At 36.8% G+C, this 57,671-nt stretch carries 29 protein-coding genes (1 of these 29 running past the window's edge); 22 read left to right on the forward strand and 7 right to left on the reverse strand.

Features of this window, described 5'->3' with window-relative positions; all coding sequences use genetic code 11:
• The first annotated feature begins 505 nt into the window (after positions 1-505).
• The 3 genes from ACTB0X_RS15775 (at position 506) to ACTB0X_RS15785 (ending at position 4,079) form a co-directional block, all read left to right on the forward strand.
• Positions 506-1,423, forward strand: a complete 918-nt coding sequence (locus ACTB0X_RS15775) for a toll/interleukin-1 receptor domain-containing protein (RefSeq protein ID WP_463025996.1) — start codon at positions 506-508, stop codon at positions 1,421-1,423.
• A 222-nt stretch (positions 1,424-1,645) separates the two neighbouring features.
• Complete coding sequence (locus ACTB0X_RS15780) at positions 1,646-2,302, forward strand: hypothetical protein (RefSeq protein WP_463025997.1); 657 nt, start codon at positions 1,646-1,648, stop codon at positions 2,300-2,302.
• 346 nt (positions 2,303-2,648) lie between these two features.
• Positions 2,649-4,079: an ATP-binding protein gene (locus tag ACTB0X_RS15785; protein ID WP_463025998.1), complete on the forward strand. Its 1,431-nt coding sequence runs from the start codon at positions 2,649-2,651 to the stop codon at positions 4,077-4,079.
• Between the two features lie 148 nt (positions 4,080-4,227).
• Here the strand turns inward: ACTB0X_RS15785 and ACTB0X_RS15790 are convergent, their stop codons facing one another.
• Both ACTB0X_RS15790 and ACTB0X_RS15795 read right to left on the reverse strand, forming a co-directional pair.
• A complete protein-coding gene (locus ACTB0X_RS15790) occupies positions 4,228-4,515 on the reverse strand; it encodes a putative quinol monooxygenase (RefSeq protein ID WP_463025999.1) in 288 nt (95 codons plus the stop codon).
• Complete coding sequence (locus ACTB0X_RS15795; RefSeq protein WP_463026000.1) at positions 4,505-5,293, reverse strand: SAM hydrolase/SAM-dependent halogenase family protein; 789 nt, start codon at positions 5,291-5,293, stop codon at positions 4,505-4,507. The genes ACTB0X_RS15790 and ACTB0X_RS15795 overlap by 11 nt, the downstream gene beginning before the upstream one ends.
• A 118-nt stretch (positions 5,294-5,411) precedes the next feature.
• On the opposite strand from ACTB0X_RS15795, the gene ACTB0X_RS15800 reads away from it, so the two are divergent.
• Positions 5,412-6,413, forward strand: coding sequence for a PhoH family protein (locus ACTB0X_RS15800; protein ID WP_463026001.1), 1,002 nt, complete (start codon positions 5,412-5,414; stop codon positions 6,411-6,413).
• A complete protein-coding gene (locus ACTB0X_RS15805; protein ID WP_463026002.1) occupies positions 6,410-7,354 on the forward strand; it encodes a phosphoribosylaminoimidazolesuccinocarboxamide synthase in 945 nt (314 codons plus the stop codon). Before ACTB0X_RS15800 ends, ACTB0X_RS15805 begins: the two co-directional genes overlap by 4 nt.
• Positions 7,355-7,703: 349 nt before the next feature.
• On the opposite strand, the gene ACTB0X_RS15810 is transcribed toward ACTB0X_RS15805, so the two are convergent.
• The gene (locus ACTB0X_RS15810) at positions 7,704-9,155 is read right to left on the reverse strand and encodes a T9SS type A sorting domain-containing protein (protein ID WP_463026003.1); all 1,452 of its coding nucleotides are present in this window, start codon (positions 9,153-9,155) and stop codon (positions 7,704-7,706) included.
• A 138-nt stretch (positions 9,156-9,293) separates the two neighbouring features.
• Here ACTB0X_RS15810 and ACTB0X_RS15815 point away from each other — a divergent pair, with 138 nt between their 5' ends.
• From ACTB0X_RS15815 to ACTB0X_RS15855, 9 genes are all read left to right on the forward strand, one after another.
• Entirely contained in the window at positions 9,294-9,743 is a 450-nt protein-coding gene (locus ACTB0X_RS15815) for a MarR family winged helix-turn-helix transcriptional regulator (RefSeq protein WP_463026004.1), read from the forward strand.
• Positions 9,743-10,294, forward strand: a complete 552-nt coding sequence (locus tag ACTB0X_RS15820; protein WP_463026005.1) for a nitroreductase family protein — start codon at positions 9,743-9,745, stop codon at positions 10,292-10,294. The genes ACTB0X_RS15815 and ACTB0X_RS15820 overlap by 1 nt, the downstream gene beginning before the upstream one ends.
• Before the next feature lie 96 nt (positions 10,295-10,390).
• The gene (locus tag ACTB0X_RS15825) at positions 10,391-11,449 is read left to right on the forward strand and encodes a branched-chain amino acid aminotransferase (protein WP_463026006.1); all 1,059 of its coding nucleotides are present in this window, start codon (positions 10,391-10,393) and stop codon (positions 11,447-11,449) included.
• 133 nt (positions 11,450-11,582) lie between these two features.
• Positions 11,583-13,436, forward strand: a complete 1,854-nt coding sequence (locus tag ACTB0X_RS15830; RefSeq protein ID WP_463026007.1) for a DNA topoisomerase IV subunit B — start codon at positions 11,583-11,585, stop codon at positions 13,434-13,436.
• 18 nt (positions 13,437-13,454) lie between these two features.
• Positions 13,455-16,250 carry a DNA gyrase/topoisomerase IV subunit A gene (locus ACTB0X_RS15835; protein ID WP_463026008.1) on the forward strand — a complete coding sequence of 932 codons (2,796 nt, stop codon included), beginning with the start codon at positions 13,455-13,457 and terminating at the stop codon, positions 16,248-16,250.
• Positions 16,250-16,867, forward strand: a complete 618-nt coding sequence (locus ACTB0X_RS15840) for a rhomboid family intramembrane serine protease (protein ID WP_463026009.1) — start codon at positions 16,250-16,252, stop codon at positions 16,865-16,867. The genes ACTB0X_RS15835 and ACTB0X_RS15840 overlap by 1 nt, the downstream gene beginning before the upstream one ends.
• Before the next feature lies 1 nt (position 16,868).
• On the forward strand, positions 16,869-17,690 hold the full coding sequence (locus ACTB0X_RS15845) for an aminotransferase class IV (protein WP_463026010.1): 822 nt from the start codon (positions 16,869-16,871) through the stop codon (positions 17,688-17,690).
• Positions 17,691-17,919: 229 nt separating this feature from the next.
• Positions 17,920-28,311 (forward strand): PA14 domain-containing protein, encoded by a 10,392-nt coding sequence (locus ACTB0X_RS15850; protein ID WP_463026011.1) that lies wholly within the window; start codon positions 17,920-17,922, stop codon positions 28,309-28,311.
• Positions 28,312-28,676: 365 nt separating this feature from the next.
• Entirely contained in the window at positions 28,677-35,786 is a 7,110-nt protein-coding gene (locus tag ACTB0X_RS15855) for a T9SS type A sorting domain-containing protein (protein WP_463026012.1), read from the forward strand.
• A gap of 315 nt (positions 35,787-36,101) precedes the next feature.
• Here ACTB0X_RS15855 and ACTB0X_RS15860 read toward each other — a convergent pair whose 3' ends face one another.
• Positions 36,102-37,733 carry a winged helix-turn-helix transcriptional regulator gene (locus tag ACTB0X_RS15860; RefSeq protein WP_463026013.1) on the reverse strand — a complete coding sequence of 544 codons (1,632 nt, stop codon included), beginning with the start codon at positions 37,731-37,733 and terminating at the stop codon, positions 36,102-36,104.
• Positions 37,734-38,652: 919 nt separating this feature from the next.
• Between ACTB0X_RS15860 and ACTB0X_RS15865 the strand changes: the two genes are divergently transcribed.
• Both ACTB0X_RS15865 and ACTB0X_RS15870 read left to right on the forward strand, forming a co-directional pair.
• On the forward strand, positions 38,653-40,473 hold the full coding sequence (locus ACTB0X_RS15865) for a T9SS type A sorting domain-containing protein (protein ID WP_463026014.1): 1,821 nt from the start codon (positions 38,653-38,655) through the stop codon (positions 40,471-40,473).
• Between the two features lie 215 nt (positions 40,474-40,688).
• Complete coding sequence (locus ACTB0X_RS15870; RefSeq protein ID WP_463026015.1) at positions 40,689-47,141, forward strand: PA14 domain-containing protein; 6,453 nt, start codon at positions 40,689-40,691, stop codon at positions 47,139-47,141.
• A 206-nt stretch (positions 47,142-47,347) separates the two neighbouring features.
• Here the strand turns inward: ACTB0X_RS15870 and ACTB0X_RS15875 are convergent, their stop codons facing one another.
• The 3 genes from ACTB0X_RS15875 to ACTB0X_RS15885 all read right to left on the reverse strand — a co-directional run bounded on the left by ACTB0X_RS15875 (position 47,348) and on the right by ACTB0X_RS15885 (position 48,765).
• Positions 47,348-47,797, reverse strand: a complete 450-nt coding sequence (locus ACTB0X_RS15875; RefSeq protein ID WP_463026016.1) for a hypothetical protein — start codon at positions 47,795-47,797, stop codon at positions 47,348-47,350.
• Positions 47,798-47,800: 3 nt separating this feature from the next.
• Positions 47,801-48,202 carry a DoxX family protein gene (locus ACTB0X_RS15880; protein WP_463026017.1) on the reverse strand — a complete coding sequence of 134 codons (402 nt, stop codon included), beginning with the start codon at positions 48,200-48,202 and terminating at the stop codon, positions 47,801-47,803.
• An 80-nt stretch (positions 48,203-48,282) separates the two neighbouring features.
• The gene (locus ACTB0X_RS15885; RefSeq protein ID WP_463026018.1) at positions 48,283-48,765 is read right to left on the reverse strand and encodes a Crp/Fnr family transcriptional regulator; all 483 of its coding nucleotides are present in this window, start codon (positions 48,763-48,765) and stop codon (positions 48,283-48,285) included.
• A gap of 559 nt (positions 48,766-49,324) precedes the next feature.
• Here ACTB0X_RS15885 and ACTB0X_RS15890 point away from each other — a divergent pair.
• From ACTB0X_RS15890 to ACTB0X_RS15915, 6 genes are all read left to right on the forward strand, one after another.
• Positions 49,325-50,713, forward strand: a complete 1,389-nt coding sequence (locus ACTB0X_RS15890) for an ATP-binding protein (protein WP_463026019.1) — start codon at positions 49,325-49,327, stop codon at positions 50,711-50,713.
• Between the two features lie 16 nt (positions 50,714-50,729).
• Entirely contained in the window at positions 50,730-52,391 is a 1,662-nt protein-coding gene (locus ACTB0X_RS15895; protein ID WP_463026020.1) for an FAD-dependent oxidoreductase, read from the forward strand.
• 13 nt (positions 52,392-52,404) lie between these two features.
• Positions 52,405-52,665 carry a UBP-type zinc finger domain-containing protein gene (locus ACTB0X_RS15900; RefSeq protein WP_463026021.1) on the forward strand — a complete coding sequence of 87 codons (261 nt, stop codon included), beginning with the start codon at positions 52,405-52,407 and terminating at the stop codon, positions 52,663-52,665.
• 420 nt (positions 52,666-53,085) lie between these two features.
• Complete coding sequence (locus ACTB0X_RS15905) at positions 53,086-53,715, forward strand: transposase (protein ID WP_463026022.1); 630 nt, start codon at positions 53,086-53,088, stop codon at positions 53,713-53,715.
• A 188-nt stretch (positions 53,716-53,903) separates the two neighbouring features.
• Positions 53,904-56,810, forward strand: coding sequence for a PEP/pyruvate-binding domain-containing protein (locus tag ACTB0X_RS15910; RefSeq protein ID WP_463026023.1), 2,907 nt, complete (start codon positions 53,904-53,906; stop codon positions 56,808-56,810).
• Between the two features lie 2 nt (positions 56,811-56,812).
• Positions 56,813-57,671, forward strand: partial view of a serine hydrolase gene (locus tag ACTB0X_RS15915; RefSeq protein WP_463026024.1) — the 5' portion only. 398 nt of this gene lie beyond the right edge of the window; only the first 859 of its 1,257 coding nucleotides appear in the window; it begins with the start codon at positions 56,813-56,815; its stop codon lies off the right edge, out of view.

Below are 57,671 nucleotides of genomic sequence, written 5' to 3' on the forward strand. Positions count from 1 at the left end.
AATGTTGTCGAAGTTTAAACTTCACTGTATATATTAACCTTAATTCTCTCTTTTGTTCTTTCTGATTATACTTTCAATTTAAGGATAATCAAACTTAAGATGTATATAAAAAATAGGCGAAATATCAATAAAATAAAGGGTTTTGGATCGTATCAAACTTTGTGCTTAACCGAAAGTTTCGTGCTTCGTAATCGCCTACTTTTCATACACTAAACGTTGGGCTTCATGCTGAAAAATCTTGCAAATGAATAGAATCAAGCGAAATCAATTTATATGGATAATTTTTGCAGCAATTGAAATATTGATTTTTATCTATTTCAAAGTAAATACAATTCATTGCGAACCATGTTTACCTGATGAACCATGCCCTCCCTGTATATCTTGGGAGCAAATTGTTTCATTTTGGACTGGTGTTTTTATAGCAATTGGATTTGTTTTGTTTCAATTGATTAGGTTTATAAAAAAAAGAAAAAGCACAAAACCACTACACATTTGAGATAAATTGATGAATACTGAAGAATTAGAAAGATATAAGAGAATTCCGAGACACGATATTTTAATTTATTTACATCAGAATGAATTCTTAGGAAATAGTCTTAAAGTACGGGATATTTATGATAGAATAAACAAAGCAAATTATGTATTCTATTCAATTATTGATGATTTACTGAGAATAAAACTGATAGACTGTAAAAAATATTCATCGAAACCCTATGATAATGGTTCATTTTTCCCAGACAGCTTAAATCTTGTTGAGATTAAATTGACTCCTTTAGGTCAAGACTTTGTGGAATCTAGGTTATTTGGTTTTAATATTCAAAAATACCCTGAAAATTCTCCATTTGATTCAATCAAGGTTGGTAATATGAGTGGAAGATTACCCATAATTTGTAATTGGAGTTTCGAGTATTTTTCTAACAAATGGAGTCATAATATAATTGATAAAAAATCTGCATATTTTATTTTAACTGGACTTGATTACAAAGTTGATTTAGAAAAGAAAGTATTTATTTCCTACTCTTGGGATAATGACAATCATAAAAGATGGATTAATCAATTGGCAACTGATTTAAATTCAAAATTTAACGTTGAATTTGATGATAATTTAAAAGTGGGAATGAGTCCATATAACTACATGAAACAAAATATTGTAAGTAGTGATTATTTGATAGTTGTTTTTACACCAGAGTATCTTAAAAAGGCAAAATCGGATAAGGAAACGGGAGTTAAGTATGAATTTAGTATTATTCAGGATGAGCTATTTAGGAAAATATCAATTGGAAAATACATACCGATACTCAAGGAAGGAACTAAAGAAACAAGTATTCCTAAAATTATGCAAGATGCTATTTATATTGATTTTAGTGATAACAAAAACTATTCTGAGAAACTGAATGAAATAATTGATAAAATTAAGAACTGAATACAATATGCACGAAAGCATAACAATGTATAAAAACATAAGTGGCACAGTGGTTTACGAAAATTTAGAGCATTTAATTTGCTCCGCCAAATCTGCGATTTGACGGGTTGTATTAAAACTTTAAATTTGTGTCAAAACGTAAATTTGGCTCTGTGCAACTGGACAGGTGAGAGCTTCGAAATCACTTACGTTTCTTACACTAAACGTTGAAAACCCAAGAAAATGAAATCCATTTTACTATCCATATTCATTCTGCTAATGAATTTTGGTTTCTGTCAAGATTCTGAAGGTTCGCTTTTCATTCTGAAAGGTAAAGTGATTGATCAAGAAATGTCTATTCCTATTCAGAATGCTAGAGTAGAGGTTATTGGTAAAGACTCATCTACAGTGGTTCTTGAAACAAACGAAAATGGGTTATTCGAAACTCCTCTTAAAAGAAATACTTTTTATCGGGTTTCAATAACCAAACCGTCATTTTATAGATCTAAATGGAAAGAAGTTAATATTGATGAAACAGAATCAAATGTGTTCTCTCAATTATTTGAATTAGCACCAATGATAACCGTTCACGAAGGGTTTACTACAATTGATTTCGATTCAACATTCTCTTTCAAATCAATTGATTTCAATGCGGATTCAATCACGTTGTATAAAAAATTCAATGGTCTTTCTGATGAGGAAGTGAAATATAAATTGCTAAGTGAATCCAATAAAGACTATCAGGTCATCAATCTACAAAATGGAACAATTGAAAGAATAAGAATGGAGTTGATAGACACAAGTGTTGTGGAAATTTCAACAGATAAGTTTGATTCTAATTATTGGTTGATTGGATATTCAACAAAAAATAAGTTTTGGTACGACTTAATTGAGTGGTAGAAATCTTGAAATTAACCATTAATAATTAACCCTTAACCCTTAACATCAAAACAACTTAAAATTACTCCAAGCTTCAGATCTATCAGAAAAAAGTGGTTTCGTTTTAGCCCAAGTTGTTTTGAATAGTTCCGAGTGGCGGTAGTTTTCTAGGGCTTCTTCGCTTTTCCAATGGCTGTGTGTAAAAAAGATGTGTTGCATTTATTGATTGAATTCAGCATTTGAATGATAGAGGATTATAGTAAAATAAGGATTTTGTTCGGTTCGTTTTTACTTAAATGGCAACAATTTGCATTTTAAGATCATTTGATTGACTCTATTTCGTATATTTGGTATCAAATAAGTATAGATGATACGAGAAATTTCAAAAGATCAAGTTTTAGATCGGATTCGATTCGAAAACCCTTGGTGGATAGATGGCAAAATTGAAGCTGATTATAATGAGATGCCACGGAGGTTATACTTTGAGCTTTTCAAACCATTGGTAAAAGAAAGAGAAATTAGAAGAGCAGTAGTTTTGATGGGGCCAAGAAGAGTTGGTAAAACCGTGATGCTTTATCATTTAGTTCAAGAATTAATTGAAGATGGGATAAATCCCAAGAAGATCATTTTTATCACTATTGAGAATCCAATCTATAACAATATCTCACTAGAACAACTATTTAATTATTCAAAGGAGGCAACTGGTTTAACAGATAAGTCCGATTGGCACATCATTTTTGATGAAATACAATATTGCAGAGAGTGGGAAGTGCATTTGAAGTCTTTAGTGGATAGCTATCGAAAGGATAAGTTTATTGTTTCGGGTTCTGCCGCTGCCGCTTTAAAGTTTGCAAGTAATGAAAGTGGAGCTGGTCGATTTACTGATTTTTTACTTCCTCCACTTACATTCAATGAATACATTTCGTTAAAAGGATTAGGGGGACTAATTAAACCCATTCAATTGAATTGGAATGATAAACAAACTGAATTCTTTTCTACGAGTCATTTGGCTGAGTTGAACAGGCATTTTCTGGATTATATCAACTTTGGAGGTTATCCCGAAGTGATTCTTTCGGAGAAAATACAATCAAATCCAGGTCGATACATTCGACAAGATATTGTAGATAAAGTTATATTGCGAGACCTGCCAAGTCTTTACGGAATAAGTGATACACGTGAGTTATATTCTTTGTTCACAACAATCGCTTACAATAGTGGGGGAGAGTTCTCATTAGAAACTTTAAGTAAACAATCGCAAGTGCCTAAGAATACCTTAAAAAAATACATAGAATACTTAGAGGCTGCATTTCTTATCAAACAAGTAAAACGGATAGATCAAAGTGGAAAAAGGTTTAAAAGAGATAATTTTTTTAAAATTTATTTGACAAATCCTTCTTTACGAAGCGCATTATTTACACCGATTACTGCAACTGATGAAATGATAGGAAATATGGTAGAAACTGCAATTTTTGCTCAATGGATGCATCGAGATTGGTTTACACCATATTATGCAAGATGGAATAATGGAGAAGTAGATATGGTAGGTCTTAGTGATAGCTCATTGAAACCCAAGTGGGCTCTCGAAATTAAATGGTCTGATCGATATTTTGATAAACCAAAGGAATTAAAAAGCTTAATTAAATTTTGCCAAGAGAATAATATTAAAACCCCAATTGTGACTACAATAAGCAAAGAAGGGGAAGTGGAGTATGCTGATGTCCTTTTCCAATTTTTACCCTCTTCTGCATACGCATATACAGTAGGAAAAAATACTCTAGACATGAAAATAAACAAGTAATTTCTAGGAGACATTAGACTATTGTAATGTCTGGAATTAAGTAAAATTTAATTAACCATTAATAATTAGCTATTTGTCGCACTGAACGATAAAGTTCACATTGAGCATTGTCGTAATGAAGTGAACAATTAACCATTAACCATTAAATTCAAAACAACTTAAAATTACTCCAAGCCTCCGCTTTTTCAGCAAATAAAGGTTTCGTTTTGGCCCAAGTGGTTTTGAATAGTTCCGAGTGGCGGTAGTTTTCTAAAGCTTCTTCGCTTTCCCAATGGCTGTGTGTAAAAAAGATTGTTCCATCGGTGCTGCATCGCAACAGTTCTAGGTGAGAATTGCCTTCAAAATTTCGGATCAGGTCTTTGCTATCGTTGAAGATCGTAATGAAATCGTTCACTTTGTCTTCTTGAAATGTCAATTTTACTATTCTAACTATCATGGAGTTCGATTCTAATTAAGTCATTGTCTCTCAAGCCAAGTAGCTTGTCCGCTCGACCTTTATTAATGGCAATTTCTAAATGATCAGTGGTGTTGAATAAAGCTAATTTTTCGCCTTCTGCTACTTCGCTGTAGGAATATGAAATTCGGCTGATGTCGTAATCAGAGTTTCTAAAAACCACACTAAAGCCATTTTGTTTTACAAAGTTGTTGAACAAAATTTCACTAATGTTGGTAATGGCATTTCCGAAGCTATCAATGTGCATCACCATGCCTTTTAATTGGTTATTGTCGATGTATGGTTGGTAAGCAATTTTCTTCAATACGCCGTCAATCTTTCTACCCAACACCGAAATGGTGCCTCCTTTTTGAATGTGTGCCGCTACTTTTACAAAAATGTCCTTCGTCGGAAACGACAACCGGTTGGAATCAGCAGAAACATTCAGTTCGATAACTTCCTCCGGCACTTCGTCACCAAAGATGAGGGAGAAAATACCAGTGTCCGATCCTACAAAATAATGGTTGTCGTATTTCACCACCAAGTGCGCAAATTCTACTGTGGCTTCAGAACTCACGCCAATAATGTGGACCGTTCCTTCAGGGAAATGAGAATAGGAGTTTTTAACGATGTACGCCGCCTTGGAAATATTGTAGGCAGGAATGTCGTGAGTGATGTCAACAATTTTAGCTTCAGGACATAGCGTATAGAGTGCACCTTTGACGATGCCAATATAATAGTCGGATTTCTGAAAGTCTGTAGTTAACGTAATTACACCCATTTAACTTTTGCTGCTTATATTTGGACAAGGTCGGTCGATAGTCTCCAAAATTAGTAATATTTTTGAAGCTTGAAAGAATAGAAAAGACGCCATAAACCTAAAAATACCCAAAAACTGAGTGGAGAAAATTATAGATATAAGTTCGGTAAATCCAGTAGAATTATACGGTGTAAACGACAAGAAATTAGAGATCATCAGAAAGAAGTTTCCGAAATTAAAATTAATAGCTCGTGGCGATGAGTTAAAAGCCATTGGTGGCGAGTCGGCTATAGAAGAGTTTGAGATGAAGTTGGGGTTGCTATTTCAGCACATTATCAAATTCAAGCAACTGACGGAATCGAATATCGACCATTTATTGGATGGCGATTTAGAATTGGCTCAGCGCACGTTGAAAGATTCTAGTGACATATTGGTGTTTGGAAATCACGGGTTGATGGTGCGCCCTCGAACACCCAATCAGCGCAAGTTGGTAAAAGCCATCGACGACAACGACATGGTGTTTGCCATTGGGCCTGCAGGAACTGGTAAAACCTACACCGCCGTAGCATTGGCAGTAAGAGCGTTAAAAAACAAAGAAGTGAAACGGATTATTTTGACTCGTCCTGCGGTAGAAGCAGGGGAGAATTTAGGTTTCCTTCCGGGAGATTTGAAAGAGAAATTGGATCCATTTTTACAGCCGTTGTATGATGCGTTGTACGATATGTTGCCAGGCGAAAAGTTGCGCGATTATTTAGAGAACAATGTGATTCAAATTGCGCCATTGGCATTTATGCGTGGACGAACGTTGGACCATGCTTTCGTGATTTTAGATGAAGCACAAAACACCACCCGAGCACAGTTCAAAATGTTTTTGACGCGGATGGGTAAGTCGGCTAAGTTTATGATTACTGGTGATGCCTCTCAAGTGGATTTGCCAAGAAATCAGCCGTCAGGACTAATCCAAGCGTTGGATATTTTGAAGAAAGTAAAAGGAGTAGGGTTCATCACTTTTGATGGAAAAGATGTCATTCGCCACGAGTTGGTGAAGAAGATTATCGTAGCCTACGACAAAGAAGACGCAAAAATAGAAGAATTAAAAAAGCAAGAAAAAGAAGCAAAACAAAAAGAAGCTAGAAAATGAGCACAAAGCCAGTAGCACCATTCCAATTTCCAGGTCAGAAAAGTTTTTACAGCGGTAAAGTAAGAGACGTTTACAATATCAACAACCAACATCTAGTGATGGTCGCTTCAGATCGCATTTCTGCGTTTGATCATATTTTACCGAAGCCGATTCCTTTTAAAGGTCAAGTGTTGAACCAGATTGCGGCTAAGTTTTTAGCAGCTACTGCCGACATCGTTCCCAATTGGATAGAGTCTGTCCCAGATCCTTCGGTGGCCATCGGGAAGTTGTGCGAGACGTATAAAGTAGAAATGGTAATCCGTGGCTATTTAAGCGGACACGCTTGGAGAGAGTACAAAGCAGGCAAGAGAATGATCTGTGGTGTGGCGATGCCAGACGGAATGAAGGAGAACGATCGTTTTCCAACTCCAATTATCACGCCTGCCACCAAAGCGGAAGAAGGACACGATGAGGACATTTCTAGAGAAGAAATCATCAAGCAAGGAATCGTGGCGGAGAATGAGTACATTCAATTGGAAAACTACACGAGTGCATTGTTTCAAAGAGGAACCGAAATCGCTGCCGACAAAGGATTGATTTTGGTGGATACCAAATATGAGTTTGGAAAAATCGGCGATACCATTTATTTGATTGATGAAATTCATACGCCAGATTCATCCCGTTATTTCTTCGCTGAAGGATACCAAGATCGTCAGGATCGAGGAGAAAAGCAGAAGCAATTGTCGAAAGAGTTTGTGCGCGAATGGTTGATCGAAAATGGATTCCAAGGATTGGATGGACAAACGATGCCGGAAATGCCTGATTCCTTTGTAACGGAAGTTTCTGAGCGATACATTGAATTGTACGAGCACATCACAGGCGATCAGTTTGTGAAAGCTGATGTGTCGGATGTTTCAAAACGTATTGAAGAAAATGTATTGGCTGCTTTAGGGAAATTATAAGGAAATAGTTATAGTCGTAAAGCCCAATTTGAATAATCAAATTGGGCTTTACTTTTTTAGAAAAAGCTCATACTATCAAATGTTCAATTTTTAACTGTCCTTGAGAATTCTTTAAGAAATTCAAATTGAAGTCTTAGAAAGTTCGTTTAGCTCCGAAGAATTGAGGATATCCAACGAACGTCTTAGACTTTGAGAAGAAATTCGCAGAAGGATCCTCAAAGACTTGAACTTTTGGTTCATTTTGGTTCAAGCCAAAAGAACATAAATACAATACCAAATAATATAATAACATCAAAAAAGCCCAATTTGAATCAACAAATTGAGCTTTTTATATTGTAAAGAATGTACCTTATTGAACAATCACTTTCTTGCTCGTTGCTTTATTCCCATCCATATAATTGATGAAATAAATACCTTTTGAAAGGTTAGAGACATCCATCGTTTTCGATTCGTTTGCTTTCAAATCAAAAGACAAAATTTGTTCACCTAAGATGTTGTATAAGTTCACTTTTGACAAATTGCTTGCAGCCGTGTTTTTGACAGTCAAATTGCTAGAAGCGGGGTTTGGATAAATCGTCAAAATGTTTGCTTGTGCTACTTTTTCTTTTACTGAAGTAATCACATTTAATGGAGACGAAAGAACCACTCCTAATGAAGCATTATCACTTTTGTCTACAATTGTGCTGTCACTGCCAATTTGAGTCAATCTTCCCCAATCGTTATTCTGCGCATAAATAGAATCAGGAGTGTTGTTGTATAAGTTAAACTCGGTTCCATTGTTGAAGTTGTCTTTGATTACATTCAATCCAGGGCTATTTTTAGAAGCTCTCAAGTCTCCTAAGTTTGGAGAAGCCGTATTCTGAATAGTTACTCCCCAAAGGTTTCCTGTAATGATATTATCTGTTACTACGGCAGTATTGGTGCTACCGCCGGCAAAGTTAAGTCCACTACCACCTAGGTTCTCGTTTCCTTGAATCATGTTATTGGTAATGGTATTCCCTTTGATTAAACTCGTAATTCCACCGGATAACATTCCAATTCCGTATCGGTTACTGTCGATAAAGTTGTTTTCAATGATTGCTTGAGCTGATCCAAGGGGCAAGAATGCGATACCTCCTGCATTGGTGTATTTACCAACGATGTTATTGCCTCTAATTATAATCGTGTCGGAACCTGTAGTTCCAAAGTTGATTTGAGATTTGTTTCCGTTATAAGTTACATTTCGTCGAATGTCGTTGTTCAAAATTTTCGGTGCTGATGCAATGTTTGCTCCAGAGGTAATTGCTGAACTTCTATTGTCGTGAATTTTTGAATTCTGAATGGTGGCGTTACTTCTAAATAAATTAATAGCACCTCTAGTTCCGTCTGCGTTGTTTCGAATTATGCAGCTATCGATCATTGGAGAAGCGTCGTAAATTGCAATTCCACCACCAAACTCTACAATTGTTTTTCTGATGATGCTGTTTGTTGAATCGATTCGAATTGCTTCGTAAGTGAAAGTAGGAGTGTTGGTGATTTTGATTGAATCGGTAGGATTAAAATGTGCAAATCCCGTGATGTCCAACTCTACAGCACTTCCCATCACAATGGTTTCGTTGGTTAAAATTTCAAGTGTATCTGTTTTTGAAATCTTGACATCTTGTGTAAAAGTGTAAACAGAGGCCAATTTGGTAACTGCTCCAGCACTATTTGCAACTAAGCTGTCCAAGTTGTATTTTTGACCTGTGTTAGGAGTTGAATACTGAGCTTTTAGCCCGAAGGATGCTGCCAAAAGCAGCGAAAATGTAGTGATTTTTTTCATAATTCTATTGTTTTAGGAACGCAAATCTAATCTTCCTTCCCCTTTATTTCCTCCTTTTTTGGGATTTTTAACGAATTCTGCCATTTAGATGTAGGTACATTAATTGTATATACATATATTTGCACAAAATATAGAGTCATGAAAATTGAGGACGAAATAAAACAGACCAAATTTGAAAGTGAGTTCCACAAACTCACCATTAATGTGCTGTTTTCAGGTAAATGGATTAGTGATGTGATGAATCAATTTCATAAAAAATATGACATTAGCTCTCAACAGTACAATGTACTTCGAATATTGAGGGGACAATATCCAAAAGCAGCCACTGTGAATTTGATTTCAGAGCGGATGATTGATCGACAATCCAATGTTTCTAGATTGATTGATAAGTTGGAAACAAAAGGATTGGTAGAGCGAAATTCTTGTGAGAATGACCGCCGACAAGTAGATATAAAAATTACATCAGTTGGCTTAGAATTATTAGAAAGAATTGCAAAAGCGCAGCCTGAAATGATGGAAAAGTTAAAGAACTTTTCAGAAGAGGAGGCGGTACAATTAAATAATTTGTTAGATAAATTAAGAGGATAATGAATCAGTTAATAGAAAAACGTTGGAGTCCACGGGCATTTGAGAATAGGCCAATAGAGCAAGAAAAGTTAGATGCTATTTTTGCAGCTGCAGGAACAGCGCCAAGTGCGTTTAACGCACAACCATGGCGTTTCATTGTTGGAAATAAGTTTGAGAATAAAGAAATATATGATCAAATATTTTCAACCCTTGCGGAGCCAAATAAAGTGTGGGCGGAACATGCGCCTGTTTTATTGATAACAGTATCAGAAATTATTTCATCGCACAACGGGAAACCAAATTCTACCGCAGAATATGATTTAGGTGCTTCAACAGCTTATTTAAGTTTACAGGCATTAGAACTAGAGGTGTATGTTCATCAAATGTCTGGTTTTGATCCCAACAAAGCTAGAGAAATATTTAACATCCCTGAGCAAATGAAGCCATTGAGCGTAATTGCGTTAGGGTATTTAGGCGATAAAAATATTTTACCTGAAAAGTTAAAAGAAAGAGAATCATTCAATCGCGTTAGAAAGCCGTTAAATGAAGTTGTCATGTCTAGTGGATTTTAGACCTCTCAAGCTATATTTCAAATTTCTTTTCGAATAAAGCCTTTTTCTTATCTGTTTTTATAGGTAATTTCGCATTTGAAAAATTGAGGGAACCACATGGATATTAAAGTAACGAATGTAGAGCAGAGTAAGTTAGGAAGCGTTGATTTTGATAATCTTCAATTTGGTAGAACTTTTTCAGATCACATGTTTGTTGCTGATTTTGAAAACGGTGAATGGAAAAACTTTAGAGTGACTCCATATTCTAATTTTTCAATAAGTCCTGCGAGTGCTACTTTACATTACGGTCAAACTATTTTTGAAGGCTTGAAAGCTTACAGAGATCAAGATGGTGAAGTCATGCTTTTTCGTCCTGAATACAACTGTCAGCGATTAAACAATTCAGCTGAAAGAATGTGTATGGCTCAAATTCCGGAAGAAATTTTCATGGAAGGTTTGCGTCAGTTGCTTAAAGTTGATCAAGAATGGGTGCCACGAAAAGTTGGTTCTTCGCTTTATATTCGTCCGTTCATGTTTGCCGATGAAGAATTCTTAGGAGTAAAACCATCTTCAAAATATAAATTTGTCATCATTACTTCTCCGGCTTCTACTTATTACGCTGGTGCAGTAAAAGTAAAGGTGGAGAAAAAGTACGTGAGGGCTGCTGAAGGTGGAGTAGGCATGGCTAAGAATGGCGGAAACTATGCTGCTTCATTATACCCAGCAAAACTAGCTCAAGACCAAGGTTTTCACCAATTGGTTTGGACCGATTCTAAAACTCACGAATACATCGAAGAGGCTGGAACCATGAACATTATGGCGGTAATCGATAATGTGATTATTACTCCTTCAATAGAAAAGTTGACTGTTTTAAAAGGGAAAACGAGAGATACTGTTTTGACTTTAGCGAGAGCTTGGGGATTGGCAGTTGAAGAGCGTCCAATTAAAGTAGAAGAAATAAAACAAGCACACGAAAATGGATCACTTCAAGAGGTTTTTGGTGTAGGTACAGCTGCTACGGTAGCTCCAATCAGCTTGATTTCAATCGATGATGTTTCTTATGACATTCCACATTTACAAGAAGGCTTGTTTTCTCAAAAAGTAGCTAAGTATTTGTCAGATTTGAGATCTGGAGTTGTTGAAGATGAGTACAATTGGATGCAAAAAGCATTTTAAGCACTTTCTTTAAATTTTCTTTTCTTTTTTTCAAAATGGAGTTGTTAATAAATGACGCCGGATGGATTCATTTGATGGAAGATATTTAGGTATTTTTATCGTCAGTCCTATCTAATTTTCAGTAACAGAATTTATGGCAGAAGAAGTAGAATACACGGAAGATAATATACGATCGCTCGATTGGAAAGAACACATCCGAATGCGACCTGGTATGTATATCGGGAAGTTGGGTGATGGTTCTGCTTATGATGATGGAATTTATGTGTTGATAAAAGAAGTTTTGGATAACTGTATCGATGAATTCGTTATGGGTAACGGACGAACCATTGAAGTCTCCATTAAAGATAAAACAGTAAAAGTTAGAGATTACGGCCGTGGTGTTCCTTTGGGGAAGGTCGTAGATGTGGTTTCCAAAATAAATACAGGTGGTAAATACGATTCCAAAGCCTTTAAAAAATCAGTAGGACTGAATGGTGTCGGTACGAAAGCTGTAAATGCACTTTCTTCTTATTTTAGAATCGAATCGAATCGTGACGATAAAACCAAAGCAGCTGAATTCTCAAAGGGAGAATTGCTGATGGATGGAAAGATAGAGGAATCTACCAGAAGAAAAGGAACCAAAGTTATTTTTACGCCTGACGAGGAAATCTTTGCAGGATATAAATTTAGAACCCAGTATATCGAGCGTATGCTGTGGAACTACGTATACTTGAATCGTGGGTTAACAATTTTGTTTAATGGCGAAAAGTTTCATTCAGAGCGCGGGTTGTATGATTTGTTGGAGAAAAATATGTCCGACGAACCATTGTATCCTATTGTTCACTTGATGGAAGAAGATATAGAGGTAGCCATTACGCACACAAGCTCCTACGGAGAAGAATACTATTCTTTTGTAAACGGACAACATACCACACAAGGTGGAACGCATCAACAAGCATTTAGAGAAGCGTATGTAAAAACCATTCGTGAATTCTATCAAAAGGATTACGATGCAGTTGATATCCGCTCTTCTATAGTTGCAGCAGTGGCTGTAAAAGTGATGGAACCTGTTTTTGAATCTCAAACTAAAACAAAATTGGGATCCAATGATATGGGGCCTGATGGGCCTACCATGCGAACGTTTATCAATGATTTTTTAAAGAAGTATTTAGATAACTTTTTACACCGAAATCCGGAAGTTGCTGAAGCATTGCAGCGTAAAATTTTACAATCGGAGCGTGAGCGAAAGGATTTAGCAGGAATTAAAAAGTTAGCTAAAAAACGTGCAAAAGAAGTGAGTTTGCACAATAAGAAGCTCAGAGATTGCAGGGTTCATTTCAATAAAGATAAAGACCGAGCAGAAGAGACCACTTTATTTATCACGGAAGGAGATTCTGCGTCTGGGTCGATTACTAAAGTAAGGGATGTAAACGTCCAAGCTGTTTTTAGTTTGAAAGGAAAGCCGTTGAACTCTTATGGGTTGACTAAAAAAATCGTTTATGAGAATGAGGAGTTCAACCTGCTTCAAGCTGCTTTAAACATTGAAGACGGATTGGATAATTTAAGATACAACAAAGTTGTTTTGGCAACGGATGCCGACGTTGATGGAATGCATATCCGATTGTTGTTGATTACTTTCTTCTTGCAATTTTTTCCTGATTTAGTGAAGAATGGACATTTGTCTGTTTTGTCGACACCACTTTTTAGAGTGAGAGATAAAAGTAAAACGTTCTATTGCTACAGTGAAGATGAAAAGCGTTCAGCAATTGAGCAATTAAAAGGGAAAGCAGAAATTACTCGATTTAAGGGACTGGGTGAGATTTCTCCTGATGAGTTTAAAAACTTTATAGGTGAAGAAATGCGACTAGAACCAGTCATAATAGGGAAGGGGAAAAGTGTGAATGAATTATTAGAATTCTACATGGGAAAAAATACCCCACAAAGACAAGAATTTATTATTGAAAACTTAAAAGTTGAGCAAGATCTATTGGAAGATCTCGCTAGCTAATTTTTTGATTGAAGAAGAATGGCCGAAGATATAGATGACCCAATAGAAGACAGTAACGGAGAAGAACAAATAGAATCAACTGACAGTTCCGAATTAGGAAACGTTATCAACGTTTCAGGAATGTATAATGAATGGTTCTTAGATTATGCTTCATACGTTATTTTGGAACGTGCTGTTCCGCATATTAATGATGGTCTTAAGCCAGTTCAAAGAAGGATTCTACATTCATTGAAAGAATTGGATGACGGACGTTATCACAAAGTAGCGAATGTAATCGGAAATACCATGAAGTTTCACCCTCACGGTGATGCCTCAATTGGCGATGCCATGGTGCAAATAGGTCAGAAAGATTTACTCTTAGACTGTCAAGGAAACTGGGGGAATATTTTAACCGGAGACCGCGCGGCTGCTCCACGATACATTGAAGTTCGATTGTCCAAATTTGCGTTAGACGTTGTTTTTAATGCCAAGACGACAAAATGGGCTGCCTCTTATGACAGCAGAGGAAAAGAACCTGTTACATTGCCCGTAAAATTCCCATTGTTATTAGCACAAGGTGTAGAAGGAATCGCAGTAGGTCTGGCATGTAAGATGTTGCCTCATAATTTTATTGAGTTAATTGATTCATCCATAGCGATATTAAAGAATAAGCCATTTACGTTGGTTCCTGATTTTCAAACTGGAGGAGCTGCTGATTTTAGCAACTACAACGATGGAATTAGAGGTGGAAAAGTTAGAGTTCGAGCAAAAATTAGCCAAACCGATAAGAAGAATTTAGTCATTACTGAATTGCCTTTCGGAACCAATACTTCTAGTTTAATTGAATCCATTATCAAGGCCAATGATAAGGGGAAGATTAAAATCAAGAACATAGAAGACAACACTTCTGAAAATGTAGAAATAAATATTTTTCTACCCCCAGGTGTATCGCCTGATAAAATGATAGATGCGCTTTATGCATTCACGGACTGTGAGATTTCTATTTCGCCGAACAGTGGGGTAATTGAGGATAATAAGCCTAAGTTTTTAGGAGTGACTCAGATCCTTCGAATTTCCACCATGCAAACGAAGGATTTGCTGCAAATGGAGTTAGAAATAAGAAAAGGTGAGCTTCAAGAGCAATGGCATTTTTCATCCTTGGAGAAGATATTTATTGAAAACAGAATCTACCGCGACATTGAAGAGCAAGAAACAATGGAAGGGATCATTAAGGCTGTTTATGATGGATTAGCTCCATTTACGAAACACCTTTTGAGAGCGGTTACTGATGATGATGTCAACCGATTGTTGGAAATAAGAATCAAACGGATCTCTAAATTTGACAGTTTTAAAGCAGACGAATTAATCAAACGTATTGAAGATGAGATTGAAGAAATCAATCATCATTTAGCTAATTTGGTGGATTATACGATTGCTTACTTTAAAAGAATCAAAGAAAAGTACGGAAAAGGCAGAGAGCGAAAAACAGAAATTAAATCGTTTGAAACCATTGATGCAACAAAGGTTGCAGTAGCGAACACTAAATTATATGTGCAGCGAGCAGAGGGCTTCATTGGTCATGGTTTAAAAAAATCAGACGCTGAATTTGTTGCCGACTGTTCAGATATTGATGATATCATTATTATTCGTGAAGATGGAGTGATGATGGTCACAAAAATCAATTCAAAGACGTTTGTTGGAAAAAATATTATACATGTGGCAGTTTGGAAAAAAGGCGACAAGCGCACCACCTATAACTTAGTTTATCAAGATGGGGTATCTGGTCCGGCCATGATGAAGCGTTTTGCAGTCACTTCCATCACGAGAGATAAAGAATATGACTTAACGGCTGGGTCGCCAAAATCTAAAGTGTTGTATTTTTCTGCAAACCCGAATGGAGAAGCAGAGGTCGTGCACATTCAGTTGCGTCCGCGTCCGAAATTAAAAAAGTTGAAGTTTGACCTAGATTTTTCAGAATTAGCAATAAAGGGCCGTTCTGCAAAAGGAAATACGGTGACGAAGAATATCATTAGTAAAATTAAATTAAAGGAAGAGGGAGTCTCTACTTTGGGAGCGCGTAAGATTTGGTTTGACGATGCCGTTCAGCGATTAAACACCGAAGGAAGGGGAGAATTGTTGGGTGCTTTCAAGGCTGAAGATAAGATCTTGACTGTAATGCAATCGGGAACACTTCGATTGGTTGGATTCAATGTATCCAACCACTTTGACGACGATTTAATATTAATTGAAAAATGGAATCCTGAAAAGCCATTAGCTGCAGTGTATTTTGATGGTGATAAACAAGATTATTTTGTAAAACGATTCTTGGTTGAAGACTCTGATAAAAAGGTGCCTTTTATTACAGAACATGCTGATAGTCGGTTAGAGATTGTTTCTTCTGAAACACTGCCTGTTGTTTCAGTTTCCTTTAGAAAAGAAAAAGGGAAGGATGAACGACAAAGTGAAATCGTCAATTTGAATGAATTCATTGCTGTAAAAGGCTTCAAAGCATTGGGAAATAAATTGACTTCTTACAATGTGAAAGCAATCGACATTGTTCCGGTAGAAGAAGCAAAAGAAATCCTAGGAATTGAAGATGAGCCTGAAGTTGAGGAAGTAGATGAAGAAGAAGAGGATGGCGATGAAGAAGATGATGATGCAAATGATTCTAAAACAGACGACTCTGATTTAGTTGAAGAGAAATCTGTAGAAGAAGACGAAACACCCGCTATATCGAAGCAGTCTGATATTCAGAAAGAAAAAAATAGACCGCCTAAGAAAGGTCCGATCATTGACGCAAATGATGATGATGATAAACAAATAAGTTTGTTTTAATGAGTATTACTTTAATAATCATATTAATTACAGGAGTAATTTCAGCGATAGCTTTTAAGAATAGAGAGCTATTTAGTAAATTAGAATTTACCCCTTATGTGGTATTTCACCAAAAGGAATACTTCCGGTTTTTTACCCATGCCTTGTTGCATGCGGACTGGATGCATTTGTTGATTAATATGATGGTGCTGTGGTTTTTTGGAGAAACGACAGAGTATTTTTTTCAAGCTTATTTAGGAACAAAAGGAATTTTTTACTTCATATTGTTGTATGTTGGATCGGCTGTTTTTGCTTCATTACCTACTTTTAAAAAACACAAAGAGAATTATGCCTACAGAAGCGTAGGAGCTTCAGGGGCAGTGAGTGCCATTGTAATGAGTAGCGTTATTTTTAATCCATTAAACTCCATTTGTTTGTATGGGTTGATTTGTTTTCCCGGAATTGTTTGGGCCATTATTTATTTAATTTACTCCTTCCAAATGGCAAAAAAATCTTCCGATAACATCAATCACGATGCTCATTTCTGGGGAGCAGTTTTTGGAATAGTATTTACCATTGTTTCAATTCCATCCACTTTTATGAATTTTATCAATCAATTACTTTCTGTATTTAATTGATATGTATGTACTTTTAAACGATAAGGTACTTGCAGAGCAACAGACGAAATCGTTTGATAATAGAGCATTTAAATATGGTGATGGTGGGTTTGAAACCATTCGAGTGATCGATGGTGAGCCGATGCACGTTGATTTGCATTATACAAGATTGATTAATACCTGTTCAATTCTAGGGATAGAACCAACAAAAGAATTTACACCAGTTTCTTTTGAGGAAAGCCTAAAGAAAAGCATTGCTGTAAATTCAATCTCAAAAGGTGGGCGCATTCGGTATACTTATTTTAGAAGCGGTGGTGGAAAGTACACTCCAGAATCCAATGAATTAGAAACTTTCATTGAAGTTGAGCCCATAGATTCAAATCAATATGAATTGAATAAGAGAGGGCTGTCGTGTGGAATTTGTGAAGGAATTACATTGAATTATCATCAATTTTCAGCGTATAAAACGTTGAATGCATTGCCATACGTAATGGCGTCTCGATACAAGCAAGAGAAAAAGCTAGATAATGTGCTCTTATTAAATGATAGACAGTGTATTGTGGAGTTTGCAAATGCGAATATCTTCTTGATTAAGGGCAACTCAGTTTTTACACCACCGATTACTGAGGGTTGTATTGACGGAGTAATGCGAAAAGTGGTTCTTGAACTTTTAAAAAAGAAGAATTATAAAGTCCACATAGACCCCATTCATGTCAATGCATTGCAGCAAGCGGAAGAAGTGTTTGCGTGTAATTCAATCATTGGAATTCAGTGGGTTGGAGCAATAGGAACCAAAAGATATTTGAACAATCAGTTGAAGCAAATTTTTGCTGATTTATTTTAAAACCTAAACCTCTTTTTTTCGTAGATAAGTTCCAGATTATAATAAAGTTATCTCACTTATTTTGTTGCTTAATTATTCTTGAAAGATTATTAATTTTGGCAGCTTAAAAGTGATGGACTAATTGTTTATCCCTATTTGCATGCAACTTATCGAAAAGTGTATTGAATATAGCGCTTTAAGGTATTATTTTGTTGCTAATTGATCTTTACATTATTATTGCTTCAACCCTATGATAACTAACTTCTTCAATGGAATTAATAAGATAATATTTCTTTTAATTTTAATTTTTACTACAGTTTCTTCAAAAGCAGAGGGAACTAAGTCAGTGTGGAAAACCTTTACAGGACTTGGCACAGGTGATGAGAGTGGTGGTTTATTAGTGAACTACATCACAGATCCTGTAAATGGAGGTTATCCTGCTTATACTTTTAACTCTACATCTGATGAGCGGATGTATATCAATATTAAAGACTTTACCACAGAATCAATAAAGTTTGGGTTTAATGTTCGTCGTTTATGGTTTTCGGATTGTAATAATGTACCAACAATAAATGGAGATTATACCAATGCAAATACAGGAGGTAGACGAGTACATTGGAGATTAAAAGATCCGGATGGAAATGTGGTAGCTACTTCTGGTGCCTCTGGAATTCCATATTGGAATGGAGGAACTACTACAAGTACTACAGCTGGTTTTATTGGTACCTATAATGAAGCTGTAAATGGTCCTGATGGATACAATGGGGTTGGAACCACAGGATACACTCCTCTGACTCATACACCTACAAAAAATGGAGACTATTACTTTGAATTTAATTACAATAGTAACACCACTATGTTTAATAGCAGCGGTTGTTCATGGGCTACTATTGCTTTTAACTATTTTGATATTTCAGTTGCCAAAGGGACTGCTACAGTAAATGGACGTTTATGGTCGCGTCAATGGTCTTTAGCGACTGTTAACCGTGCTCCCAATGCAGGTACTTTATCAGAAAACTCTTCTAAATACCACGTTTATACCTCTGATAGTATTATCACGAAAATAGAATTGGATAAAGTGGTACCTGGATATTTTAACGTTATTGCAAATGAGAATGGGGTTGGGACAACAGGGAATTTTGCAAATGACTCTAAATCAACAGTAAGTCCTGCTGTTAAGCTGAATAGAAAGAATAGAATTTTTTTAAATACTCCTGATACAACAGTTTACCCTGCAAGATCATTGACTCGGTCAGTATCTCCTGTTTTTATTCAACGATGTAGTCAAGATGATCAATGTATTATTGTGGACCTTAATCGTCCAAGTAGTGCGAACTTATATATGGAGTTAAATGGTACACCAGGTTTTCAAGCTTCTACTACTGACCGTTTGATTTCTGCGACTGCTTTAGCGAGGGGAGCAAATTGTATTCCTTGGGATGGGCGAGACGGGTTAGGAAATTTTGTTCAGGATGGAGATACGATTTTTATTCAAATTTTATTTGAGTCTAATGTAACTCAAGTTCCTTTACAGGATATTGAATCCAATCCAAATGGGTTAAAAATATCTCTAGAGCTGCCCATTAGCGGATCGACTGCCGTGTATTGGGATGATTCCAATGTTGGAGGTTCATCTAATTTAACAGGGTGTATTGCAACTCCAAGTACTGGTTGCCATGCTTGGACAGGTACTTTTAGCACAGGTATAGGAAATGGGAATGTTATTAACTCTTATTGGTATTCAACTTTAGATACCTTAGTGGCGATTCCTATTAAAGATTCTACGTTCGCTATTAATATTGTGAATTCCAATTTGGATGTTTCATGTATTCCAACTTCAAATGTAGATCCTGGAAATATTGCTTTGATCAATTTTGCTGGGAATAGAACAAAAAGTTTTAGATGGAGCAGTTCAGGCACAGGAACTTTTACGCCGCATGATTCTACGTTGTATGCTGATTATATTCCATCTGCTCAAGATATAGAGTTTGGTGGAATCATTACTTTTTATTTAAGTCCAAGAACTGGATGTCCAGAAGCAACTGATTCTATTAAAGTGGATTTCGGGAATAGACCTGGTGGAGTTACTACAGGACTATTACGTTGGTTTAAGGCCAATGATGGGCCAAGAAATGCCGGAGCAACCGCTGCAACAAATGGGCAAATAGTTAAAACATGGAGAAATAAAGCTGCTTTAGGCAATGATGCAACTTCTGTTTCTACAGGACCAATTTTTACAACCAATGTTTTTAATAACAATCCTGGATTGGTTTTTTCTGACAACGACAATCAAAGAATGACTTTTCCAGTGAGTTTTGGATCTTTGGTGGCAGGAAATGGCACATATGATGCAACAAACTCAACAGGAATAACAGATGGGATTCGGGCAAATGGAGCACCTGATAATCAATTTGCTCAAATTTATGATGAAACAGATCGACTAGTACTAGACCTTGGACAAGTATTGCCCAGTGGTTCAACTTATACTTTGGTTTGGAGAAGAAAGGCGGCATATAATAATACAGCAGCAGCAGATATGGTTGTAGAAGAATCATTGTCTCCCAATTCTGGTTTTTCTACTCATCCAACAAATCCTCAAACATCTGATCGAGTTAATTATACTTCTACCAATCTAGTAACTCAAGTACCAACTAGGTACATTCGAATTAGACCAGAAACTGGAACTAATGATGATATTGATTTTGATGCAGTAACTTATTCAATTGATAGCCGGAAAAATGAAACAGTATTCTTAGTAGCGAAGAAAACAAACAATACAGCTAATACCTATTTGAGTGAAGGATCAACAAATGATTTTAGAACATTCTTTGGAGAAACAGCCAACAATCCAAGATTTAGATTTCAAGGGACAGGGACTACTGTAAGTGCATCTCCATTAATTCCCAACAATGAGGCATTTGTTTCTGCATATCAAGTCAATTGGGCAGGTAATGAGCAAGTGATATTCAATGGAGTGACTGCTTATAATGCAGATTTTGGGGCTATAAACCCTGCAACTTCATTTATATTGGGAAATAATTCTAACAATTCTGGGGAATTAGCTGGAGCTATCGGAGAAGTAATCGTTTACAATCAGGTGTTGACCTCATTGGAAATTCAAAAGATTGAATCTTATTTAGCCATAAAGTACGGTATTACTTTAAATCGAAATTATTTAGATAGTGATGGGAATGTCATTTTTACAGCAGATGGGCCTGGTGCTCAGGTATACGATAATGATATTGCCGGTATTGGTTTTGAAGAATGTGCAATTGAGCTGAATCAGCAAAAAAGTATGAGTCAAAACACCGACCGAGTGGTGCAAATGTCAAACTCTACCAGTCTGAATGAACAAGATTATTTGATTTGGGCGAATGACAATGGATCATTGGCAACAAAAAATACTTCAGATGTTAATTCATTATATTTTACAGAAAGAGTGACTAGGGTTTGGAAAGCTCAATCAACAGGGAATACAGGAACAGTTAAGTTGGCATTCTTTTTAGGAAATATAACGGCATCTCCTACAGATATTAAAAAGTACGGATTGATCATGGGAAATACGCCTACTATGGCTAATGGAACAATGTCAGCTTACACAAAATATATCTCAAACGACACTTTGTATTTTGAAGGAGTTTCTTTCTCAGGAACCAAATACTTTACATTGGCTACTAGCATTGTGGATAGAGACAATGATGGCGTTGCAGATGAAAATGATTTAGATGCCGACAATGATGGGATCCTTAATTCGGATGAGTTAAATGGTTGTACCGGCGCATTGACCTATGAGTTTTATAGTACTGCTGTTGTTGGATCTACAGTGAATAATATTCCAACCACTGGTGCTGCGAGTATTAGTACAATTAGCAATTTTAATGTGAACGCACTAGCGCTCGCGATTAAAGGAAATGGAGATAATTACAGTATTCGTTATAAGGGGTTTATTACTATTGCAACTTCAGGCGATTATACTTTTTACACTTCTTCAGATGACGGTTCTAAACTATTTATTGGAGGCTCTGCAGTTGTTGACAACGATGGAGCGCATGCTAACCAAGAAGCTTCTGGAAATATTTATTTAAACAAAGGCACTTATCCAATTACACTCTTATTCTTTGAAGATGCAGGTGGTGATGTGCTTTCATTAAGCTATGCTGGACCTTCTATTTCTAAACAAGCTGTTCCTTTTAGTATTTTAAGTTCTGTTTGTGATTCTGATGGAGATGGAGTACCCAATTATCTGGATTTAGATTCTGATAATGATGGTGTCCTTGATATTTACGAATCAGGAATTCCTCTAGCGACTATAAATACGTTAGATCTAAACCATGACGGTATCATCGATGCAACATTCAATTTTGGTTCAAATGGATTTGTAAATAACTTGGAAACAGTTGCTGATAATGGAATCAAGACTTACACACTTGCCGATAGAGATGGGGATGGTGTAAAAGATCAATTTGATTTAGATTCAGATAACGATGGAATTACAGATTTAGCCGAGAATGGAAATGGAACAGATGCCAATAATGATGGTATCGTAGATGGCAGTTCTGATGCAGATGGTGATGGAATTTTAAGTTCTGCAGATTCAAATAATGGAGTAGCAGGTTCTCCAAATACGATTCCAAGAGACACTGATGGAGATGGCGTATTTAATTATCTGGATTTAGATTCAGACAATGATGGCGTTACCGATCTAGCAGAAAATGGAAAAGGAACCGATGCCAACAATGATGGGATAGTAGATGGAACAACAGACGCAGACAAGGATGGAATTATCGATTCAGCCGATAACAACACTGCAGTAAAAGGTTCACCTAATAGTACTCCAAGAGATACAGATGGTGATGGAAAACCAAATTATTTAGATTTAGATTCAGATAATGATGGGATTACAGATTTAGCCGAGAATGGAAACGGAACAGACACCAATAATGATGGTATAGTAGACGGTTCAACGGATGCAGATAAAGATGGTATTTTGGATTCTGCGGATAGCAATACATCTGTTCTAGGCTCTCCAAATAGACCGGCAAAAGACACAGATGGCGATGGAAAACCAAACTTTATAGATTTGGATTCAGATAATGATGGAATCACTGATTTAGCTGAAAATCCTTCAGGAACCGGTATTGATGCCGATAACAATGGAGTACTTGATGGCTCAGCTGATGCTGACGGGGATGGAATTTTAGATTCTGCAGATAGCAATGATGGGTTGAGAGGATCTCCAAATACAGTTCCAACCAATAGTGATGCTGATGCAGTTCCTAACTTTTTGGATTTAGATTCTGACAACGATGGAATCTTTGATGTCCAAGAAAATGGGAATGGCACAGACTCAGATAATAATGGTGTTGTTGATGGAACTTCTGATACTGATGGAGATGGTATTCTGAACAGTGCAGATAACAATAGTGCTGTTTTTGGTTCTCCAAATTCAGCTCCTAGAAATTCTGATGCAGACGGTGTTCCAAACTACTTAGATTTAGATTCTGACAACGATGGAATTACTGATTTTGCAGAAAACCCAAATTCTACAGGAGTAGATGCCAACAATGATGGAATAATTGATGGTTCAACTGATGCAGATGGTGATGGAATTTTAAATTCTGCTGATTCAAACAATAGTTTATTTGGATCACCAAATTCACCTGTTTCTAATGTAGATGGAGATGCATTGCCAAACTTTATTGACTTAGATTCGGATAACGATGGAATTACCGATTTAAAAGAGAATCCTGCAGGAACAGGAACAGATGCTAATAATGATGGAATTGTTGATGGAACTGCTGATACGGATGGCGATGGAATTCTAAATAGTGCCGATAGCAATGCTGGAGTAAAAGGTTCTCCTAATACTGTTCCTTCTAACACTGATGGGAATGGGTATGCAAACTTCTTAGACTTAGATTCTGACAATGATGGAATTACTGATTTAGCAGAAAATAGAGGTACAGGTACTGATGCCAATAACGATGGAGTTATAGATGGAAATACAGATATTGATGGCGATGGTATTTTGGATTCTGGTGATAGTAATACTGGAGTGAAAGGTTCACCAAATAATACGCCTAGAGATTCGGATGGAGATGGAAAACCAAACTACATTGATTTAGACTCAGATAACGACGGAATAACTGACTTAGCTGAAAGTGGAAGAGGAACTGACGCCAATACTGATGGTGTGGTGGATGGTACTACTGATATTGATAGGGATGGAATTATTGATAGTGCTGATTTGAATACAGGTGCATTTGGTTCTCCTAATGGTGCACCAACTAACTCGGATGCGGATGCGCTTCCTAACTTCTTGGATTTAGATTCAGATAACGATGGAATCACAGATTTAAAAGAGAATCCCACAGGAACTGGAACAGATGCAAATAATGACGGTATCGTAGATGGATCAACTGATACAGATGGTGATGGAATACTAAACAGTGCAGATAAAAACAACAGCGCAATAGGATCGCCTGGATCTGCTCCTACAAATACAGACGGTGATGGAAAAGCAAACTTTATCGATCTAGATTCTGATAACGATGGGATCACTGATTTGAAAGAAAATATTGGAGGAACCGGAACGGATTCTAATAATGATGGAGTAGTAGACGGAACTGCTGATGCAGATAGCGATGGTATTTTGGACAGTGCAGACAGTAACGATGGAGTAGCCGGTTCACCGAATACGATTCCAACAGATACTGACGGCGACGGAACACCAAACTACATTGACTTAGATTCAGACAATGATGGAATTACAGATTTAGCTGAAAATAGAGGAACGGGGACAGATGCTAATAATGACGGGGTTGTTGATGGTTCTTCGGATACAGATGGTGATGGAATATTGAACTCTGCTGATATTAATAATGGTGCGATTGGGTCACCAAATAATTCACCAAGAGATACAGATGGAGATGGGAAAGCGAACTTTATCGATTTAGATTCAGACAACGATGGAATCACTGATTTAAAGGAAAATCCAACGGGAACTGGCACAGATTCAAATAACGATGGAATCGTAGATGGTTCTGCTGATGCGGATAAAGATGGTATTTTAGATTCTGCTGATAGTAATGACGCTGCTTTTGGATCACCAAACTCAGCACCAACAAATTCAGATTTAGATGCATTGCCAAACTTTATAGATTTGGATTCCGATAACGATGGGATTACAGATTTGTTTGAAAATCAGGTTAACAGAGCGAATGATACGGATAATAATGGGGTAATAGACGGCTCTGCTGATGCAGACGGAGATGGAATTCTTGATGCACCTGATAGTAATGATGGATTGAGAGGTTCACCTAATACAGTTCCTTTAGATACAGATGAAGATGGGAAACCAAACTTTATCGATATTGATTCTGATAATGATGGAATCACAGACTTGAAAGAGAATCCAACAGGAACAGGAGTAGATGCTAACAATAACGGAGTAGTTGATGGAACAGCAGATGCGGATGGTGATGGAGTATTGGATTCTGCAGATAGTAATGATGCTGCTTTTGGAACACCGAATACTACCCCTCAAGATTTTGATGGAGACGGCCTAGCAAACTTTATCGATATTGATGCTGACAATGATGGTATCATTGACAACATTGAAGCGCAAGGCTCGACCGCAAATCCTATCAGAGCTTTAGGTTCAGATACTGATGGAGATGGATTGGACAATGCGTTTGAAAGCACCAATGGGTTAGTTCCTGTAAATACAGATGGGACTGACAATCCTGATTATTTGGATTTAGATTCAGACAATGATTTAATTTCAGACTTAATTGAAGGATGGGATACGGATGGAGATTTAACAGCCAATACTTTACCTTCCGGTGATGATACTGATAATGATGGACTAGATAACAATTTTGATCGTGTAAATGGTCGAAATTCAACAACAAACCCATCTAACCTTTCTCAAAATTCAAACTTCTTCCCTAATGTGACAACAGCAGCAACGGCAGAAAGAGATTGGAGAGAAGAGAAAGATACAGATGGAGACGGAATAGCTGATGGAGTAGATATCGACAAGGACAATGATGGTATTTTAGACATCAATGAATGTGCATCAACGAAATCTTATCCAATTGTTGGTGGGAATAACGGGAGTACAACCAACTTTAATCAAGTTGGAGTTTCTATGGCTTACTTTGATTTTGTTTCTATCGACAACTCCATGTCATTGACAGTGAATGGCTCAGTTTTAAATGCTAAGAATATTTTGCAATTAGATGCTGCAACTTATAGCGCTGCGACAGAAGTTTTAATGGTTTTTACATCAGATAATGGTGGGATGACCACTCCTTGGGTTGCAAATACAAATGGATTACCACGCATTCGCATATTTATAGATGTCATAGGGAAGGTTTCTGTATTTGGAACTAGGACAACCACTTCTACCATTATGGAATTGATGAAGCCTTCTGATGGAACTATATTTAATAAAGTGAATTTTGTGGCAGGTTCCAATACCTTTAGCGTTGTCAATCTTGATGGTTCTGGACCAGATAACATTAATGGATCTGCATATCTAACAAGTAGCTGCGACAACGATGGTGATGGAGTGCCTAACTACCTTGATTTAGATTCCGACAATGATGGAATTCCTGATATAATAGAAGCTGGTGGCGTTGATAACAACAATGATGGTTCTGTGGATAATATTGCTGATACTGATGGCAATGGTTGGGCAAATACTTTTGATCCAAACAATGGAGGAACACCCTTAGCTGATTTAGATTTAGATGGTGATGGAATAAAAAATCGATTAGATTTAGATTCTGACAACGATGGAATTGCAGATGTAGTGGAAGCAGGCGGAGCCGATGTTGACAACAATGGAATGTTAGATGGATCTAGTGACGCAAATAACAATGGATGGCTAGATTTAGTAGATCCCGCCAATGGAGGATCTCCTTTGCCAATTACAAATACGGATAGTGATCCATACCCTAATTATCTAGACAGAGATAGTGACAATGACGGGTTGACAGATACCTTCGAAGCAGGTGGTCCTGATGCTGGAAATGATGGTGTGGTAGATGGATTCACTGATGTAAATAAGAATGGATGGGATGATGCGGAAGAAGTTACTCGCTTCCCTATGACAAATACTGATGGAGACTCTCAACCGAACTATTTAGATAAAGACAGTGATGGCGATGGTATTCCTGATGCGATGGAAGCAGGAGGGATTGATGCTAATGGTGATGGAGAATTAGATGCCTCTGGAGATTCTGATGGTGATGGATTATTTAATATCAATGATGGGGTAGCTCCTTCAAAACCCAATAAAGATGGTGACTCTGTTCCTGATTATTTAGATTTAGATTCTGACAATGATGGAATAGCTGATGTAATCGAAGCCGGTGGTGTAGATGCTAATAATGATGGTAAACAAGATGGTGTAGATGCAGATTTTGACGGCTATAGTGATGCAGTAGATACAGATAATGGTGGTACTAAATTGCCTTTGACTGATACTGATGGTGATGGAATTCCAAACTATTTAGATATTGATTCTGACAATGATGGATTAATTGATAATGTGGAAGGGCAATCTACAGCTGGGTTTAGAGCACCAACAGGTATTGATACAGACGGAGATGGATGGGACAACCGTTATGACTCAAACAATGGAGGAACTGCAATAACCTTGAACAATCAAGAAAATTCAGGCGCTCCAGATTACCTAGATTTTGATACTGATGGTGATGGGCAACCTGACTGGATCGAAGGTTTTGATGATGATGTTGAAGGGGATGCTTTAAAGGATTTAAAGATTAGAGCCACTGCATTTGTTTCTGCAGGAGGAAATGCAAACTTTTATAACAATAGTCTAGACGCTGATGCTGATCAAATACCAAACTGGTTAGAAGACGCCGATTTAGATGGTCAACCTAATTTCTTAGATCCTGATAGCCCATTTTACCACGATACTGATAACGATGGTTTGATTGACTTATATGATACGGATAATTTTGGAGTAGCTTCAATTTATCCAAATATGGATGCAGATTTAGAACCTGACTGGAGGGATACCGATAATGCGACCACCTTGCCAATTACCTTAATTGGTTTTGATGCTGAAAAGAAAGTAGAAAGTGTTCTATTAACTTGGGAAACCTTGGCTGAAATCAACAACGATTATTTTACTATCGAGAAAACCAAAGATGGGGTGAATTATGTTGAAGTTGGAAGAGTGAAAGGTGCAGGTAACTCTTTAGAAAAATTGAGTTATGATTTAATGGACTTTGATCCTTATAATGGTGTTTCTTATTACCGATTAAAACAAACAGATTTCAATGGAGAATTTACGTATTCAGAATTGAGAGCTGTTGAGTTTGGAGCTTCATCTATTGTAGAGAAATCAAATCTTTACCCCAACCCAACAAATGGGGATCAATTATTTTTTAATCTGCAATCAGAAGAAAGTGGCCGATTGGAATTACAAATCCATACAATGAATGGTGAGTTAATAAAAACTAGATTAATTATTTTGGACGGGATGGATACCAATTATGAGTTCGAGTTGTTAAAAGGAACTCAATTGGCTGTTGGAGCTTATATGGTTACTTATTCACTGAATAAAAAAATAATCGGAACTAAACGATTTGTCGTGAAACAATAGAAATATATTTTGAATAAATAAAAAAGGGAGAAGTGTTTTTTACACTTCTCCCTTTTTTATTTGAAACTAATACAATATACGTACGTATACAAGGAGTCTCTGAAATTAATGTGTAATTAGAGTTCAGAATCACAATAATATTATTGTAAAGAAAGGTTCAATTAACTTTATATGGTATTATATATCATTTTATTAGAAAAGTTAATAGTATTAATATTAATATTTTTTATATTGCGCTTTTCAATGGAAAATAGAATGCTATCCTTAGATAGTAAGTTTCTAAATTAACTATTGTTGTTGACTATTTTTTTATTATTATTCATTGTAAATCAAGCATCTAAGTTATTTGTTTTAACTTTTATTCTATGAAAAGAAACATTACTTTTTTCAAATCTATAACAGCTTTATGTTTACTAGTAATAATTAGTGCCATTAATGGTTATTCACAAATACTTCACAATACTACTTGCCCTTCAATAAGTACCAATTTTTCATTGGATTGGGATTTAACACCTTCAGGAACACAATTTAATTGGGGTGCAAATGGAACTACATCCTTTACAGCAAGTAACATTCAAGGAACAGGAAATTCAATTGCATTTAGTGTTACAGGAGCAACAGGAACGTTAGCAAGCGAAGGTGGAAAATTAACCCCATCTTTAAATACTACTTTAAGTGGCGGAGCAGAAGCTCTTCATATTTCTTCCTCTGGGTTAACATCCACACAAAAAATAACAGTAACAATGACCTTCACACCTGCTTTGGCAGGAAATATTGCTTTTGATTTATATAATGTTAGAAGATTAGTTGGCGGCGGTGCTGGTCAGCAATTGGAAGTGTATGGTTTAACTTCTACCGGATATGCATTAGTTCCTGAATTGACCAATAACGGCTCTCCTTCATGGGAGTTGGAAGGTCCGGGAGTGGTTGATGGCAATGCATCAAGTAATGCAGGAACAAATGATCAAGTGGGAATAGCCTTCAAAAGTATTTCTGATATTTCAACAATAACTATCGTTTTAAGAAGATGTGCCACTTGTGGAAATGCGACAAACACAGAGTTTGCAATTGGAGATATTGATATTTGTTTAACTCCAGATACAGATCAAGATGGAATTTCAGATACAAAAGATGAAGATGATGATAATGATGGAATTCCAGATGTAATTGAAAAATGTGCTCCATCAACTCCAGTAGTTGCAGAATGGGACAATATGCCGTATACAAACGGAGATCCTTCAAATACCTATGCACTGCCTGACGGAACAAACATGACGGTTGCAATTGCTTCAAATGGAGCCTCAATTGTTACAGGTGAAACGAATTCCAATATTACGGGGGGAAATGCGGGAGGAACTGTTGGATTATTTCTGAATGGAAATCAGAACCTGCAAGTAAATAGTATTGATATTAGTTTTAAGTGGGATCAAGCCATTGATGATTTATCCTATACTCTTTTTGATGTAGATCAATTAGGAGGACAATACGTAGATTCAGTTACTATAATTGGTTTTTATAATGGTTTCGTAGTATTTCCTGTAATGACAGGAAGTGCAAATAACACTATTACGACTAACAGAGCTGAAGGTGACGTAAGTACTGCTGATAATTTAGCAACAGCCAATGTTGACGTCCAATTTTCTGAGCCTATAGATAGTATGATTATCTTCTATGGGAATGGATCAAATTCTCCAGCCGCTCCAGGAAATCAATGGATAACCATTTGGGATTTAACATATGTTGGTGATTGTGGATCAACTGATTCCGATGGGGACGGAGTAGATGATTACTTAGATATTGATGCAGATAATGATGGTATTGTTGACAATATTGAAAGACAAGGCTCTACAGCGAGCCCAATTATTCCATCTGGAGTGGATCTGAATACCAATGGGATTGATGATAATTATGAAAGCTTTCCTGTTTCGGTTATAGATACAGATGGTGATGGAATTCCTGACTTTAAGGATCCTGATTCAGATAATGATGGCGATTTGGATTTAATAGAAGGTTGGGATACCAATAACGATGGTATTGCGAATACACTCCCTCAAAATACTGATCCAGATGGTGATGGTTTGGATGGGTTAGCTAATTTAAGTGGATTTGATGATCAAAATGGATGGAATTCAACAACTAACATTACGAATAATGGTCAGACTTCCTCCTTCTTTCCCAATTTAGATGAGGTGGGAACCATTGAAAGAGATTGGCGAGAGGATAATGATTTTGATGGCGATGGAATTCAGAATTATGCAGACATAGATGATGATAATGACGGAATATTGGATATCAATGAAGGTCGAGGTTCTAATAATCCTAGTGGGGATGAAGATGGTGATGGAATCCAAAACTGGTCTGATGCCACAGATAATGGAAACGGTGGAGACGGAAGTATTACCAATTACACCGATTCAAATGGTGATGGAATTCCCGATGTTTATGATGTAGATTTTGATGGACTTCCTAACCACATGGATCTAGACAGTGATGGAGATGGAATAGCGGATATTGTCGAAGCAGGAGGTGTTGATACTGATGGAGATGGAATAGTTGATGGAGTATTTGATGATGGAACTACAGTCGATGGTTGGTCTGATGTATTTGATGTCGCTGATGGTGGAGCTGCTTTGCCTGATGTTGACCAAGATGCTGATGGGAAACAAAACCATTTAGATATTGATGCTGATAATGATGGTATCCCTGATCTAATTGAATCTCAAGCTTCCGGTGCATTAATTACACCTAGCGGTTCAGATGCTGATGAGGACGGGATAGATAATAATTTTGACGCCGACTTTAGTGGCTCAAATCGATTGACCGATCCTGTAAATACTGATGCCGTAGATAATCCCGATTATATCGATTCCAACTCTGATAATGATGTAGATACTGATCAAGTGGAAGGTTGGGATACCAATAATAACGGAACAGCGAATACTTTACCTTCTGGTGTTGATACTGATAATGATGGGTTAGATAACAACTTTGATAGTTACAACATGTCGCTGTTACAAAATTATGCTACAAACGCAACAGACAATGGAAAAACTTCAGCCTCATTTCCTGATTTAGATACACCAGGTGGAGAGTTAGATTGGCGATCGATAAACAATACGAATGACAACGATGGGGATGGAATATTAAATGCAGACGACATTGATGACGATAATGATGGGATCTTAGATGTTGACGAAAGTGAATGTTCAGCAGCAGTAAATGCTACTTCTAGTGGAATTGGTTCATATACAGCAGTAGCAGATGGAATTATTACCGTTTCGATTAACGGTGGTGATGGCGGAGGCGCTGCGACTCGTGGTGGTAGTGGTGCCACTATTAATGCAACTTTTAGTGTATTAAATGGAGATATAATTCGATATGTAGTTGGCGCAGGAAGTGGAGCTGCCAGTGGTGGTTCTGCCGGTGGTGCAGGAAGTACAGGTCTTTTTATAAACAATACCTTGATGATGGTTGCAGGTGGTGGAGCCGGTGGCGATAATTCAGGAGGTGGAGTTGGATTAGGCGCGAGTGCAACAACTTCAGGATTCAATGGAACAGGCACAACTCCCGGTTCAGGTGGAGCAGGAGGAAATGGAGGTACTGTTGGATCAAGTAATGCTGGAGCAGGTGGAGGAATAAATTCAAATGGAGCAAGTTCTAATGCCGGTGGTGGAGCAGCCGCAGACTTAGTTCCTTCAAATGGAGTAACATTTGTTGCAGGTGGCGCTTCAAGTGGAGGAGGTAGTTACTCTGCTGGTGGTGGTGGTTTTACTGGCGGTGGTGGTGGTGCTTCTGGAGCATATTCTGGCGGCGGGGGCGGATACTCTGGTGGTGGTGCAGCAGGTGGCAGTGGTGGTGCTGGTGGTGGCGGTTCTTATTTGAACACTGGAAGTGCTAGTTACATTAGTGGAAGTATAACGGCTGGAGCAACTGGAGCAGGAGGATTAGTAAATAGTGCTGGGGCAGCTGGATTTGTTACCATAAATGTTTGCAATAGTAAAGATACAGACAATGATGGTGTTAGAGATTCCTATGATCTAGATTCAGATGGTGATGGAATCGCTGATATTGTAGAAGCCGGAGGTATTGATACCGACGGAAATGGTATTGTAGATGGAGCATTTAACGATGGTAATAATTCTGATGGTTGGTCAAATGTATTTGATAATCAAAACGGAAGTGGGGGGACACCACTTGTAGATGCTGATACCGATGGTGATGGATTAGAAGATAGAATAGATTTAGATGCTGATGGAGATGGTATAATCGATATTATAGAGTCTCAACCAACTGGAATACTTATTTCTCCATCTGGAATGGATGCTGATGGTGACGGAATAGATGATAATTTTGATACCAATGAGGGAAATAGTTTAACAGCACCACAAAATACTGACGTAACCGATAATCCCGATTATTCAGATACAGATTCTGATAACGATGGAGATCCTGATTCAGAAGAAGGCTGGGATACAGATAATGATGGGAATGCCAATACGAATCCTGCCGGAGCAGATGCAGACGGGGATGGAATAGATGATAATTTTGACAATATAGTAGGACCTAACAACACGACCAACATCACAAACGGTGGTCAATCTTCAGGTATTTTCCCCAATTTAGATAGAACAGGAACTCCAGAATTGGATTGGAGAGAAGATTTTGATAACGATAATGATGGTATTACCGACGAAAATGACATTGACGATGACAACGATGGAATTCCTGATTCGGAAGAATGTGATGCAAGCATTATTTTTGAAGGAGGGTTTGATGGAATTGGGGGATTAAGTACTGGTGTAAATAATCTAGGTGTTGATATTTCACCATGGATATTAACTTCTGGTGGAACAAACGTCATAAAAGTGGACGGAGCAGGAGGAACCACTTATGGTATAGGTGGTCCTGAGTTTGATGCTAAAGGTGGTGCCGGTAATTATTTTGATGTAAATGGCACGGGTAGCATTTATCAGACATTTGTTGTAACAACCACGCAAATCTTGTTTTATGAAGGATTTTTCTCTGCACGAGATGGAGCAACAGGAACTGGAGATATCAGTATCCGATCTGGTACAGGTATCGGGGGTAGTATAATTTCAACTACAGGAACTTTGACTACTAGTGATAATGTAAATTGGTCTTACACCTCAAACTCTGTAACGCTGACTCCTGGAACTTACTCCTATGTGGTGACTTTGAGTAATCCTATCAACTTTGATGAAGGGGCAATTATTATTATTTGTGATTCAGATAATGATGGCATACCTAATCAATACGATCTAGATAGTGATGGAGATGGAATAGCTGATATAATAGAAGCGGGCGGTGTCGATGCTGATGGCAATGGTATTGTTGATGACGAAACTGATTCAAATAACGATGGATGGGCAAATACCTTTGATCCAATTAATGGTGGTACTCCTTTAGCAGATTTGGATACCGATGCTGATGGGCTTAAAAATCGAGTAGATATAGATGCTGATAATGATGGTATTATTGATATTATCGAATCACAAGTATCAGGAACTTTAATTATTCCAAGTGGAATAGATAGCGATGGTGACGGAATTGATAATAATTTCGATCTTGATTTAGCAGGAAGTTTAACTGTGCCAACAAATACTGATGGAACAGATAATCCAGACTATACCGATACCAATTCAGACAATGATGGTCAAAGCGACTTAATAGAAGCATGGGATATCGATAATGACGGAATAGCAGATACCAATCCGGCTGGCACAGATACCGATGGTGATGGACTCGATGATAATTTTGATGATGTCGTTGGACCAAACAATACAACGAACGTAACGAATAATGGACAGTCTTCAAGTAGTTTTCCAAACTTAGATAATGGAAATACCTCAGAAAGAGACTGGAGAGAAATACAGGATGCAGATTCAGATGGAGTAGCGGATGAGTTTGATGTAGATGATGATAATGATGGAATTCTTGATGTAAACGAAGGCTTATTTGGCAATAATCCCGCAGGAGATGAAGATGGAGATGGGATATTAAACTATTTAGATGTTTCTGATGGGGGAAATGGCGGCGATGGTTCAACAACTAATTATACCGATGTTGATGGAAATGGGATTCCTGATGTTTTTGATATAGATGGAGATGGTGTTCCAAACCATTTTGATTTAGATTCAGATGACGATGGAATAGCAGATATTATAGAGGCGGGTGGTGTTGATACTGATGGCGACGGTTCTGTGGACGGTGTCTTTATTGATGGTATAAACGTTGATGGTTGGTCGCAAGATTTTGATATAGCAGATGGTGGAACAGCGCTACCTGTAACAGATACTGATGGCGATGGATTAGAGAATTATTTAGACCTAGATTCTGATACGGATGGGATATTGGATAATATTGAAGGTCAAACCACCTTAGGCTTTCGATCACCTATAAATGTGGATATAGATGGCGATGGTTGGGATGATGAATACGATGGTGATGTAACCAATGGAACCAATGGAACGCCAATTGTTTTATCTAATAATGATGGGGCAGGAGATCCTGATTATATTGATGGAGATACAGATGGTGATGGATTAGTAGATTGGATGGAAGGGTTCGATGACAATAACTCGGAAGATGCTTTAGATGATTTTATAAACAGAGCCGATGCATTTGAATTGGGACTTGGGAATCCTTTGTATTATGTGAGTGCATTAGATACTGATTTAGATGGCATTCCAAATTTCTTGGAAGATGATAATACGAATGGTATTCCAAATTTCGCTGATCCTGCAAGTATTTATTTTCATGATACTGACAATGACGGATTAAGTGATTTCGTAGATCCTGATAATGGTGGCACGCCTAGTTTACTTCCCGATGGAGACGGAGATGCTGAGTATGATTTTAGAGATACAGATAACTCCATTACTTTACCGATTACTTTATTAAGCTTCGAAGCTGAGAAGCAATTCACGAATGTAATGTTGACTTGGGTGACAGAATCAGAAGTCAATAACGATTTCTTTACCATTGAAAAATCAAAAGATGGTGTGTCTTTTGAGTTGATAGGAACCGTAAGAGGTGCAGGTAACTCTTTAGAAAAATTGAGTTATGATTTAATGGACTTTGCTCCTTATAATGGTGTTTCTTATTACCGATTAAAACAAACAGATTTCAATGGAGAATTTACGTATTCAGAATTGAGAGCTGTTGAGTTTGGAGCTTCGTCTATTGTAGAGAAATCAAATCTTTACCCCAACCCAACAAATGGTGATCAATTATTTTTTAATCTGCAATCAGAAGAAAGTGGCCGATTGGAATTACAAATCCATACAATGAATGGTGAGTTAATAAAAACTAGATTAATTATTTTAGACGGGATGGATACCAATTATGAGTTCGAATTGTTAAAAGGAACTCAATTGGCTGTTGGAACTTATATGGTTACTTATTCACTGAATAAAAAAAATATCGGAACTAAACGATTTGTCGTGAAACAATAGAATTAGAATGTCGCCTATCAAGATTTAAATAAAAAGGAGCACTGATTAATCAGCGCTCCTTTTTATTTATCTAAACTTTATGATTCTTCTTACCTAGAGTTCGAAAGTTATTTAATTTAAAAGTTGAGTCTTGATTTGAAAGTTTGTTTTGCTTCTAATCGGGAACCCAACTAAAATGGTAAAAAAGGTTTATTAGTAACTTCTTAGGATTATTTTAATAAAAAGAAGGACTTCATTTTACCAAATAATTATAATTTGGAGATATAATAAATGTATTAAGCTTAAAATAGTATCGAAAATAAATAAAATAGGCAGTTATGTATTTGAAATCTTCAATAAGGTCATAAGTAAGGTGATTCGTTTATTTCGTCCTTCAATTAAAAATAACCGAAACATTTTCTTTAATGAGGAGTTTACTCCATCGGAACTTAAAAATACTTTTTGACCAATTTCTTTATTTGAAAAATCAGGTGACTCCAATAGCACTTCCATAATTTTTCTATCTGAATCATTCAGCTTTTTTTCAACTACCAAATTTATTTTATCCCAATCCAAATGATTTGAATCGCCAATAAAATTTTTTTCTTGAATCAGTTGGTTTTGTTTTTTCTTTAAAATTTCTACTTGTCGAATTAATTCATTTTTTTCATTTAAAATATTAATTCTACGAATCCGGTTTGTAAAGTAGATGATGACCAAAAGAATCAAGCAAAATAACACAATGGTGTACAGTATTATCCGACTCTTATTCTTTTGCTCAATCCGTTCGTACTCAAACTTGGATTCTTCAACCAATCTCATTTTTTTGAATTCGTAATTAAGCAATTCCCTCATGAGTAATTTTCGCTGATTATCGTTGTAGAGGCTGTCAGAACATTCATTGACAATCTCTAGCATTTCCAAGGATTTTTGATACTCATTTTTAGCCTTGTAAGAGCTATAAAGTACAGAAGCAGGGTCATTGAGTAGTAGCTTTTTATTGGGTTTTTTAGAAAGAAGTTGAAATGATTTTTCAGCCCAGAAGATTGCGCTATCTAAATTCGTTTCCAGATAACATTTTCCCAAGAGAGCATAGGCGCTTGCAAGATCAGTTTCTTGATTGATATGAAGGTGGTTTACAATGGCGATTGATTTGAAGGTATACTTTTTGGCTAAAGCATTTCTTTTTTCATGGAGGCTATCTAAATAAAAATAAGAAGTAGCTAAGTTTAAATAAGCCTTCGATATAAAAATGGAATCATTTGTTTTATGAAAGTACTTTAGGGCCTTTTTGATGTACTCAATTGCTATTGCATCTTTACCCTTTAGACGTAATAGTTCACCGATATTGTTCTGACAAGATGCTATAAATCGCTCATTTTTGGTGGCTGTAAAATAATGAAGTGCCTTGGTGTAAAATTCTTTCGCTCCTGAGTAATCATTGACCCATGTGAGCATCCCACCTAAGTTAAAATATACGAAACCAACATTAGTGGTATCATTGGATAATTCATAAAGTTCTAAGGCTTTGGTGTAATAATCTAGTGCTACAACAAACTTATTGAACTTATGATATTGCGCACCTAGGTTTGCAAAAATTTGAGCGATTCGAAAAGTGTCTTGTGCTTCGGTATAGTAGATTAAGGCCCGATCTAAACTTGCTTTTGAGCTGTCTAAATTCTCCAAATACCCATAAGCAATACCGCGCATTAATAAGGCCTTTTTTGCTAGATTAGGTAGTTCATAGCTAGTGGAGTAATCGATAACAAGCGTTGAATAATAGACTACTGAATCCGGTTTGGTTTTTATTAATGGAAGGTAATAGGCATGAAGAGCTTCAAACCGTTGTTGTGCATCTAGCTGTTTGTTTTGCCAAATTTTGAAAAGGGAATCAGCCTGAGCAAAGCCTGAAACAGCAGTCAATAAGCTAAGGACTATAAAAACAATACACTTCGGATTTAAACTCATAGTTATCAAGTATACAATTTTTTCAAAACTAAGTATTCCCCTTTAATGGTCGATTTATTGTGTTCGTTATAATTCAATATTTTCAATTTAAACCCTCAAGGGTTTAATGTGTTATGATGAATAAGTTATAACCATGATATGTCAATCCTTATTTAAAGGGCATGATTAGGAGGGTTTGGTAAAATTTATTATCTCCTGTGGTCTCATGAGATTTGTGATGTAATTTCTTAAATAAAAAGGTTGAATATTGTTTTTTTTGGAATTTCCTACAGACTCATTGCTAAATTTTGAGAGAGCCTTTGCACCTTTACCATAAGTATTTTACAAATCTATATTTGAGATGATTAGAGCTTTGCTAATTCAGTAATTGTAGTAATGAAAATCATTTTTGTAAGAATACTTGAGTTTAAGTAAAACCTTTGGAGGCTTTTATTGAGAGTTAAATTAATTTCAACCTCGCAGGGTTTCACTCATTTTAAGTCCCGCCCTTAATTTTATTTACGAGTTTAATTCTGGACAGTTTTGTCTGGACAGTTTTGAGAGACCAATTGTTCCGTTTTTGATAGAAAAAAAGACATATGCAACTCAATGTAAAACAATCTTCAAATAAACAATTTTCAAATGAAAACCTCAATCCTGCGTATAGTCTCAATCTCCAAGCTTTCAATTCAGCCAAATCAACCTGATATTACATTTAAACTTTTGGCATTTTTTAGTTTTAGAATGAATGAATTTCGGAAGAACCTTTTAAAACCCTTATTATTCGAAAGCCTCTCTTACAACTACAACCTGTTCAAACGAGTTTTGTCAATAAATTGCTTTCTAAAGCTCTGGCTACTAATAATCTGAACATAAAACTTCAAAATAATTCATTGAGAATCCAAAAACAAGTCAAAGAACCCCTAAAAATTAACGAATTATGAATGTTCAAAATAAATTCCAAATTGAGTTTCTATCGATAAGTTTTTTCATCCTACTTTTCACACTTTCGAACCTGATACTCGGGCAATCTTGGTCACCTGCAGGTCCACCAATAATAGGAAAAGATAATTCAAACATTGGATACTACATTGCAATGCCGAATCAAAAAACGTTAGCAATTAGTTCAGCGGGATACAATAGTCCTGATTCAAAAGGGTTTGTAGAGGTTTATTCTTGGAATGGTTACAATTGGATTAAAAAAGGAAATACGGTCGTTGAGCCTGGAGAATTTGCTAGTTTTGGTGTGTTGGATATGCCAGATGCAAATACTTTTGCAGTTTCAGCACCTTATAATGACTTGTACTTGAATAGTTCAAATTTGGAATGGAGTGGATATGTGCAAGTTTTTCAATGGAAAGGTGGGGTTTGGACTCAGAAAGGTGCTGACATTTTTGGAACGCAGGTTGACGAAGTATCTGGAAATTCGATCAGCATGCCAGACTCTAATACTCTTGCAATTGGAGCTTATGGTGGTTCAAATAGTTTTGGACATGTTAAGGTCTATCATTGGATTTCGAATTCTTGGGTTCAAAAAGGACAAACCCTTGTTGGTGAAAAGCAATATGAAGATTTTGGTTACCAAGTCGATATGCCTGATTCCAATACGTTAACAATCAGCGCTCCTGATTACAACGGCTCTTCAAATAGATTGGGTCAAGTAAAAGTATATAAGTATAATGGGAATTCTTGGGTACAAAAGGGGGCTAGCATTGATGGGAACCAATTTAATGAGTCCTTAGGTAGACAATTGAGTATGCCTGACTCAAATACACTTGCTGTAGGTAGTCCGTATTTCAATAACCAATCACCATATCGAGCTCAAATAGGAAGAGTTCAAATATTTCGATGGACTGGAAATTCTTGGGTTTTAAAAGGCACATCAATGATTGGGAGTGGTATTGGAGAACATGTAGGAAATAAAATTTCAATGCCTGACTCAAACACCATAGCAATTTCTAATCGTGATGTGGGTGGAAACCCTGCCATCGTAAAAATTTACAAATGGAAAAATAATAATTGGTTAGAAATGAATGCTATTAACACGTCTTATTTGGGAGGTTTTGCAGCTGGTTTGGGGAAGCAAATAATGATGCCAGATTCGAATACTTTAGCAATCGGTTCAACTAATTACTTGAAAGACAGCACTAAAAATGGGAGGGTGGATATTTATCAAAACTATGACTTGCTTTTGCCTATTGAACTAAATCATTTTACGGCAACTTTAAAAAGTGATTATGTTTTACTAGAATGGGAAACGATTGCCGAAATTAACAACGATTATTATACGATTGAGAAAACCAAAGATGGCGTAAATTATGTCGAAGTGGGAAATGTAAAAGGAGCAGGTAACTCGTTAAAGAATTTAAGTTATAAATTATTAGATTTAGCTCCGTATTCAGGTACTTCATATTATCGACTTAAACAAACCGATTACAATGGTGCGTATACTTATTCAGAATTAGAAGCAGTAGAATTTGGCAGATCATCAATCTTGAGAAGATATAACCTTTATCCAAACCCAACAAGCGGAAAACAACTGTTCTTTAATTTAATTTCAGTTGAAAGTGGTCGATTGGAATTGCAGATTAGAACAATGAATGGTGAGTTATTAAAAACTCGATTAATTATCCTAGACAGAATGGATACTAATTATGAGTTCGAGTTATTAAAAGGAACCAAGTTAGCTGTTGGAACATATATGGTCACTTTTTTAATGAATGATAAAATCATTGGAACCAAACGATTCGTAGTAAAATAGAACCCTAACTGGTTAGATAAAAAAAGGGAGAATTGTAAAAACAACTCTCCCTTTTTTTTTGTTTAAACTTTTGAGTTATTATACATTTAAATACATATTGTATTAAATTCTACGTATTTTTTAGAACCTCCTCCAATACACCTACGTATATATTGTAACTTTGATCCACTTTTAACTCTTCGGCCTCTTATCTTTAAGAAGTCAAACACAATTGCATGAAACATCTTTTTATACTATTAGCCTTAACATTTTCTACATTCATACTTAAGGCAGGCGACCCTGATGTCTTTTACTACGTCGCCGATTCAGATAACAATTTTTATTCAGTGAATAGAGTAACAGGTGTGGTCACTTTAATTGGTGCTACCGGTGTTTCTGATATTGAAGCAATCGCCTATTATCCTGCTCCAGGAGGAAATCAATTATTTGCCACGAATGCTGGGGATTTTGGGTCAATAAACATAGCGACTGGTGCTTTTACTTTTATTGCTGAGGTGGATGGTGGTGGATTTGCAAATGGAGCGGCGGGACCTCAAACATTAGATGATGTTGATGGATTAATGCTAGATGGACGTACCTTCAAATTATGGGCTTCTGAACGAAAATCAGGAGCAACTTCAGATTTAATTTTTCAAATCAATCCATTAACTGGACAATTTGTAAGAAATGCATTTGGTCCAGGAATCGATTATATTGTAATAGCAGGTAATGGGGCTGATGTTGATGTGGACGATATTGCTGTTTCTCCTGTAACTGGAAGAATGTATGCTTCATCTAATTTCAATGGAAATAATGATGAATTGTTGGCCATTAATAAATTTACCGGGACTTTTAGTGTTGCTTCTACCTTATCGCAGGATGACATTGAAGGCCTTGCCTTCTCTAATGATGGACAATTATGGGCTTCGGAAGGAGACGATAGTCGATTGAGCAAGATAAATATCTCAACAGGAGTCATGACTGACTTTGTGCCTTTAACAGGTGGAGATGTAGAAGCATTAGCAAGTTTAGTCGCAGATGCCAATGCTGCGAGTGGTACGGTTTATAATGATACTGATTACGATGGAATTAAAGATGGAGGAGAAGTTGGAGTTGCCAACGTAAGGGTGTATTTATACATTGATAACAATGCGAATGGACAAGTAGATCCTGAGGATACAAGGATTCAGTCAACCCTGACAGACGTAAATGGAGATTATGAATTTTATTTCGCTGCCACCGGAAATTTATTGACTTCCACTGTTTACTCTTCTTATCCTTTCGGATTTGCTTTAACGACCGATAATGTAGAAACCATTTCTTTTACAGATGCGGTTAACTTTTCAGAGGTAGACAATAACAACAATTTTGGGATAGCTTCAGGACCTGATTGTGATGGTGATGGAATTCCTAATTTTTTCGAAACTGGTAGAGATTCTGATTTAGATGGCGTTAGAGATAGCTGTGATTTAGATTCAGATAACGATGGAATAAGAGACAATATAGAAGGCATAGGTGATTTTGACAATGATGGAATCGCAGATTATAGAGATCGAGATTCAGATGATGATGGAATTCCAGATGCGATTGAAGTAAATTCGGGAGTGATTCCAAGCGGTTATTCTTCTTCTGAAGGAAATGTAGCTGGAACAGATGCTGATGGCAATGGAATTGTTGACTCAAGAGAAACTTTTTCAGGTAGTGGAGTAATGCTCGCTGCAGATCCTGATTCGGACAAAGACGGACTAAAAGACATATTGGATTTAGATTCGGATAACGATGGGATTTTAGATATTATTGAAGCCGGTGGTTTAGACATAGATGGAGATGGACAAGTAGATGCATTGTTAGATTCAGATAATAATGGGTATTATGATAATTTAGAGTCATCTCCTTTGCCAATTCCTAATACTGACAATGGTTATGAAACCACCAATGGGTTGCCATTGCGATCAAATTATATTGACATCGATTCAGATGCAGATGGAATAGATGATACTCGAGAAGGTTATTCGACTGTAAATTATAAGTTTCCCACATTAGTGATTGATTCCGATCAAGATGGAATTGTTGATTTTTGGGATGTTTCCACCTTTGAGTCTCCAATTGCACCTTACGATAGAGACGGAGATGGCACACCGGATTATATGGACACCGATTCTGACAATGACGGAGTTTCTGATTTCATTGAAGGAAATGATGCCAATAGCGATGGTGTGGCGGATGCTGCTATCACGGGAGCGGATTTAAATGAGAATGGATTGGACGATACTTTTGATGCAGACTGTGCACAGTCAATTGAGATAGGTGCTGCTGATTTTGCAGAGGAAGATAACACAAATGGATCAATAGATTTATCTAGCAGCGATCTAGAATTTTGTAACGATGGTGGAACCAATCAAACGGTTGGGTTATTTTTCTCTGGCGTTCCTGTGGATCAAGGAGAAACCATTAATTCTGCTTTTATTCAATTCGAAACTGATGAGGTAGAAACAGGTGCAATAACCATCACTATTCGTGGTCAATTGGCGACTAATGCAGCATCATTTACCACAACAGTAAACAATGTTTCGAGCAGAACACCTACCATTAGTAGCGAATCATGGAGTCCTGCCGATTGGAATACAATTGGAGAAGTAGCAAGTGCTCAGCGAACAGTTAACATCTCTTCAATCATTCAAGAAATAGTCAATCAAGGAGGTTGGGTAAATGGAAATAACCTAGTGATTTTAATTACTGGACCAAATGGAAATAGAAGAACAGCAGAAGTTGATCCTGTTTTAATAATCAATACAGATGCTATTGTATGTCGTTCTATTGTTGCGCATCAAGATTTTGATGGAGATGGAGAAGATGACTTTAGAGACAATGATGACGATGCTGATGGAATTCCTACACTTTCAGAAATTCCTGATAGCGAGCCCAACGGAACTCCTGATTACTTGGAAGACAATTCCAGTGGTTGTGGCTTTGGACTAACTCCTTCAGCTAGTCCTACTGCTGGTAATGCCGATTTGGTCGTTTCAAATTCTGGGGTGAATAATCCAACTCAAGCATTGGGAGTTGCAGATGCCAACGGTGCAGAATTGTTTGAGAATGGGGATGTTTTTGTATTGGATTTAACTGATATTATACCATCAGGTTCCAACTACACCATATCTTGGGCAGAACGAGGAGGAGAGTCAGGAACTGCTTCAATGATTTTGGAAGAATCTTTTGATGGAGTGAATTGGATTTTACATCCTTCACCTCCGACAACTAATAGTACAACTTTCATCAATTCAGTAGTTACTGCCAACGCTACCACTCGTTATCTCAGAATCAGCAAGGATAATCCACCAAGCTCTACTGACTTTTTAATTAACTCAATTACTTATAATGTAAACACATGCATTACTGATAGCGATAACGATGGCATCTCTGATGACGTAGATATTGATGATGACAATGATGGAGTGCTGGATGTTACTGAGGAATTGAGTTGTCGAGGATTTTTAAACTTTGAGTTTTATGATGGCACTCCAACTGGGCAAACGGTTGATAATATTCCTACAACAGGAGCTTTAGCCACTGGGACAACTGCAAATTTTGATGTGGATGCACTCCAAGTAGCAGCCGATCCCGGAGATAGTGATACATATGGGATTCGATTTACTGGATACATTACAATAGCTACAACAGAAACATATACTTTTTATACGACTTCTGATGACGGTTCTAAACTCTATATTGGTGCTACTCAAGTGGTCAATAACGATGGGAATCACGCTTCAGCTGAACAAAATGGAACAATAGCATTGACTCCTGGATCGTATCCAATTACAGTATTATTTTTTGAAAATAATGGTGATGATAATTTAAGTGTGGCTTATTCTAGTGGAAGCATTAGTAAGCGAGATATTCCATTTACAGTTTTAGCTGTAGCTAGCACTGGTTGCGATACCGATAACGATGGAATTATAAATACATTGGATTTGGATTCCGACAATGATGGAATTGCTGATATTATTGAATCAGGTGGTGTAGATTTAGATAATAATGGCCGTGTAGACGCATTTGCAGATACTGATAACGATGGTTGGGCCAATACGTTTGATTCCGATAATGGCGGAACTGCCTTAGCCGACCTAGATTCAGATACCGATGGTATTAATAATAGAGTAGACATTGATTCTGATAACGATGGGATTGTGGATGTAATAGAAGCACAAATTTCGAGTGCTTCGCCAAAACTTCCAATTGGTTCAGATGCCGATTTTGATGGTATTGATGATGCTTTTGATAGTGATTTAGGTAGTTCATTGTTAATTCCTGTAAATACAGATGGTACAGATACTCCAGATTACATCGATACAGATAGCGATAATGACGGATATACTGATTTGCTAGAAGGGTATGATACCGATAATGATGGGGTATCTAATACTTCTGCTTCAGGATTGGACGCTGATTTGGATGGATTAGATGATAACTTTGACGGTGTTAATGGAAAGAATGCTTCTACAAATGTGACGAACAATGGACAAACTTCCAGTAGTTTTCCAAACTTGGATCAAACCAACACACCTGAGCGAGATTGGAGAGAGTTTTTAGATACAGACAGCGATGGAATTTCTGACCTTATAGATATTGACGATGATAATGACGGAATATTAGATGTGGATGAAGACGCCTCTTGTTTTGGTGTAGGAACAGGAAGTTTGAATTATGAATTTTACGATGCAGTTCCCTCCGGATTTAAATTTGCCAATATTCCTACTACAGGTGCATTGTCAACTGGAACGATATCTACTTTCAATGTAAATACGTTACAAAATGCAGTAGATCCCGGAGATGCTGATATTTACTCGATTCGATATCATGGGTTTATTTCTATCTCTACTTCAGAAACCTATACTTTTTTTACGAATTCAGATGATGGATCAGGGCTTTATATTAATGGAAATCTAATCGTAGATAACGATGACCTTCATGGCGGTAGAGAACGCTCAGGCACTGTAGTTTTAACTCCTGGAATACACACAATTGTTGTTGTATTCTTTGAGAATGGTGGAGGTGCTAACTTAACAGTTTCTTATCAATCTGCCAGTATTTCCAAACGCGCTGTTCCATTCTCAGTGCTTTCTAACGCAAATTTCTGTGATACAGATAATGATGGCATTCAAAATTATTTGGATTTAGATTCTGACAATGATGGTATTCCTGACATTATTGAAGCTGGAGGTGCTGATACCAATAATGATGGTCGGGTGGATGACAATACAGATACCGATAATGATGGTTGGGCAAATACTTTTGATCCAAATAATGGGGGAACTGTTTTAGCCGATAATGATCAAGATGGTGACGGCATCAAAAATAGAGTGGATTTAGATGCAGATAATGATGGAATTGCTGATATCATTGAAGCCGGTGGAGTAGATTCCAACAATGATGGTCGAGCAGATAGCTCAACTGATACAGATAATGATGGATTTGTAAATACATTTGATATAGATGAATCAGGAACAGCTTTGCCTATAGCAAATTTTGATGGTGATGGATTGTCTAATTACTTAGACATCGATTCCGATAATGATGGGATCACGGACAATGTAGAAAGTCAAACGACAGTTGCATTTTTAGCTCCATTGGGTTCAGATACCGATGCTGATGGTTGGGACAACCGCTATGATTCTGACAATGGAGGAATAGCTATCACCTTGAGTAATCATGAAAGCAATGGAAACCCAGATTATATTGATGAAGATACGGATGGTGATGGGCAACCGGATTGGATTGAAGGATTTGATGATGATAAGGCTGGTCTGGCAACAGATGGTGATGCCTTAAACGATCTTTTAGCAAGAGCTACTGCATTTGCAGGGGCAGGAGGTAATGCTGTATTCTATAATAATTCACTTGACAGCGATGCTGATGATATTCCAGATTGGTTGGAAGATACTGATTTAGATGGTCAACCTAATTTTTTAGATCCGGATAGTCCATTTTATCACGATTTAGACAATGATGGACTGATAGACTTGTATGATTCAGATAACTTCGGGCAGCCTTCATCTTTGCCGAATAAGGATGCAGATTTAGAACCAGATTGGCGAGACACAGACAATGCGACCACATTGCCAATTGCTTTATTAAGCTTCGATGCTCAGAAGGAAGTAAAAAGTGTGTTATTGAAATGGGTAACGCTTTCAGAAATCAACAATGATTACTTTACCATAGAAAAATCAAAAGATGGTGAATTCTTTGAACGGGTGGGAATGGTCAAAGGAGCTGGAAATTCTTTGGAGAAGTTGAGGTATGATTTAATTGATCCAACACCGTTTTCAGGTGTTTCATACTATAGATTGAAACAGACCGATTACAATGGTGATTATTCCTATTCAGACCTAAGAGTTGTTCAATTTCAAAGCTCCAATATTGTTACTGAATCGAATTTGTATCCAAATCCAACAAATGGAGATCAATTGTTCTTTAGTTTAATTTCAGCTGAAAGTGGTCGATTGGAATTGCAGATTAGAACAATGAATGGAGAGTTAATAAAAACTAGATTAATAATTCTAGACGGAATGGATACCAATTATGAGTTCGAGTTATTGAAAGGAACCAAGCTTGCAGTAGGAACTTATATTATGACCTATATTTTAAATGGTGAGCCGATTGGATCAAAACCATTTGTAGTGAAATAAGAGTCTTATAAATTATTTAATGAGGGGGATTGTATATTACAATTCCCCTTTTTTTCGATAAAAAATAGTTGAGGTATTATATGACCATTTTTTGTTCAGTCTTTTTGCAGTAATAATTAAGGTTTAGGGTTAAATAAAAATGGTTCGAGGATGTACTCCAACCGTTTTTGCTTATTGCGCTTATTGTTTTGCCTAATTCTATTCCGCTAAACTATTTTTTTGTTTTTGAAGTAATAATAAAAACTGGTTATAATTGCAAGAGATGAAACAATGGTCATAATCGTTCCAGGAACAAAATTTACATAACCACCTAAATCTAAAAATAGGAAATAACCGATATCTGCTAAACCTCCTGTAATTGCTGCTAGAAAAATAGCTTTTGTATTTCCTTTCCAAATAAAAATAGCTGAAACAAAAGTTACAATTCCAATCCAGAATAGGTTGAAACCGTGCTGTCCAATAATAGCAGCAGTCGCTTTTGGATAATCCATTTTCAAAGTCGAAGGTTCAATTGCATCTGCAATTCCTATAATAGAGGAAGAAACATCGCCCACCAAAACTCCTTTCATGGTCAATATGCCTGCAAGCGTGTGTACTAGTCCCCAAATGATCCATAATACAGAGGAAATTTTAAGTAATGAGTTTAAATTTTTCATTGTTTAAGATTTTAATAAGGAAGGTTTTCTTAATAGAGTGCCTGCATATAGAAAGAAAGCAGTTACAAGACCAACAAGTGGAGCAGGAGGAGCACCTTGTTCTACATGTGTTCCAGCGGCTACTTCTGCTACTATTATTCCTCCAACAAATGCACAGAGTAAATAGAAACCTATCTTTTGTGTTTTGGGAATCCAATAAAGTACAAGTAGTGCTAATTCTAGTAAACCTATGAAAACTAATTTATCTCCCCAATTGGGAACGTTATTCATCCGTTCTACAATGCTGGCTTCTTGCATTACCTTTAGAATGCCTGCCATTAAGATATTTATACTAAATAAAACGGATAAAGTGTATCCTGATATTTTTTGTGCTTTGCCAATTTGGTCTTCGTGAAATGTTGCCATCTTTTTTGTTTGATTATTGCACAAATGTATGGCAGGCATTTTTCCATTGCATTAATGTAGATTAAGAAATGAGAAAGAGTCTATTTATTGAGTCGTTTTCTTCGAACTGTTGAAAGTGCCTCTGGTGTTATCCCGAGGTAAGAAGCTATCATTTTCTGAGGAACTCGTTGTACAATTTCAGGATAGGTTAGGACAAAATGCTCGTACCGTTCTATAGCTGAAGAACTCATTAACATGATGATGCGTTTTTGAAAAACTTCGAATCGTTTGGCTAATTTATGCGGGTCATTCAACAACGCATTGTAATCTTTTTCGGTTTGGATAACCACTGAATCCTCCAAACAATCAATATACAAATCACAGGGTTTATTCTGGGGGATAGCATCAGCAATTATCCAATTTTCTGGAGCGAACTGATATATGTGTTCTTTCCCTTTAGCATCAATTGTGTAACTGCGTAATAAACCAATTTCAACATGATAAATAGGAGTGTTTACATCTCCTTTTCGTTGTAAAATTTGTCCTTTTTTTACTTCAATTCTTTTCAAGGTTGGTGATTTCATTTAAATTTTTTGAATACTATTATTTCTCAGTTTTTGAAAATAGTTCTCAAATATTAGTTAATAGCTGTTTCTGTTTTTTTCTAATGTTCAATTTGGTCTTTTCTTATTTGTCTTGAAATGGCTCTAAATAGGGTGTTGTGAGACACTAAAATTAACACTTTCAATTTACTAATGAACAAAACTCCGCAACGGCTTTGTAATATTTTTATTTTTAACAAAATCCGCTTACAGATTGAACGAAATATCATAAAAACTGATTTTAAGTAGTTGGTTATATTGCAAATAAATTCATCTTAATGGTTAATATCTAATGCTTTTGATATAGTTTTATGGAGTATTATACCGCAATTGCTTTTACCAAAAAGTTTGCTAATTCTAAAGTATTAATTCAAAGAAAGGCTAAATTTTTAGGCAGTTGAAGGTCGAATTTTAAAAGTGATATCGTCTTAAAAAGTAATAATCACATAACAAGAAAAGAATCTACATTCATCAAAAAGTTTTTAAATTAGCAGAGTACTTATCAGTTTAATTAGATACTAATCTATTTTTAACCGCAACCATGCTGAATTTTCTTAAAACGATTCCTGAATTTGATGATGTCCCTGAATTAGAGTTAGAGTGGCTCATCAAAAATGGAGAGGTTCTTACTTTTGAACCAGGAGAAGAAATATTTAAATATGGAGATCCAATAGATAGATTATTGATTTTTTTAGAAGGAACGGTAGTTTTAAAAGCACAGCAAGGAAATCAATATAGAATTATAGGTGAGTTTCACGAAAAGACCATTTCAGGCTTATTGCCCTACTCAAGAGCAAGTATTGCCAAAGGGGTGGGCCAAGTAACCAAGTTTACAAAGTTATTGGCATTGCCGAAGTCAAAATTTCGAGAAATGATTAATTCTCAAGAAGGACTTACCACTGCTTTAGTGCACTCCATGAGTACAAGAATTAGAGAGTCAACCAAAAATGAACAGCTTAATGAAAAAATGATGGCTCTAGGTAAACTATCTGCAGGTCTTGCACACGAGCTTAACAACCCCTCTGCAGCTATTGTTAGAAGTGCTCAAACATTAAGTAGTCACCTGAAATTACTCCCCGAGAACTTTAAAACAGTCATTAAAATCCGGATGACGGATGAACAAGTGAATATAGTAAATAGCTTGCTTTTTGATAAAATAGAAAGCGGGGTAAAAAGTCTATCGATGATGGAACGTTCTGAAAAAGAAGATGAAATCATTGATTGGATGGAATTGCATCAAATAGAAAATGGGGATGAATTAGCTGAGAACCTAGTTGAATTTGGTTTTGAATTAAACGATTTAGACAATGTAAAGGAAAATGTATCAAATACTGACCTTCCTGCTATAATCAATTGGATGAATCAAAACTTAACAACGGAAAGGTTGGTAAAAGAAATTGAAGAAGCCTCTCAGCGGATTAACAAGTTGGTTTCTTCTGTAAAGAGTTATACCCACATGGATCAAACTCCTGAAAAAACTCCTACAGATATTCATATAGGCTTGGAGAATACATTGAACATGCTAAACCATAAAATCAATAAAGCGAAAATTAAGGTTATCCGTGATTTTGATAGCAATTTGCCAAAACCGAGTATTTTAGCAAGTGAAATGAATCAAGTTTGGACAAACTTAATTGATAATGCGATTGATGCGCTTGAGGATTCTGAAGAACGCGAATTAACGATAAAAACCTATCAAGAGAAAGAATTTATAAATGTTATTATAGCAGATTCGGGAAGTGGAATTCCTGCAGAAATTCAATCAAAGATATTTGACCCCTTTTTTACAACCAAAGAAATTGGAAAAGGAACTGGACTTGGTATGGAGGTCGTATTTCGAATAATAAAAAATCAACACCATGGTTCGGTTACCTTTAATAGTGAACCAGGGAAAACAGAATTTAAGGTCTGTTTTCCAATGAATATTTAGTTTTAATAGAAAGGCAATGAAGAAACCCATTATATTTTTAGTTGATGATGATCCTGCAGTTATAAAGGCTGTAGAAAGAGACATTAAGTCGAAGTTTAGAGCTGAATATCGAATTTTAGCCACCCAATCCGCAACGGAAGCGTTAGAGTCTTTAACTGCTTTAAAAAATAAAGGAGAAGTAGTTGCACTTTTTTTATCAGATCAACGAATGCCCGAGATGTTAGGTGTCGAATTTTTAGAAAAAGCAAAAGCTGTTTATCCATTCGCAAAGCGAGTATTACTGACTGCTTATTCTGATACGGATGCTGCGATTAAAGCCATAAATGATGTGCAGTTGGATTATTATTTAATGAAACCTTGGGATCCACCTGAAGAAAAATTGTTTCCGGTAATACAAGATCAACTGGAAGAATGGCAAAGCACCTATAAACCAACTTTTGATGGCATAAAAATTATTGGGTTCCAATGGTCTCCAAAGTCACATGAAATAAAAGATTTTCTATCAGGAAATTTAATTCCATATCTATGGTTAGATTTTGAACGGGCAAAAGAGGGGAAAGAATTGTTTCAACTTAATAACCTTGAACTTGCCGATTTGCCGGTTGTTTTCTTTGAAGATGGGAGTTTTTTAAAGAGTCCATCATTGGTAGAAATAGGCAACAAAACTGGAATGAGTTCTATTGCCAAAAAAACCATGTATGATGTAACCATTATAGGTGCAGGACCTGCCGGACTGGCAAGTGCTGTTTATGGTGGGTCTGAGGGATTAAATACATTATTGATTGAAAAGAGAGCACCTGGAGGCCAGGCAGGAACAAGTTCAAGGATTGAGAATTACTTGGGTTTTCCGAATGGATTAAGTGGGGCAGATTTATCTCGAAGAGCCATTACGCAAGCAACTAAATTTGGAATTGAATTTCTTTCCCCTCAAGAGGTGTCTGGTATTTCAACAAAAGATGGATATAAGATTGTTGAACTATTAGATGGATCACTTATCAATACAAAAAGTATCATCATTACTACAGGTGTCGATTATAGAAAACATCCTGCAAAAGGTATTGATGATTTTACTGGTGCAGGAATTTACTATGGTGCGGCAACTACCGAAGCGAATGCCTGTGAAGATGAAGATGTTTACCTTGTTGGAGGAGGGAATAGTGCTGGTCAGGCAGCGATGTATTTATCAAAGTTTGCCAAAAATGTATTCATCACCGTTCGGAAACCTGACTTATCCTCAAGTATGTCTTCTTATTTAATTGATCAAATTAACAAAACCCCAAATATTAAAGTGTTGGGATCAACAGAAGTGGTTGCTGTTAGTGGAGATCAAAAACTGAAAGAAATAGAGCTGTTTGATATAAAATCTGAAAAAAACAGAACAGTAGCTGCAGCAGCCTTATTTATATTTATTGGGGCTAAGCCGATTACAGATTGGTTGAAATTAGACATCTTGAAAGATGAGCGTGGATTTCTAGAAACTGGAAATGCGTTGACTAAATACGCCAACTTTAAAAATGTTTGGAAACTTGAGCGAGAGCCCTATTTATTAGAAACCTGCTTACCAGGTATATTTGCAGCAGGCGATGTTAGATCAGGTGCTATGAATCGTGTTGCATCTGCAGTAGGAGAAGGTTCCATGGCTATAAAATTTGTACACGAATATTTATCTGAAAATTAATCCAAATTAAACGATGAGCTGCAGTCATTTGAAAAATTTTAAGGTTTTAAAAACAGCTGAAAAGTATGCATGTGATGAATGTGTGAAAACTGGTGATAGTTGGGTACATCTCAGGATATGTCAAGACTGTGGTGCGACTCTTTGTTGTGATTCTTCACCTAATAAACACATGACGAAGCATTTTCAATTGGAAGGTCATGCCCTTGTGATATCAGCAGAACCCGACGAAAAATGGGCTTGGTGTTATTTGGATGAACAAATTGTCGGCTATTGATTTAAGTTGGGCCAATTACTTACCAACCCTCCAAGGGTTAGTAATCAGCTTGAAAGTAACCCTTGGAGGGTTTTAGAGCATTTCATGCTGCATGAAAGTAACCCTTGGAAGGTTTTAATGCAGAGCATATTATGCTGCATGAAAGTAACCCTTGGAAGGTTTTAATGCAGAGCATATTATGCTGCTTGAAAGTAACCCTTGGAAGGTTTTAATGCAGAGCATTTTATGCTGCTTGAAAGTAACCCTTGGAGGGTTTTAATGCGAGCATTTTATGCTGCTTGAAAGTAACCCTTGGAGGGTTTAATGCTGAGCATATTATGCTGCATGAAAGTAACCCTTATAGTGTTTAAGAATCAGCATCATTTGATAAGTTATTCAACTTTTAATTAACTTAATAGAATTTTCTAATTCAATAAATCAATGAAAGCCGATAAATTTTATCACATCTATAACAGAACCAATAATAAAGAATTGTTATTTAAAGAAGTAGAAAACTATCGTTACTTTTTGAGTCAATTTCAAAAGTATATCTCTCCAATTGCTAATGTATATGCATATTGTCTCATTCCCAATTATTTTCATTTTGTATTGCAAATAAAACCTGATCAAGATTTAAAGCGTTTTTTTGCTGAAAAGATTGTAAAAGCAAACACTAAATCTTCAATGGAGATGGCGCCACTCATTAGCCGACTAATGAGCCTTCAATTCAGTCACTTTTTCAATTCTTACACTCAAGCGATCAATAAACGTTATCGACGAAATGGAAGTCTTTTTTCACCCAATTTCAAAAGAAAAGAAATAGACACTAAGAATTATTTAATTCAGGCAATCATCTATGTGCATTTAAATCCTGAGAATCATGGAGTCGTAGATCGATTTTATGAATATTTACATTCTTCATACAAAAGTATCTTGTCAAAGAATAGTAGCTTAATTGAAATAAATGAAGTAATTGAACTATTTGAAGATGAAGAAAATTTTAAAGCCGTTCACAATAAGCGATTAGTAAATGAGGAAACTATTCTTGAAATAGAAGAAGAGGATGATTAGCTAACCCTCCAAGGGTTAGTAATCAGCTTGAAAGTAACCCTTGGAGGGTTAGTAGGCTGAATGAAAGTAACCCTTGAAGGTTTTTGTACAGAATTTCAATTGAAAAACGTTCCTTAAAGCTATCAATTAATAAGGCGTATAATTGTTAACTTTAGTACCAAATCACAAACCGTTTTAACCGTTATCTTTTGAAAAAAAATCTGTCGATCGCACTATTTATTATCTTCTTATTTTTTACTTCTAATGCTATTTCTCAATCGGTTGACACTGATGGATTAAAGAAAATAGTTCAAAATTTAAAATCAGACCCAAGAGGGCCTTATCAAGACATCAAATGGTTTTGTACTGATGGCAGTATTTTAAATCCCCAAGAAAGGTGTCCGCAACCTGGAGGAGTGCAGCATGCGCGGTTAAAAGCTTCCATGATTCAATTGGAAAAGAGCAATGGTTTGTACTTTAATCAAGTACTTACAGGAATCGATTATGAAAGTTTTTGGAACGACAAACAATTGAATAGCCGCATTAAGCAATATCAACTGCAAAAATACTTGAAGTTGGTAGACAACGGTTGGATTTACCGAAAGGCACAATACTACCGAGGGGCATTGCAGGTAGAAGATGAAGAAGCGTGGGGAATTGAGTTTTACCAATGGTTGCTTTCACAAGACAAAGAGGTCGCTCAAAATTTTTACCTGATTCGTCAGAGTTTGTTGGACATACCGCACAAAGGAGACAACAGTTTAGCACAGCGAATACGAGGAACCTCTAAAGTTTTATCCGATGAAATGCCATCGTTTATGAACCTTAGAATCAAATTGCACGGACAGCCAGGAGAAGGCGATATCGCTAAATTGAAACAATTTAAGTCGAATAATGCAGCTAAGATTTCGGCCACTCAATTGAAGAAGTTTGATGAATTGATTGCTGATTTAGAAACCTTTTACCAACCTGTAAAAGCGGAGGAACTAAAAGTTTACGTAGATGGATTAAAGTCTAATCCGGAGTTATACAAAAGCATTACCGCCTATTTATCGGCTTATAAAACTTCTGAAAGCAGTTTGAAACGATTGGAACGAACAGCTGATTTGATGTGGGAGATTCGATTGACAACCAACGAAAAACAAACTGCTAAAGAACGATTAAACCTGTTGGAATTATCCATCCAGTTGGAAGCAGTAGCTTTTAAAGAAGTACCTAAAATAAAGAGTGTTACGCTGAAAGAGTTGATTCAAAAAATCAACTATTTATCCAAAGCAATGGCAGCAACAGGTGCCTTAGAGATCTGGGAATGGAAAGCGTTGGAACCTCGTTTGAAATTACCTGCATCGGAATCTGTTTCATTGGCTCAGTTGAATGACTATTTATTTGCCTCCAGAAGTGCAGTAGAATGGGGAGTTGGAATGACAAAAGCGGTATATAAAAATGTAATTGATTTGTACGCTCCTTTTGAGCTGCAAGCACAAGGATTTGTAGACGATAGAATTCGAGCAACCATCGGATTGGCCTTGGGTGAAAGTGTGGGGCAGTTGAATGATTTAATCGCCAAGAAATCAGGAATCAATAATGCTGTTTTTAATTTGCCCAACCAAGGACAGATAAGAGGATTAAATCCTGGATATGCCAAAGGAGAATTAGTCGTGGTTGAGAATGAGTCTGAAGATTTGGAGATTTCATCAGATAAGATTTACATCTTTCAGCGACCGCCGTCTGATTTAAAGCCTATTGCAGGAATAGCAACGGTGAGCGAAGGGAATTTAGTGTCGCATGTGCAATTGTTGGCGCGGAATCTTGGGATTCCAAATGCGGTACTTTCCGATGAAAACATGGTGCAATTGAAGAAAATGGCCGGGAAAGTAATTTTTTATTCGGTAAGTCCTGCAGGATCTGTAGCGATGAAGCTTGAAAAAGACATGACAGAAATCGAGAAAAATCTATTCTTGAAAAAAGAGCGAAATACTGAAAAGATAGGAGTGGAGGAAGATTTAATCCGATTGGATCAAACCAAATTGTTGAACCTTCGAAATGTGAGGGCATCGCAATCTGGAAAAATTTGCGGACCAAAGGCGGCGAATTTAGGCCAATTGAAAGCGGTGTTCCCTGATAATGTAGTGGAAGGGTTGGTTATGCCGTTTGGTGTATTTAAGGCGCACATGGATCAACTAATGCCTGATCAAACTCAAAGCTATTGGCAATTTTTGAATGCTATTTTTGAGGAAGGCAACCGAATGCGAAATAGTGGAATAGAAGAGAAAAAAGCAGACGAATACGAATTGGAGCAGTTGGTGATTTTACGCGCTGAGATTCTAAAAATGCCTTTTTTACCTGAATTTATTCAGGACTTGGAACAAGGATTTTTGTTGGTTTTGGGAAAACGGATGGGCAAGATTCCAGTATTCTTGAGAAGTGATACTAACATGGAAGACTTGAAAGATTTTACTGGTGCCGGTTTGAATCTAACCATTTTCAATGCCGCTGATAAAGGCCGAATTCTGCAAGGAATTCGGGAAGTTTGGGCATCACCATATAGTGAGCGAAGCTACAAATGGCGTCAGAAATACTTGAGCAATCCAACGTATGTGTTTCCAAGTATTCTGATTATCCCAAGTGTGGATGTAGACTACAGTGGCGTATTGATCACTAAAGGTATCACCAATAGAAAAGCAGAAGACTTGACGGTAGCTTTTAGCAGAGGAGCAGGTGGAGCAGTTGATGGTCAGGCAGCAGAAACGAGATTGATTACCGCTACCAATAATACATTGCTTTCTCCATCAAGAGATATGACGTACAATAGATTGCCCGTGACTGGAGGTTCTGAGAAAACAATGGCAGCTTTTAATCGTCCGATATTGAACGAAGGTAATTTGGCAGAAATAAGAACTCTTTCAGCCGAACTTCGGAAAACATTGCCCAATACTCCTGGGATAAGCTCAGAAGGACCTTACGATGTGGAGTTAGGATTTAAAGACAATAAATTGTGGCTGTTTCAGGTGCGGCCGTTTGTGGAGAACAAGAAAGCCCAAGCTTCGGCTTACCTTGAATCCATCACGCCAAAAGTAAACCTCGAATTACAAATTCCAATATCTAGCAAACTGTAACCATGAAAACGAATCAACTAAAAGTACTATTGACATTGAGTTTTTGCTTGTTTTTCACCTTTTCAGGCGGTTACCCAATTGATGGTTTTGAGCACAGTCACATTCGTCGTTTATTGAGGCTTCAATTAATTCTGGATGGAAAAATTAAGGAAGCGAAACCTTTACCTGGAATGTTGAAGTCGATCAATGATATACAGTTGAATTTGTTGGGACAAAGAGGCGATAGTTTGGATAGTTTACCTGCTCCTGATGCTCAATTGCAAAAGTCGATTAATGGGTTATTCCCTGGGTTGAATGAAAGTTATTCAGTAACCATTTTGGACATTACACCTGGTCGACCGATTCGTTTTGCGCAGCGTAAAGAAAATAGAGGGTATCAGCCCGGAAGTGTGGGGAAATTGGCTGTTTTGACTGGAATGTTTGTAGAATTGGCTAAGATTTATCCCGATTCTTATGAAGATCGAGCGACCCTTTTGTGCAATCGAATTGTAAAAGCCGGACCATGGGGATTGACGGATAGTCATACTGTTCCGCATTACAATGCAGAAACCAAAGAATTTAAAAAGCGACCGGTGGCAGCCTCAGACATGTTTACTTTGTTTGAATGGGCAGACCATATGGTGAGTGTGAGTAATAACGGAGCCGCCAGTGTATTGTGGAGAGAAGTGGTGTTGATGCGTGCTTTTGGTGAGAAGTATCCTCATTTAACACAAGAAGAAGCCGATCAATATTTTGCAGAAACCCCTAAAAAAGAATTGAGTACACTAGCTATGGAAGTGGTGAATCAGCCATTAAGAGAATTGAATATTGGAGAAGACGAATGGCGTTTGGGAAGCTTTTTTACAAAAGGTGGAAGCGGAA

It is taken from the genome of Acidiluteibacter sp. (assembly GCF_055129545.1).

What these genes read in the sequence shown, in the direction of transcription:
- ACTB0X_RS15845 (WP_463026010.1), top strand. Translation starts at nt 16,869, where the DNA reads ATGTATGTACTTTTAAACGATAAGGTACTTGCAGAGCAACAGACGAAA.
- ACTB0X_RS15815 (WP_463026004.1), top strand. Translation starts at nt 9,294, where the DNA reads ATGAAAATTGAGGACGAAATAAAACAGACCAAATTTGAAAGTGAGTTC.
- ACTB0X_RS15790 (WP_463025999.1), bottom strand. Translation starts at nt 4,515, where the DNA reads ATGATAGTTAGAATAGTAAAATTGACATTTCAAGAAGACAAAGTGAAC.
- ACTB0X_RS15825 (WP_463026006.1), top strand. Translation starts at nt 10,391, where the DNA reads ATGGATATTAAAGTAACGAATGTAGAGCAGAGTAAGTTAGGAAGCGTT.
- ACTB0X_RS15850 (WP_463026011.1), top strand. Translation starts at nt 17,920, where the DNA reads ATGATAACTAACTTCTTCAATGGAATTAATAAGATAATATTTCTTTTA.
- ACTB0X_RS15865 (WP_463026014.1), top strand. Translation starts at nt 38,653, where the DNA reads ATGAATGTTCAAAATAAATTCCAAATTGAGTTTCTATCGATAAGTTTT.
- ACTB0X_RS15890 (WP_463026019.1), top strand. Translation starts at nt 49,325, where the DNA reads ATGCTGAATTTTCTTAAAACGATTCCTGAATTTGATGATGTCCCTGAA.
- ACTB0X_RS15855 (WP_463026012.1), top strand. Translation starts at nt 28,677, where the DNA reads ATGAAAAGAAACATTACTTTTTTCAAATCTATAACAGCTTTATGTTTA.
- ACTB0X_RS15905 (WP_463026022.1), top strand. Translation starts at nt 53,086, where the DNA reads ATGAAAGCCGATAAATTTTATCACATCTATAACAGAACCAATAATAAA.
- ACTB0X_RS15820 (WP_463026005.1), top strand. Translation starts at nt 9,743, where the DNA reads ATGAATCAGTTAATAGAAAAACGTTGGAGTCCACGGGCATTTGAGAAT.
- ACTB0X_RS15885 (WP_463026018.1), bottom strand. Translation starts at nt 48,765, where the DNA reads ATGAAATCACCAACCTTGAAAAGAATTGAAGTAAAAAAAGGACAAATT.
- ACTB0X_RS15785 (WP_463025998.1), top strand. Translation starts at nt 2,649, where the DNA reads ATGATACGAGAAATTTCAAAAGATCAAGTTTTAGATCGGATTCGATTC.
- ACTB0X_RS15870 (WP_463026015.1), top strand. Translation starts at nt 40,689, where the DNA reads ATGAAACATCTTTTTATACTATTAGCCTTAACATTTTCTACATTCATA.
- ACTB0X_RS15830 (WP_463026007.1), top strand. Translation starts at nt 11,583, where the DNA reads ATGGCAGAAGAAGTAGAATACACGGAAGATAATATACGATCGCTCGAT.
- ACTB0X_RS15805 (WP_463026002.1), top strand. Translation starts at nt 6,410, where the DNA reads ATGAGCACAAAGCCAGTAGCACCATTCCAATTTCCAGGTCAGAAAAGT.
- ACTB0X_RS15835 (WP_463026008.1), top strand. Translation starts at nt 13,455, where the DNA reads ATGGCCGAAGATATAGATGACCCAATAGAAGACAGTAACGGAGAAGAA.
- ACTB0X_RS15860 (WP_463026013.1), bottom strand. Translation starts at nt 37,733, where the DNA reads ATGAGTTTAAATCCGAAGTGTATTGTTTTTATAGTCCTTAGCTTATTG.
- ACTB0X_RS15780 (WP_463025997.1), top strand. Translation starts at nt 1,646, where the DNA reads ATGAAATCCATTTTACTATCCATATTCATTCTGCTAATGAATTTTGGT.
- ACTB0X_RS15810 (WP_463026003.1), bottom strand. Translation starts at nt 9,155, where the DNA reads ATGAAAAAAATCACTACATTTTCGCTGCTTTTGGCAGCATCCTTCGGG.
- ACTB0X_RS15875 (WP_463026016.1), bottom strand. Translation starts at nt 47,797, where the DNA reads ATGAAAAATTTAAACTCATTACTTAAAATTTCCTCTGTATTATGGATC.
- ACTB0X_RS15895 (WP_463026020.1), top strand. Translation starts at nt 50,730, where the DNA reads ATGAAGAAACCCATTATATTTTTAGTTGATGATGATCCTGCAGTTATA.
- ACTB0X_RS15880 (WP_463026017.1), bottom strand. Translation starts at nt 48,202, where the DNA reads ATGGCAACATTTCACGAAGACCAAATTGGCAAAGCACAAAAAATATCA.
- ACTB0X_RS15900 (WP_463026021.1), top strand. Translation starts at nt 52,405, where the DNA reads ATGAGCTGCAGTCATTTGAAAAATTTTAAGGTTTTAAAAACAGCTGAA.
- ACTB0X_RS15840 (WP_463026009.1), top strand. Translation starts at nt 16,250, where the DNA reads ATGAGTATTACTTTAATAATCATATTAATTACAGGAGTAATTTCAGCG.
- ACTB0X_RS15775 (WP_463025996.1), top strand. Translation starts at nt 506, where the DNA reads ATGAATACTGAAGAATTAGAAAGATATAAGAGAATTCCGAGACACGAT.
- ACTB0X_RS15795 (WP_463026000.1), bottom strand. Translation starts at nt 5,293, where the DNA reads ATGGGTGTAATTACGTTAACTACAGACTTTCAGAAATCCGACTATTAT.